Genomic DNA, 55,885 nt, shown 5'->3' with positions numbered 1-55,885 from the left:
AGGAAGGCCTGACGCTCAATCGGCGCCAGCGCCTGAAGGCGCGTCTCTGGCGTCATTGTGCCGCCGGGGCGCTCAAGGCGTGCGCCAGTGGAGCCCCAGATGACATGAAAGAAACGATAAAGCGCCTGGCGCGCTGGCAGTTCATCGCTGACCTGACTTGGGTCTTCTGCCAGTGCCGTCAAAGAAGCGCGGATATAGGAATCGCCGCTTTCCTGACTGCCAGTAAGTGCCCGCGCATAGCGGCGCAGGAATGGCAGGTGTGGACCAAATTGCTCAACAAGACTCATGCTAACCCTCGCACATTACGTTCGGACTATAACTTGTGCTGGACGGGAAAGTTGCAACCCGACTGAAAAAAAGTTTGTAGGGCGTGGAACTTTGCGTTCAGGCAGGCTTTACACGTGTTCAGATAAGCACCGGGGACTTATGAGCGAAAAAGCGAGTCATACACCGATGGAACACCAACCTGGAGGGAGCGGCGACGACGATCGCGCCCGTAAACTGCGTCAAAAGCGGATCGGCGATCAGTTGCGCCGCCTCTATGACGAGGTCACTGAAGAGGCTGTTCCACAGGAATTCTTGAGCCTGCTTGAGCAGGCCGACAACTCCAAGAACAAGAAATAGAGACTGTTTTGACAAAACCGACACTCGATGACGGGGCGTTCAAAGCAGAGCTCGCCAGTCTGATCCCTCACTTGCGCGCATTTGCGCGGAGTCTTTGTGGTAACGCCACCGCAGCAGATGACCTCGCCCAGGAGGCCATGCTGAAGGCCTGGAAAGCGCGAGAGAGCTACCAGCAGGGCACCAACCTGAAGGCGTGGACCTTCACGATCCTGCGCAATCTCTTCTACTCCGAAAAGCGCAGAAGCTGGCGCCGTCAGCAGCTTGACCCGGAGGTCGCAGAGGCGACGCTGATCGCAAATGACGATCCGTCATCTGCCCTGGATCTTTTGGCGTTGCGTGCGGGTCTGACCGTCCTTCCTGAAGACCAGCGCGAGGCGCTGATCCTGGTAGGCGCAGGCGGGCTGTCCTATGAAGAGACCGCAGAAATTTGTGGATGCGCTGTCGGAACCATCAAGAGCCGGGTAAGCCGTGCGCGTAAGGCGCTTGCCGAGATCATCGAAAAATCCAATGGCGGATTTGCAGGAGACGGCAAGCTTCGGGCATCGGAAGCCTTTGACGACATCATGAAACAGGCAGACGAGCTCTCTAGTGGATCATCCGCCGACGTCTAAGAAGAATACACCCTCCCGACGAGGGTCATTGAGGCTGCGATTGTTGATAACGATCGCGGCCGCTTTGACTCCGATCCTCATTTTCGCGAGCTTTCGCACCTATCTGAACGCGCAGGATGCGCGCGCCGACCGGCGCTCCAACCTGGTCGAGATCTCCGACCGCGCGATTGATGAAGTCGAGCAGGTATTGTCGACGGTCGACACGCTTCAGCAAATCTATGAAGCCGACATTGTGAATGGAGATTGCCGCGGCGTCTTCGCGACCTTGTCGCCGCGCGTGCCGCAGCTGTCCAATATCGCCTATTTCGGTGTCGACGGTATTTCGCAGTGTTCGGCGCTGCAGGAAGCTGGCACGCCGATCGCTCAGCCTGAAGCATTCGAACTTCTTCGTCAGGGCGAAATGAAAGTCCGTACGGATGCTTTCTTCGGTCCGCAAAGCCAGGCGTGGCTCTTCTCGGTTCTGCGGCGGGTAGAGGGGCCCGACGGTGAGTTTCGCGGCGCAATCGCGTTTCCGCTGCGGACGGACGAACTTATCCGCACAATCCGTCTGACCAATCTGCCTGATGATATCGAAATGGCGCTATCGGATAGCGGCGGTCAGGTTTTTGGCAGCGCGCGGATTGCGAATGTCGATCCATCCTGGATCAGAAGCGCGACCGGCGATGATGATGGCGAACTCTTTGTCTACCGCCAGGGCGACGAGGGAGCGATCGATGTCGTGGTTCGCGCCATCGTGGACAACCGGATCTATGCAATCATCTCCAGCCCATCGCCGGGCCTGTTCAGCGAGTTTACGCTGCAGCCGCTGGAGTCGATCGGTATCCCGCTCCTCTCCTTCACGCTCGCGCTGATTGCGGCGTGGCTGGCGGTTGACGCGCTGGTCCTGAAATGGCTCGCGAGGCTGCGCAGGCTGGCGCTGATATATGGCGAGGGCCATTATAATTTTCGGATCGGCAATGAGTTCGACAATGCGCCGGATGAGATACAGTCCTTCGCGCGCACTTTTGACCGGATGGCGAACAGGATTGCAGAACGCGACAGCTCATTGCGCTCTGCGATCGCGACGCGCGATTCCGCGGTGAAGGAGATTCACCACCGCGTGAAGAATAATCTCCAGATCGTGGCGAGTTTCCTGAACCTGCAGCGGCGTCAGGTGTCTGACCCGTCGGCGCGCAGTGTCATCTCAGCGGCGCGCCACAGGATCGATGCGCTCTCCATTGTTCACCAGACGCTGTACCAGCATGAGCGGCTGGAAACGGTACACATGCAGCCCTTCCTGGACGCGCTGCTGTCCCATCTGGCGGGTGCGCTCGGCATGGATGAGATCCATGTGACGATCAAACAGGATATCGCGGACATCGACCGGCCGGCAGATGACGCCATTCCGATCGCGCTATTCCTTCTCGAAGCCGTGACGAACGCAATGAAATACGCGTTCGACGACAAGGGCGGGATCATCCTGGTGAAGCTTCAGGAAGATGGCGAGGACATTGTCCTGTCAGTCATCGATGACGGCAAGGGTGCTGTCGAACAGGAGGACGCGCCAAAGTCCACGGGTCTTGGCTCAAGGCTGATGACGGCGTTCGCCAAGCAGCTGCGCGCCGAAATGACCTCTCATTCAGAGCCCGGAAAAGGCTATACGGTTGAGCTGAGGATGCCTGCGACAGAACGGGTGATGAAAACCACCGAGTTCTAATCCGCGTTCAGGTGGGTTTCCTTGAGTTCAAAATCCGGTGTCAGGATATGCGGCTTCAGCGGGACGAACCGGTCACCGTGAAGATTGAAGATCGTTACTGCGCAATCTTCGCCCGAAATGTCGATCAGGTTGAAGCTCGCCGGGTTTGCCCGCAGGCGCGTTGAAAGCGTGCCTGCTGAGACAGCTATGTACGCATCGTCTTCATGATCCACCACCGTCACGGATGGCACGTGGACGTGGCCTGTCAGCAGGTAGCGGAAGCCGCTTTTTGCAAGGCGCCTGCTTGCACGCCTGCCGCGCCGGGTAGAGGTGCGCATCGGAGCATCAGGCGGCGACAGGAAAGGGTGGTGGCAGATCAGGAACGCTGTCTTTCCGGCCTTTTCCTCGCCTGCTGAGATAGCGCCATCAAGGTCGTCGAGATTGACCGACCCTTCCGCCCAGTTCTTGCGGGTCTGCCAGCCGCGTGCCGTGTTGATGCCTGTCAGCACAGCATTGTCTAGGTGCACTGGCTCACTGAATTCGTCGAAGAAGCGGTCATGTCTCTCGAAAGGAGAGACGACGCGCTCATAGATGTTGAGCAGGGGCGTGTCGTGATTGCCCGCGACAACCAGCTTCGGAATGGAGAACGTGTCGAGCCAGTCGCGCGCGGCTTCAAACTCTTCGCGTTTGCCGCGCTGGGTCAGATCCCCGCAAACGGCAATTGCGTCGGGTTCGAGTGCGTCGACCGTCGCCTTGAAAGCATCGATGGCGCGCGGGTTCTCTGTCCCGAAATGTATATCTGCGACCTGAATAATCTTTGACATTACAAATTGGCGCTGAGGGCCCGCCCCGCTTTTGCGATCCTTGTAAACCTAGTGCCCGATGTAAGGCGCACAGGCTCCCCATCCAGCGTTACGCGCAGGTCGAGACCGCGCTCATGCTCGAGTTTACCGGAACGAATATGCTCTGACGTCACACCTGTCGCGTTGCGCCAATCGTCGAAAAGGGCACCGAAGCCAGCCGCTGCGAGTTCAAGCGGGTTGTCCGGATCAATGTAGGCGAACTCCAGCATCTCGTCCTGCTGGGTGCCAACGAACACAGACACCGCCGTCGCAAAACCATGCACTGACTTACCGTCTGACTTCTCCACGTCGAACGTCATGTTTGTTCGAAGATCGAGAACGTCGCTGCCGCTCAGCGTTTCAAGCGCTTCGAGCAGATGACCTTTGCGAATGGCCTCGCGTGGGCCCGTCAGATCTGTGAGATTGCCAACCATCGCAGCGACATAAAAGGTTCGCTCGCCCGCCTTGCCGGCAGGGACGTCAATCTCCTTGCCACTGCCGAGCGCGCGCTCAAGGCATTCCTGCCATTCACAGACGCCGCCATGTATCTGCTTGTGGAACAGATTCATCGTGCCGCCCGGCAAGGGCAGGATGAGAGGACCGTCAGGCCCCGCATGTTCGAAAGCGCAGGCAATCGTACCGTCACCGCTCCAGACAATCAGAATGTCCGGCGCGTCGGCGATAGCCTTTTTGATCTGGTCGACGAGCTGATCGATTTCGATCTCGATGATTTCGGCCTCGTGGCCCATCTCTTCGAGCGCATTGCGAAGTTCTGCTGCACCGTCCTCGGGTACGCTCCCGGAGTGCGGATTGACCAGCGCACAAATTTTGCTCATCGGCTCTCCCGAAGGGCTTTGATCAGCTCGTCCTTGTCCATGTCCGATCGACCTTCAATATCGAGTTCCTGCGCGCGATCATAAAGCTCTTCCTTCGTCCAGTCTTCATAGGCTGGCGACTTGCCGCCCTTTTCGGACGGGGCCTGATCAGGGTTGGCTTTAGCATTGGCGATACGTGCTGCAGTCGATTTCGAATAGCCCTCATCTCTGAGCGCTTCGTAAGTCTCATCGTCCTTGACGGTCGGTCCGTGGTTCTTGGCCATGATGCCCTCGAAGTCATTGTTAAGTGCTTGAATTTCGAACGCCAGCTGGAGAAATTCGTTCCAGCGTGGGAACTGCGCCGTGTCAGCAGCGTAAAGTCAGCATGCAAAAGACAATCCTCCAGAATTCAGACCCTGCCGTGCCTTATGATCCGGCGATCGGCCCACTCGGTGATGTCGCATATGTTTTCCGCCGTCTGGGCGGCATATCCAGGCTGGATGTTGTCTGCTCAATGATTGGCGTGGCCTGCGTCGCTTTCTGGTCATGCCTCAGGACCGGCAAGCGGAAAGCAGTGAGAGCCACGATCCGACCGACGGTCTATCTTCTTTCCTACATTCCGGCTGAGACGAAGATCGCAGAAACTGCGTGACCGAAATTCAGCTTTTTAACCGAACCATTGAAAAAGCCCGGCCAACAATTTTGGCCGGGCTTTAAATTTGCTTGATTGTGCGCCGTGCTAGGCGCCAGCGTCGTTGGCTGTATCTTCAATCGCCTCGCCAGTCGCCTCGACGTCTTCGCCAGCGCCTTCGACCGTGTTGCAGCCTGCCGCCAGAAGCGCCATCAGGCTGATTCCTGCGATCATGATTGGGTTCTTTTTCATGACTGTATCCTTTCTAGTCGCGGACAAGCAGAAACGACCTCCTCCTTCACAGAGTTCCAAAATTAATTTCCGGAACCGGTTTGGCCCTATGCCCGTTTTCTCATCAACGGCATCGGGCCGTAACACGTAACTAAGGAGATCAATCATGCTTGGTTGGGCACTTACATTCTTCGTACTGGCTATCATCGCCGCAGTCTTCGGTTTCGGTGGCATCGCCGGTGCTTCGGCAGGTATCGCGCAGATCCTGTTCTTCGTTTTCCTCGCACTGCTGGTGATCAGCTTTATCGCTCGCGCAGTCCGCGGTCGAAGTGTGATGTAGACGGTCAAACAGACCAGAAATTACCGGAAAGCGGTGCCTCAATCGGCGCCGCTTTTCTTTTGCGCGTTACAGAAATCAGGCGAGTGGCTTTTGCATCCGCGCAAACGCAGCTACAGCCGAGGCATGAAGCCAGCTGATCCGCAATGCGTTGCCCCCACAAGTTGTCTGCTCGGTCAGAGCCCGGTCTGGAGCGCCAGTGAAGGCCTCCTTTTTTGGGTCGACCCAAACCGCGCGAAGCTTCACCGTTTCAAGCCGAAAACCGGCAATACGCGGCGCTATGACCTGCCGCTAAAGGCAAGCGCGCTCGCCCTGGCGGGCGGCCAGTTGCTTATGGCTGGCGGGCTGGAAGTCGGCCTCTTCGATATCGAAACCGAAGACTATCGGCAGATTGCGAAGCTCGACGGCGATGTCGCTGACCTTCGCATCAATTGCGGCGGTTGCGGGCCCGATGGCAGCTTCTGGTTTGCCGTCATGGACAGCGCCGAGAAGCAGGCAAGATCTGTCTGGTACAGGCTACGCGGTGACCGGGAACTGGAAAAACTGGATGTGCGCCCCGTGATCATTCCCTCCACGGGGTGTTTTTCGCCGGACGGGCGGGTGTTTTACACGGCGGACACCACCGAGCAGGAGATACTGGCGTTTGACGTCCGCGAAGATGGGGCTCTTGAAGGCCGCCGTGTCTTTGCGACGACCAGTGCGGGGGCAGGGTATCCGGATGGATGCGCCGTCGATGCTGAAGGATTTGTCTGGAACGCGGAGTGGGACGGCGCGCGTATTGTCAGGTACCGGCCAGACGGGGCGGTCGACAGCGTCGTATCCCTCGCTACGGTGCGCCCGACGGGCCTCTGCTTCGGTGATAGCGACCTCAGGACGCTCTACATCACGACAGCGCGTACGGGGCTGACCGGCTTCCAGATGGATACCCAGCCTTTTGCAGGTGGATTGTTCGCAATGCGGACAGATTGTGCGGGCCTGAGCGTGAGCAACTGGCAGGGGAAATAGCGCCTCAGCAGGCGCTACGACCTTGCCTGCAGAACTTCCTGCACCCACATGCCTTCACAATCAGCGCAAGGAAGAGTATGGCGGTGCATCGATACGGTCGAGACCGTAACAATTCCCCGGACTTTCAGGACGTATTTGATGGCCGATAAGGACAAGAAAAAAAGCGTGGACCCTGTGACCTTCGCTCGCCAGGTCGAGGCGGAAGGCCGCAAGGTGACATGGACTTCGCCGCAGGAAACGGTGCAGGCGACCATCATGGTCGTGATCATGTCGATCCTCGTGGCACTTTTCCTGTTCAGCGCCGATTTCGTAATCGGTATCGTGATCCGTCTGATCACCGGTCTTGGCGCCTAACAAATTTCAAGGAGTGCCCCGCCCATGGCCGAGGCCAAATGGTATATCGTTCACGCTTACTCGAACTTTGAGAAGAAGGTCGCCCAGACCATTCGCGATCAGGCGAACCTCAAGAACCTGTCCGAGCTGATCGAAGAGATTGAAGTTCCGACTGAAGAAGTCGTTGAAGTCGTTCGCGGCAAGAAGAAGACTGTCGAGAAGCGTTACTTCCCGGGCTACGTCCTGCTGAAGGCAAACCTGACCGACGACGTCTATCACCTTGTTCGTGACACGCCGAAAGTTTCAGGCTTCCTCGGTGCTGAAGGCGGCAAACGCCCGCTGCCAGTGCCGCAGCGCGAAGTTGACCGTATCCTTGGCACGGCAGACGAGCCAGCAGCTGAACGTCCACGTCCGCAAATCTCGTTCGAGATTGGCGAGCAGGTCCGCGTCAACGAAGGCGCGTTCCAGGGCTTCGAAGGCGGCGTGGAAGAAGTCGACGAAGCAGCTGGCCGCCTGAAAGTGTCGGTCTCGATCTTTGGGCGCGCAACGCCTGTCGATCTCGAATACTCGCAGGTCGACAAGATCAGCTAACGGATTTTTCCGTACAACCAGAACTTAGGAACGGATCGCGGCGATCAGCTTTGCGGTGATGGCGTCGCTTGCCTGGCGCTCACCGCGCAAGGCAGGCTTCAGCCGTCCGGCCATGGTCTTGCCGCGCTCTACGCCCCATTGGTCAAAGCTGTTGAGGCCCCAGAGCTTGCCCGCAAGATAGGTGCGGTGCTCGAACAGAGCGATCAGACTGCCGAGGCGGTACGGGGTGAGACGCGGCGCATGCAGGATCGTGGATGGACGCCCGCCTGCGTGAACTTTCTGTGCAGCGATTTCCAGTGGCAGGTCTGGCTCATCTGCCTGCACATCCGCAAGTGACCGCCCATTCGCCAGAACCTCTGCCTGCGCGAGCGCATGGGCCGTGAGGCCCGTAACACCATCCGAATCGGACGTCTCGCCAGGGGCGAGGATGAACTCTGCGGGGACCATGGATGGGCTCTGATGCAGCCACTGATGGTAGGAGTGCTGGCCGATCGTGCCTTCGCCGCCCCAGAGGAGGGGCGCCGTCGGGCCTGAGACGGGTCGCCCGTCGGGGCGCACCGACTTGCCGTTCGATTCCATTTCAAGCTGCTGAAGGTAGGCCGGCAGAAGCCTCAGGCGGCGCGAATAGGCGAGCAGCGCGCGTGCGCCAAAGCCGAGTATTGTCGCGTTCCAATAGTCGAGCAGGGCGAGACGGATCGCGAGATTGTCTGCGATATCAGCGGTGGCAACATGCTGGTCCATGGCTTCGGCGCCAGCGCGGAAGTCTTCCATGACATCTGACTGCAGCGCGATGGAGCAGGCCAGCGACCCTGCCGACCAGATGGAGAAGCGCCCGCCGATCGTTTCGGGCAGGTTGAGGATGAGGCCGTCTGCGCCATCCAGCCATTCGACGGCGCGGCCGCGATTCGCTGTGATGAGCGCGAAGTGTTTGCTCCAACCCTTTGGAATTGAAGCCTTTACCCAGTCGCGGGCGCGGCTGAGATTATACAGTGTTTCTTCCGTGCCGAAGGATTTGGAAACGCCCACGATCAGCGTCTGCGCCGGGTCGAGACCCTTCAAGGCGAGGTCGAGGTCCAGCGGGTCGAGATTGGCGCAATAGCGCAGCTCGATGTCCTCGCGGCGGCGGTCCTCGAAAGCATCTGCGATGAGGCGCGGGCCAAAGTCAGAACCGCCAATGCCGATATGCACGACGGCCTTGAAGCGCTCGCCGGTCGCGCCCTTGCGGCTGGACCAGGCAATTTCCTGCGCGAGTGTTTCTGCATCGACGACGCTCTGGCGAACGTCGCGGACCGTTTCGTTTTCCGGCTCCTTCGCCCGCAGTGCCCAGTGAAGCGCGGCGCGCCCTTCGGATGGATTGACCATTTCGCCATCGAACAGCTGATCGATAGCGGTCTTCAGCTTCATGTCCTCTGCAAAGGCGAACAGCGCCGCGTTTGCGTCTGTGTCGAGATAGTGACGCGACAGGTCGACGTTCCAGCCAGCCGCCGAGAGGGGTTTGGTGGCAGCCCGGACGCTCAGTATGGTGCGGAAGGGCAGGGCACGCAGCCGATCGGCATGGTCATGCAGTGTCATTGGTTAGCCTTGGGTCAGGAGCAGGAAAAAATAGTCAGCGCGTCGCCTGCGGCTTTGCGCATCTGTGTGACGGGGTGGGCGCTGTTGCGGCGCTCGAACACGGTGCGTTTCTTGTCGCCGCTCATCAGGAGCAGGATGTAGCGCGCGCGGGCGACAACCGGCAGGGTCAGCGTCATGCGCAGCGTGTGGTCGCCGGTGGTCTTCGACTTCTCGGCTTCGATGGCGGCCACGTTCCGGGTGGTATCCGGCGACATGGCTTCGTCGAGGCCTTTGGCGTCTGCAAACCAGGAGAGCGTGTGGCCGTCGGCGCCCATGCCCAGCACCATCACATCGACGGGCGAGGTGATCGGGCGATAGAGCGCGTCCACCTCCTCGACAGCGTCGAAGGGTGAGGCGGCAGCGGTCTTCATTGGTATGAACGCTGCTTCGGCCGCCTTGTTCTGGACCAGTGTCTCGCGGACCAGTCTCTCGTTCGAGGCTTCATCGGACGCATCGACCCAGCGCTCATCAGCGAGGCCGACGCTAACTTTCGACCAGTCGAGGTCAATCTGCGACAGCTCTCGGTAGACCGGCCCCGGCGTGGAGCCGCCCGAACAGATGAGGCTGGCCTTGCCGCGGCGGGCAAGTGCGTCGGCGAGGCGGGTCTCGATCCAGTGCGCTGCGTCCACGTGGAGCGTCTCTGGCGTGCCGAATGTGTGGAAAGCTGTTGTCTGGCTCATATGGGGGAAGGGAGACTGCCTGAGCCGCTGGCTGTCAAGACCAAAGCCCGGCTCCTGCGCTTGAATTGTCATGGGTGCTTGAAAGCGCGCGCGCGCATGTGTATGTCGCCCGCTTCAACGGGAATCAAAGGCCCGCTGGCAAAAGGAAGCATCACCCCCCGTCCGGCGGGCCGGACAGTAGCTAGAGGAGGCCGTGTTATGGCCAAAGAGAAGTTTGCGCGGAACAAGCCGCACGTAAACATCGGCACGATCGGCCATGTTGACCATGGCAAGACGACGCTGACGGCAGCGATCACGATGACGCTTGCAGAAGTTTATGGCGGCGCAGCGAAGTCCTATGCGGACATCGACAACGCCCCGGAAGAAAAAGCACGCGGCATCACCATCAACACCGCGCACGTCGAGTATGAGACGGACGAGCGTCACTATGCTCACGTCGACTGCCCGGGCCACGCTGACTATGTGAAGAACATGATCACCGGTGCGGCTCAGATGGACGGCGCGATCCTGGTTGTGAACGCAGCTGACGGCCCGATGCCGCAGACCCGCGAGCACATCCTGCTTGCACGTCAGGTCGGCGTTCCTGCGCTGGTCGTGTTCCTCAACAAGGTTGACCAGGTCGACGACGAAGAGCTCCTCGAGCTCGTCGAGATGGAAGTCCGTGAACTTCTGTCGTCCTACGACTTCCCGGGCGACGACATTCCGATCGTTTCCGGTTCTGCACTCGCAGCTGTCGAAGGCCGCGACGAGAACATCGGCAAGGAGAAGATCCTCGAGCTGATGAAGGCTGTCGACGAGTACATCCCGACCCCGGACCGTCCGCTGGACAAGCCGTTCCTGATGCCGGTCGAGGACGTTTTCTCGATCTCTGGCCGTGGTACGGTTGTGACCGGCCGCGTCGAGACGGGCATCATCAAGGTTGGTGAAGAAGTCGAGATCGTCGGTATCCGCGATACGCAGAAGACGACCGTTACGGGCGTTGAGATGTTCCGCAAGCTGCTCGACCAGGGCCAGGCTGGCGACAATATCGGCGCACTGATCCGCGGTATCGACCGTGAGGGCGTTGAGCGTGGCCAGGTTCTCTGTAAGCCAGGTTCGATCACCCCGCACACGACGTTCGAGGCAGAAGCCTACATCCTGACCAAGGAAGAGGGTGGCCGTCACACGCCATTCTTCACCAACTACCGTCCACAGTTCTACTTCCGTACCACGGACGTGACGGGTGTTGTGAAGCTTCCAGCGGACAAGGAAATGGTCCTGCCGGGCGACAACGTCAAAATGGAAGTCGAGCTCATCGCGCCGATCGCCATGGACCAGGGTCTTCGCTTCGCAATCCGCGAAGGCGGCCGCACCGTCGGTGCTGGCGTCGTCTCCAGCGTAAGCAAGTAAGACCGTTCAGCCTCTCAACAGGCTGAAAAGCAGACAAGAGGGCCGTCTCGTAAGAGGCGGCCCTTTTTTTCGTTGCTGATCACGGCAGCTTTTGCCAACACGGGAGCATGCCAAAGCGTATCGATTTCATGATTGCCGGCGTTCAGAAGGGCGGCACCACGTCGCTTGATGCCTATCTGCGCCAGCACCCGGGTATCGCCATGGCGAAGAAGAAGGAGGTTCACTTCTTCGACAAGCGCCCGCCGACGCACATTCCTTTCATCGACTACGCCATCTATCACCGTCAGTTTGAATGGCAGCGTCAGGCAGAAGGCGCAAGGCTCGGCGAGGCGACGCCGATCCTCACATGGTGGACCGGCTCACTGGAGCGGCTCTGGCGCTACAATCCCGAGATCAAGGTAATCACCCTCCTGCGCGACCCGGTTGAGCGCGCCTGGTCGCACTTTCGCATGGACAAACGTCTGCAGCGTGAAGGCGCGAGCTTCTCTGACGCCATCCGCACTGAGCGGGAGCGTGCGCGCCGGAGCCTGCCAAAACAGGACCGCGAGCGCAGTCAGCTCGCACGCGGCTATTACGCCCATCAGGTCCGCAACCTTCAGCGCCTCTTCCGCGATGACCAGCTTCTTTTTCTGCGCAGCGAATACCTCTCCAAATCCCCTCAGGAGACGCTCGACAAGGTGACGGACTTCCTTGGCGTTGATCGCTTTGCCTTCGAGCCGGAGCCGCGCCACAATAGCGCCAGCGACGATGAAAGCCTTTCGCCCGCCGACAGAGCCTTTCTCGAGGATGCCTATAAATTCGATGCGCAGGAGACTCGCAGGCTGCTCGGTTGGGACAAGTGGCCCTGGAGCGTCTGAGGCCTTTTGCAGGACAGCCCATCTGGGCTGTTGCAACTCATCGCCTGATCAGGCATTACACCGCTTCGCCTGAGCGGGTATAGCTCAGCTGGTAGAGCGGCGGTCTCCAAAACCGCAGGTCCTGGGTTCAAGTCCTAGTGCCCGTGCCAGGCGGATTTCCAGCATGCTTCAGTGGCCCCCTGATGGATTGCCACGTTGCTTCTGGACCAAACTCCCTTATTTTTAGTCTCAATGGTTACGTCGCTTCGTCTCCTCGGCCTCAGCGTGCTCGCGCTCTTCGTGAGTGCAGGTCTGATCGGCTGCGCAGTCTTCTCGGCTGGTGCATCGACGCCTGCTGAGCCCGCGCCCGCCATGCCGACCATGGAGCATCACCAGCATGACCATGCCCATCATATGGCGTCCGAGCAACCGGCCCCGGCGCATGATCATGGCAGCGAGGATTGTGAGGGTTGTGCCCGCTCGCTGCTGAACCGCATCTCGATCGCACCCGACCTGACACCGGTATTCGAAAAGCTTCCGGCGCCTGTCTTCGTCATTCCCGCGGCCTTGCAGTTCGATGCGGAGAAAGACGTCCCCGAACGGGCTGTGTGGCCGCCCGGTGACGAGCCCCCTATCCGCCCAGATACGCTCACGCACCAGAAAATCAGCCTTCTCATCTGATCCTTGCACGGCAGATGCGGCACCCCTCGCGTGCCGCCCGTTTCCCGTTCAAGAACAAGATGAAAGACCGATTTTACAATGTTCAACAGACGATCATTTCTAGGCGCCGCGCTCGGCTCCAGCGCTGCGATTGGCAGTGCCAGCCTGCTGCCGGCATGGGCCCGCAGCGCCGTGCACGGCAATACAGGCATCACCACGCTCACGGGCAATAATTTCGATCTCGATGTCGGCGAGTTCGCCGTCAATATCGGCGGCAAGATGGGTCACGCGGTTGGCGTCAATGGAACGCTGCCTGCGCCGCTGATCCGGTTCCGCGAAGGCGAAGAGGTGACACTCAACGTCACCAACCGCCTGAAAGCTGATACGAGCATCCACTGGCATGGGCTTCTTGTGCCGTTTTACATGGACGGCGTGCCGGGCGTTTCCTTCCCGGGCATCAAGCCCGGCGAGACCTTCCAGTACAAATTCGCCGTGCCGCAGTCAGGCACCTATTGGTATCACTCGCATTCCGGGCTCCAGGAACAGCAGGGCCATTATGGCCCGCTGATCATCGACCCGGCTGGCGCTGACCCTGTCACCTATGACCGCGAATACGTCATGGTCCTGTCGGACTGGAGCTTTGAGCATCCGCACCGGATATTCGAGAAGCTGAAAGCCTCGGCGGAGACCTATAATTTCAACCAGCGCACGCTTGGCGACTTTGCTGAGGACGCCGGTGACGAGGGCTTTGGCGACGCGCTGGCAGACCGCGCCATGTGGGGCAGCATGCGGATGAGCCCGCGCGACATTGCGGACGTCACTGGGGCGACCTATACCTATCTCATCAACGGGCACTCGACCTTCGACAACTGGAATGGCGTCTTCGAGCCCGGCGAGCGGGTGCGTCTTCGCATCATCAATGCGTCGGCCATGTCGATCTTCAATGTCCGTCTACCGGGCCTGCCGATGACGGTCGTTGCTGCTGACGGACTCAATGTGCGGCCTGTCGAGACAGACGAGTTCCAGATTGGCGTCGCTGAAACCTATGACGTCATAGTAGAGCCGCAGGATGCCAAGGCCTACGCCTTCGTTGCTGAATCGATCGACCGCTCAGGTCAGGCGGTCGCGACACTCGGGCCGCGTGCCGGCATGCGGGCAGAGGCGCCAGCGCTGCGCCCTGTGCCGACGCTCACCATGAAAGACATGGCGATGGACCATGGCAGCCATGGGGGGCACGACATGTCCGGCATGAAAGCCGGACAGGGTGAGGCAGCGGCCATGTCCCATGAGGGGCATGATATGGGCGGCATGAACCATGAAGGACACGACATGTCCAAGATGGATCATTCGACCCATGGCGATATGTCGGGCATGGACCACTCTGGTCATGACATGTCTGGGATGGATCACTCAGGCCACGATATGTCGTCCATGGAGGGGGGGATGCAGGCTCACAATCACGCCGATGGGCCGGGCGTCGCCGGTCTGGCGATGATGCCGGTCAGCCGCCTCGATGAGCCGGGCATTGGCCTTGAGGACGTCCCTCACCGCGTGCTGACATATGCGGACCTGCGCTCGCTGGAGCCTAACTATGACACGCGTCCGCCAGAGCGTGAGCTTGAAATCCACCTGACCTCGAACATGCACCGCTACATGTGGTCGTTCGATGGTGTGAAGTTCTCCGAAGTCACCGAATCTATCCGCCTGAATGAAGGGGAGCGGGTCCGGTTCATGCTGGTGAACGACACGATGATGCCCCATCCGATTCATCTGCACGGCATGTTCTTCGAACTGGAGAATGGCGGCGGCAATCATCGTCCGCGCAAGCACACCGTCATCGTGAAGCCCGGTGACAAGGTCGCTTTTGATGTCTCGTCAGAACATGTCGGCGACTGGGCATTCCACTGCCACCTCCTGTTCCACATGCATGCCGGCATGATGAATGTCGTTTCGGTCATCCCTGCGGCGGATGATGCGGCCGCCGCGCCTGCCGACAGCCATCAGGGACATGCCGAGCATGAAGGCATGGACCATAGCCAGCACGGCGAGATGGATCATGGCAGCATGAACCATGAGGGGATGGACCACGGGAACATGGGCCACAGCAAAATGGATCACGGGGCCATGAACCATGATGGCCATTCAGGCATGCAGCATGAGGGCCATGATATGAGCCAGCACAAGGATCACGGAGGTCACCAATGAGACAGTCGATGATCAGGAGTGCAGCGCTCGCAGGAATGGCGGCGCTATTTGTGGCGCCCGTGGCTCTGTCACAGGAAACGCAGAAGCCCTGGGGGCAGGCGGATGAGATCTGGGGCGAGGCGGAAATGGCCGAGGCCCGCGATCAGGTGCTGTCCAGTCATGGCGACCTTCGCACAAGCTATCTGCAGGCAGAGCGCTTCGAGCTTCAGTCCTTTGATGATGAAGATGTCCTGCTGCTCGACGGGAATGCCTGGATTGGCGGGGATATCAACAAGCTCTGGTTCAAGACCGAGCTTGAATATCTGCCAGACGAAGGGGAGCTCGAAGAGGCTGAGGTTCAGGCGCTCTGGTCGCGTGCGATCTCTTCTTACTTCGATCTCCAGCTCGGCGTCAGGCAGGACTTTGAACCTCTCGGCCGCACCCATGCTGTCGCGGGCGTTCAGGGCCTCGCGCCTTACCTGTTCGAGGTTGATGCAGCCGCCTTCCTGTCCGCCGATGGGGATCTCACCTCGCGCATTGAAACTGAGTATGAACTTTTGCTGACCCAGCGGCTCATCCTGCAACCGCGCGCCGAGATGGAGTTTTCCGCGCAGGACATTCCTGAACTTGAAACCGGTGCTGGCCTTGTCTCGCTGAGCGCGGGGCTTCGTCTTCGCTATGAGATCAAGCGGGAGTTCGCGCCCTATATCGGTGTTGAGTACCAGCGCAGCTTTGGCGACACGGCGGACTACATCGAAGCCGCTGGCGGGGAGGCGGACGCCACCGCATTCCTCATCGGCATTCGCGCCTGGTACTAGCGCCTCATCGCGCTCTCATAATTGCCGGCCTGCCTATTCTTGCTGCGAGGTGTTTTGCAGGTGAGACAGGCAGGCCGGTGATTGACGATGGGGACGGGGTTCACATTGCAGCCCTGAGCGCTCATGTTTACCCGGTCAGATAAGGGCGCGCATCGCGCAGCGCCCATCAGTAACAGAACCAAGGGAGCCAGCGCCGCCAATGAGCCAAGACGTGTCCAACCATCCCGTTCCAGAGGCCTTTGCCAAACAGGCTAATCTCACGCCTGAGAAATATGCCGAGATGTACAAGGCGTCCGTCGAGGACCCGGAGAGTTTCTGGGCTGAACACGGTAAGCGTATCGAGTGGATGGAGCCGTTCACGCAGGTAAAGGACGTCTCCTGGGACAAGAAGGACCTTCATGTTCGCTGGTTTGCCGACGGCACGCTAAACGTCACTGAAAGCTGCCTCGACCGGCAGCTGGAGACGCGCGGCGACAAGCCCGCAATCATCTGGGAAGGCGATGAGCCGGATGACAGCCACACGCTGACCTATCGCCAGCTCTACCACGCGGTCTGCCGCTTCTCGAACGTCCTCAAGGAAATGGGCGTCAAGAAGGGTGACCGGGTTACGCTCTACATGCCGATGATCCCCGAGGCGGCAATGGCGATGCTAGCTTGCGCACGGATTGGGGCGATCCATTCGGTGGTCTTTGGCGGCTTCTCGCCGGAGGCACTGGCGGGCCGGATCATGGACTGCGAATCGAAATTCATCGTGACCGCCGACGAAGGCGTGCGCGGTGGCCGCAAGGTGCCGCTCAAGGCGAACACGGACCGGGCCTGCGAGCTTGCCAAGGGCATGGTCGAGAAGGTTCTCGTCATTGAGCGCACAGGCGGTGATGTGGAGATGACCGACGGCCGCGATGTCTGGCTGCATGAGATTGGCGCTGACGTCGCCGATACCTGTCCGCCAGAGCCGATGAATGCGGAAGACCCGCTCTTCATCCTTTACACGTCAGGCTCCACCGGCAAGCCAAAGGGCGTCCTGCACACCTGCGGCGGCTATCTCGTCTGGGCGTCGATGACGCATGAATATGTCTTCGACCTGAAAGAAGACGACGTCTTCTGGTGTTCGGCTGACGTCGGCTGGGTCACGGGCCACACCTATATTGTATATGGCCCGCTCGCCAACGGCGCGACGTCCGTCATGTTCGAAGGCGTGCCGACCTATCCGTCGCCGGCACGCTTCTGGGAAGTCTGCGACAAGCATGGCGTGACGATCTTCTACACTGCGCCAACCGCGATCCGCGCCCTGATGCGCGAGGGCGATGGGCCGGTGAAATCGACCGACCGGTCATCGCTGCGCCTGCTCGGCACGGTCGGTGAGCCGATCAACCCGGAAGCCTGGGAATGGTATTTCAAGTCGGTGGGCGACAGCCGCTGTCCGATCGTCGACACCTGGTGGCAGACGGAAACAGGCGGCACCATGATCGTGCCACTGCCGGGCACCACGGTGATGAAGCCGGGTGCAGGCTCCCATCCATTCTTTGGCGTCGTGCCGAAGCTTGTCGATGCTGAAGGCGAAGTGCTGGAAGGCGAGACGCAAGGCAATCTCATCATCACCGGCAGCTGGCCGGGACAGATGCGCACCGTCTATGGCGACCATGAGCGCTTCGTGGACACGTATTTCTCAGCCTATCCGGGCAACTATTTCACAGGCGACGGCTGCCGGCGCGATGCGGATGGCTTCTACTGGATTACTGGCCGCGTTGATGACGTGATCAACGTGTCGGGCCACCGGATGGGCACGGCTGAGGTCGAGAGCGCGCTTGTTGCTCATGACGCTGTGGCCGAGGCCGCTGTGGTCGGCTATCCGCACGATATCAAGGGACAGGGCATCTATGCTTATGTCACCACGGTTCAGGGCGTCGAAGGCAATGAGGCGCTCAAGAAAGAGCTGATCAAACATGTCCGCTCAGAAATCGGGCCGATTGCCAGCCCGGATCTCATCCAGTTTGCACCAGGGCTTCCAAAGACCCGCTCCGGCAAGATCATGCGCCGGATCCTGCGCAAGATCGCAGAAGACGATTTCGGTAATCTTGGCGACACCTCGACCCTGGCAGAGCCTGAAGTCGTCGATCAGCTGATCGATGGGCGCCAGAACAAGGGCTAGCCGAGGCCCCGAGAGAGCGCGAATCAGAAAAGGCGCGGGACGAAAGTCTCGCGCCTTGTTTCGTTTGGAAACGAGGTGTGCTTGAGCGGGCCCGAAAGGCCCTTTCGGCTAGCGGAAGACCGCCAGCGAAGCCATCTGCGGCTGTGTTGGTTCCTGCTGGACCTGCTTGTCTGCAGGCTCTGCTGCAAGGCCAAGCCAGCTGATCAGGATAGCGACGAAAAAGTCGCGGAGCGTCACAAGAAGCGCGATCATGGAATTTCCCTACCACCTAGAGACTAAAGAATAGCCGTTCCTGTCATCATTTGCAATCGCAACTGTCGGCGGAAGGGGAGGTCGCGTTTAACCGCCGGATAAGGGATGTCATGCCACTTTGCTGGTCAAGCACCGCATCAGGACTGGAAGACCAGACATGGCCGACACGCCGATCAACATAGAGCACCTTCTGTCCATGACTGGAGGCGATGCTGATCTTGCCGATGAAGTCATTGGTATCTTCCAGCAGCAGGCTCAGATCTGGTCCCGCATGCTGGACCCGCGCGCTGATGCGAGCCAATGGGCAGACGCGGCCCATACACTGAAAGGCGCAGCCCTCAGTATTGGCGCGGAGGATCTGGCCGCTGCCTGTCAGGCCGCCGAGCAGGCAGGCAGGAACAATCCGCCAAGCCCGGCAGGCGCGGCGCTTCTATTGAATGATGTGAAGGATCAGCTCGCCCGCACGCTGGAAGCGTGCAGCCGCGTGTCTCACGCCTTGTCGAGACCCGGTTTGAGAGCGTCAAAAGCCTCAAACTCATAGGCAATGCAACGGTCGATCAGTGTACGCCAGACTGGCTCTGCGATCGCGGGCGAGAGGCCTTGGCGCTTTGATTCGGCCAGAACCTTTGCCACAACGTCTTCAATACGGGCGCGGTCATGCACGATGGATCGTGAGCCCTTGATTCGGGCGGCTGCGTCCATGAAGGACTGGCGTTCCTGCAGAAGGCCAACGAGGATCCGGTCCAGCCGGTCAATTTCATAGCGTACATCCGCCATGGTTTCGGCGGTTTCTGCCGTGTGCCGACGCTCATTGCTGGTGGAACTATCGCTCATCTGTCCATCAATCCCGTTTGACTATGACGGGGGTTAGACGGCCCCCTCCCAACGATCAAGCGGGCGGGCGCAGGCCCACCCGCTTGTCGTGTTGAGCAGGAAATGCCTGCCTAGCGTTCGATCATCATGGGCCCGCGGGCCTGGACCGGCGCATCCTGCATCATGCTGCCCTGTTCGATCAGCATCTGCACGCGCTCGTCCTCCAGGACAGCGCTGAGGCGGGCGAGGGTCTGCAGATCACTTGCTGACGCTTCACTCATCGGGCCGAGGCCGGGGATGCCACCCTGCGGCACAGGATAGAACTTCACGCGGGTCTCGGTGTCTTCCTCGACGCCTGCAAGCTCACGTGCCTTTGCGATGGCGTCCATCAGGCCGCCAATCTCATCGACAAGGCCGATCTCGAGTGCGTCAGCGCCAGACCAGACGCGGCCACGGGCAATGTCGTCGACTTGCTCAACGCTCATGTCACGGCCTTCTGCGACAAGGCCGATGAAGCGGTCATAGCCGCGTCCAAGCCAGGCCGTCAGCATGCCGCGTTGCTCGTCGGTGAAACCCTCAAGCGTGGAGAGGGCGCCTGCGAACGGGCCGCCAACAGAGACGGTCTCTGCATTGACGCCGATCTGGCGAAGGCCCTCGGCCAGGGCGAGCTTGCCGCCGAAGATACCGATAGAACCGGTGATGGTCGAACGGCTCGCCATGATCCAGTCAGCGCCAGTGGAGACATAATAGCCACCCGACGCGGCAACTGAGCCCATGGAGACGATGACCGGCTTTTCGGTTTCGCGCTGGATGGTCTCGATCGCATTCCAGATCTGGTCGGAGGCGGTCGGTGAGCCACCCGGGCTGTCGACGCGGAAGACGATGGCGGACACATCGTCATCGCGGCCAGCCTCGAGAATCGCGCTGGCAATCATGTCGGACGCGAAAGCAGAGCCCGCATTGATAAGGTCGCCTGACGCGCCGCCCGTAACGATTGGGCCTTCACCGCCAACAACCGCGATCATCTTGGAGCCGAGCGGTGCAGATTTCGGCGTATACTCGAGGATGTCGAGCATCTTGGCATCTTCGCCTGCGCGCGTCTTGGCCGCTTCCATTGCGTCTTCAGGCCAGCCAAGCTGGTCTGCGATGCCTGCGTCGATCATGGCCTGTGGGCTCAGCGGGCCAGAGGTCAGTGCATCGCTGAGCGCGGTCATGCTGATGCCGCGATCCTCGGCGATGTCTTGCAGCGAAACGCTCCAGAGCGACTCGGCAAGAGCGGTCATCGCTTCGCGGTGCGGTTCTGTATAGCCGGTCTGCTTGTAGACGTTCGGCGCATTCTTGTACTCGTAGAACTGTTCGATCTCGGCCGTCACGTTCAGGCGGTCGAGCAGGTCCTTGAAGAACAGGGTTTCGAAGACGATGCCGCCCGGCAGATAGTCGCCGCCCGGCTGCACCCAGATCTCGTCAGCCGCAGCAACTGCGCGCAGCGCGGACGGGCCACCGGCATAAGTGCCTTGGGAGGAGACAATGACAAACTTGCCTGCGTCGCGGAGGCGATGGATCGCGTCGCGCAGCTCCTCGGCGCGGGACGAACCGACCGAGTATTCGCTCGCACGGATAAAGACGCCTTTGACGTTTTCATCGGTGCGCGCAGCATCAAGCCGGGTGAGAACGTTGACGAAGCCCTTCTGGCCGAAAATTGCGCCAAGCCCCTGAGTCGCGGGCTGATCAGCGATCTCATCGCGCAGGTCCAGTGTCAGGACCGTGTTTCCGGATGCGCTTCCATCGCTCTGGAAAGAGGACAGCTGAGAATTGACAAAGCCGCCAATCATGGCGGCCGCGATGAAGGCCAGCAGCACCGCACCAAGAATAGTGCCGACGATGGCGCCGCCGAAGGCTGTGAAAAACGTCTTCAAGATGAATAAACTCCAAACCCAGTATTATCGGTTAACGATATGACCCTTATCGAATAAAAGTAAAGAGCAGATGTGAGAGGCTTATTTTATTGGCTCGATCACGGCGCGAGAGCCAGAATGGTCGGAACAGGAGGATTCGAACCTCCGACCCCCGCCTCCCGAAGACGGTGCTCTACCAGGCTGAGCTATGTTCCGATCTGGAGCGCGCCGCTATATAATAGAGGCCAAATACTGACAAGACGGGGCGCTTTAACCTGCTGCAATCGCTTTGACTGTCATTGTCTGAAGAGGGGTGTTGCAACCGTCATACAGTTTGAGTATGACCCGGCCTTCCTGAGATGTTGGGGTATCGCCAAGTGGTAAGGCATCGGTTTTTGGTATCGACATTCCCAGGTTCGAATCCTGGTACCCCAGCCACTCTCTCTTGATTGACCGATAAGGTCCCGCGTTTGCCCAATCAGCAGGCGCCTATGCGCCTCTCAGGCGAGAAATTCTCCTCAAATTACCCGCGACAAGCGCAAATGGGCCCGTGTACCTACTGCGATACGGGATTGTGCTTGCGATTTGATCCGCTTAGCGTTTTAACGGCAAGCAAGACCCATTGATCCACGTCGGACGTGTTGCTACCGTCATGACGAATGGCGCTTGAATACCGACGGTATTGCCGGATCAAGTCTGTAAAAGAAGAGCGCGAAAGAGCGCTCCGAGAAAATGGGGAGGTGCCGGGTGTCCTCGAGATGTCCGCCTCCGAACTGCCGGAATGTGTGTGTTTCCGGGTTGAGCATAGAGTAGCGGCCCACCGTTCAGGGGGTGCAGGCCGTTTCGGAATTTCACCGTGCAGCATTGGACTGCATGACCATTCGGAGAGTGAGAGGCAAACCTCATGAAAGAAGTACTGACACCGGCGCGGGGTGTTATCGCGGCGGCTCTTATCGCCGGGCTGGCAATGCCAGCAGTGGCGCAAAGCCAGTTGCGCCAGGCGCTTGACACCGGCGAACAGGCAACCCGCAGAGCCGAGCAGGTGCAGGAGCAGATCAACCAGCTCGACGATCAACGGTCCGACCTGGTGAGCGAATTCCGCACCCTTCTCCAGCGCACGCAGGCAGCGCAGCTTTATGCGCGCCAGCAGGAGAAAGTCGTAGAAAGCCAGCGCCGCGAGCTTGAATCGCTTACCGAGCAGCTTGGCCGCGTTGACGAGATCACCGCACAGACGACGCCAATGCTTCTGGACATGATCGCAGACCTCGAGGCCTTCGTTCAGGCGGACCTTCCATTCCGCACCGAAGAGCGCATGGAGCGCATCGCTACCCTTCGTGCAGCGATGGAAAACGCACAGGTCCCGATCGTCGAACAATACCGCCTGATCATCGAGGCTTATAAGTCCGAGATGGAATATGGCCGTACGATCGACACCTGGCCGCAGGAACTCGACATCAACGGCAATACCGTGATGGTCGACATGTTCCTCTATGGCCGCGTCGCACTCGTCTACATGTCGCCTGACCGCCGCTATGCAGCCCGCTGGGACCGCAATGAGCAGCAGTGGGTGCCGGTCGAGAACCGCTTCAAGGAAGACATCGCCACCGCGATCAAGGTCGCAAAAGGCACCACGACGCCGAGCGTTCTTTACGCACCGGCTTCCAAGCTTGATGTCGAAGTCTAAGCGCCACCGATCCAGAGGAATTTGAGATGAAAAACTTCAAGAAGTCTCTGCAGACCCTTGGCGCGGCAGCGCTTGTTGCAGGTTCTGCATTTACGATTACCGCCCCTGCCGTCGCGCAGAACAGCAATGTGTCGCTCAGCGACATTCTGCGCCGCGTCCAGCAGGACTCCCAGCAGATGTCGGCTGAAGACCAGCGCCGTCTGCAGGAATTCCGTCAGGAAACGGCTGAGCAGCAGTCCCGTATGTCCGAAGCTCGTTCGCAGCTTCAGGCAGCCGAGGCTCGCGGCCGCGCCCTTTCGGCAGAATTCGACGAAAACGAGCGTCAGCTTTCCGAACTGTCCGCCGAGCTTGAAACCCAGGCTGGTGACTTCGGCGAACTGCTTGGTCAGTTCCGTACCGCCGCTGGTGAGACGATGCCGATCATTCGTGAATCGCTCTCCAACTACGAGTATGGTGGCCGTGCCGAGAAACTCGCTGAAGTTTCCGAAGCCCGTTCGCTTCCGACCCGCGAAGACCTGGACGCCCTTCCTAAAGCCATGCTGCAGGAAATGATCGCCCAGTCTGAGGTCAAGACCTTCACGACGTCCGTTGCTGGCGCTGGCCCAGAAGGCGAAATTGCAGACGTCGAGCTGATGCGTGTCGGTATCTTCACCGCTGCAACGACCGACGATGTCCGCTTCGTCGAGGTCATCACGGAAGACACCGATGAGCCTTACCTGCGCGTGCTCAAGGCACAGCCAGGCGGTAACTTCGCATCCGCAATGCGCAGCCTGATCAACTCTGAGCCAGGCGAAACCGTGATCACCCCGGTTGACCCATCCAAGGGTGACCTGTTCGCAGTTGCCGGCGAAATGCCGACCTTCGAACAGCGCATCCAGCAAGGTGGTACGGTTGGTTACGTGATCCTGACCCTTCTGGCGATCGGCGCTGTGTTCGCGATCTTCAAGATCGTCACGCTCTTCCTCATGGGTTCCGCGATGCGCCGCACCGCCAAGACCCGCAAGGCAGGTACCGGCAACCCGCTGGCCCGCGTCTTCGAGGCTTACGAGCAGAACAAGCATCAGGATCTTGAGTCCCTCGAGCTGAAGCTTGACGAGCAGATCCTCCGCGAATCGCCGAAAATCGAGCGCTTCAACGACGTCGTTAAGGTTCTTGCCGCTGTTGCACCGCTTCTCGGCCTTCTCGGTACGGTTATCGGTATGATCATCACCTTTACCGCCATCACCAACTTCGGTGCCGGCGATCCGAAGCTGATGGCAGGCGGTATCTCGGTTGCTCTCATGACGACGGTTCTTGGTCTCGTCGCAGCTATCCCGCTGCTTCTGCTCCACGCCATCGCGTCCTCCATGGCACGTGGCAACCAGCAGATCCTCGATGAGCAAGCCGCAGGCCCCGTTGCTGAGCGTGCAGAGTCCAACACGGTGACGGCTTAACAGCCGTCACCTCCTTCGGGAGGTACCCCTATGGGACTAGGACTTAACCAGCTTGAAGAATTTCTGGCGCGTGGCGGGCCCGTCCTGCTTGTCATCATGGTGGCGACGTTCATCATGTGGGCGCTTATTCTGGAACGGCTGTTCTACTTCCGCCTGGCCCACAAATCGGTCGCTCGTGAAGCGATCGAAGAGTGGAACGCCCGGTCGGACCGCAAGTCAGTGCTGGCACACTGGGTTCGCGACAAGCTGATCTCGGAAGTCCGGATGAAAGCTGAAGCGAACGTCCAGATGACCAAGGCAATGGTGGCTCTCGCTCCACTGCTCGGTCTTCTGGGTACAGTGACCGGCATGGTCGCGGTGTTCGATGTGATGGCAATCACCGACGGTGCTGATGCCAAATCCATGTCTGGCGGTGTGTCGCAAGCGACGATTCCGACCATGGCAGGGATGGTCGCATCCATCTCCGGTATCCTGTTCACCTCCGGCATGGACCGTAAGGTCAATCGCCTGGTGCAGGGCGTAGAAGACGAAATGGAGATTGCATAATGCGAGGCAGACAATCGAAACAGGCCGATGAGGCAAGCGTCGATCTTACGCCGATGCTGGATGTGGTCTTCATCCTTCTCATCTTCTTCATTGTGACATCGACCTTCATCCAGGAGGAGGCGCTTGGCCTTGAGCCACCGCCGCCGCCGTCACAAGCCGAAAGCAACCCGGACCAGTCCGCAATTCTCATTTACGTCGGTGAGGACAACCTCATCACCGTGAATGGCCGTCTGACGGATATCGGTGGTGTTCGGGCGAACATGGAGCGTCTGCGGGCAGAAAACCCTGAGAGCGCGCTCATCATCCAGGCCCATCCTCAGGCTCGCACCGGCACGATCGTGAAGATCCGTGACGAGGCGTACAATGCCCAGATGACCCGGGTGAACATCGTTCAGAGTGAAAGTTAGGAGACCAGAATATGGCACGTAGAAAACGTATTTTGGCGTCCGATTCGTCTGCTGAAGATGATGTAAACCTCACGCCCATGCTTGACGTGGTGTTCATCCTCCTCATCTTCTTCATTGTGACCGCACAGTTCATCAAGGAGCCTGGTGTCGAAATCAGCAGGACCGAAGTGGACAATACCGAGCGGCAAAACCCTCTCGGTATCCTGATCGCGATCGATGAAGAGAGCGATATCTACATCGACAAGGAAGTCGTGACGCTTCAGGAAGTCGGTTTCCGTATTCGCGAACTTCGCGAAGACAATCCGAAAGGGCGCCTCGTCGTCCAGGCGGACCAGGATTCTGACGCGGGTGTTCTGATCTCGTTGCTGGAGATCATCAACAACGAAGATGGTTTGACCGCAGTGCCGGTTTCCGTCGAGCGAGAATAGGAGAAACGCATGTTTTCTAATCCAATTATCCGACTGATTATTGGTATTCCGCTCGCGGCGATCGTGGTGTTCGCGCTCTTCACGTTCATGTACAAGATGATCAACCAGGACTATGAGCAGCCGGAAAATGCCGAGCAGCGCGTCCTTGAGCGTATCACGCCTGCAGACGACAGCCAGGAGGTGCGGACACGCGCCCGGAACAAGCCGCAGCGGCTCGATTCCGCGGACAAGCCGCCGCCACCACCGAAAATGTCGGCTTCGCGTTCTGACATCGATCTTCCGACGCCTAGCATCCAGGGTGCTGCGCCAACGGAGCTCAATGTCGACCGTCTCGACTCGCTTGCGATCGACCCGGTTGCCATCTCGGACCGTGACGCCCAGCCGATCCGTCCGCCGGTGCCAACCTATCCTCAGCGCGCAGCTGAGCGGGGCATCGAAGGTACCTGCGACGTCCGTTTCGATGTGGACACACGTGGCCGTCCTTACAACGTGCAGGCCAACTGCAGCGATAGCGTCTTCAAGCGTGAAGCAGAGCGTGCGGTTCAGCGCGTCGAATTCGCGCCGAAGATCGTTCGCGGTCAGCCTGCAGAGCGTCGCAATGTGGTCTATCCGCTCCAGTTCCAACTGGACGGCTAAGCCCGAGCGAAAGTACAAATCACAAAAGCCCGGCCGCAATGGCCGGGCTTTTTTGCGTTTGGGGCAGGGGAAATCACGGCGCTCGTCTGGCGAGGGGCATGGAGCCTGTCAGCAGCCCTTCCATCAAAGCTGTGAAGCGCGTCAATTCCCGCAAACACTCACTCGCTCAGGCAGTGCGAACGGGTAAGCTCGTGCTGAGGCGGGCAAGTGACGGCGAGCCTGCCCTTCACCCAAGCACAACGAAATTACTTAACGACGCGCCGGTGCCTCGCCGCAACAGGGCTTCCATCAATCTAGCGCCGCCTGACGTTGACAGGATTGCTTAAAAGGAATAGTATAACATTACACATATAAGGGAGAATGCCATGTTTCAGAATTCCCTCTTGCGGCCGATCGTTGGTCTGCCAATTGCTGCAGCCATCGTCATCGGTCTGTTTTCATTCATGAAATCAATGATCAGTAGCGAATTTATCCCGCCAGAGCCCGAAGCCGCGCGCGAGATCGTCGTCCTCACAATGCCCGACGACCCACCGAGCAAGCCGCAGGTTACCCCACGGCCAGAACAACTCGACCTTGCCACGCCGCCGCCGCCAGTGCCGCCTTTCAAGGCGTCCGCCGGTGACGTCTCATTGACCCCGGTGGCGTTCACGCCGGTCGACACGCGTCTCGATACTGGAAGCCTGTTGGATCGGCTGGTCATCTCGCCAGTGGCAATCAATGAGCGTGACATACGGCCAATTCAGCCGCCGAGTGTCGTCTATCCGGCCCCGATGGAGGCACGCGGCATCGAAGGTAGCTGCGAGGTACACTTGAGCGTCGATCCACAGGGGCGGCCATTCAACGTGGACGCTATCTGCAGTCATGACGGCTTTCGCCGCGAGGCTGAGCGTGCCGTGAAACAGGTCAGATTCGTGCCAAAAATCGTAAAAGGTACGCCTGTGACGCGAACTGGCGTTGTCTATCCGCTCGAATTTGGCATTGAAGACTGAACGAGTGCGCTGGCGCGCCGCTGAAGCGTTGACGTGGCGGGCCTGAGCAAGCATATCTTAAAACAAAGCGAAGTGACGCTAACTGCCGATAAAACAGATATATCGCCGGCGGATCAAATTCAGGCAGATGCACGTTCAAGCCTGTAGGCGAAGTGCATGAGAGAGTTTCCGCCGCTATCGGCGAAAAGGAGTGAGACACCATGGGATTCAAGACCGTACTGAAAAGCGCAGTCATTGTTGGCGCGATGTCTGTCATGGGCGCCGGCGCCGCAATGGCCCAGGGCGCTAATTGCGAAGCCACCGAATTCAGCTCGACGACTGGCGAGCTTTACCTGAAAGCCGAAACCGAGCTTTTGCAGAATGATAATCCGCAGGCCGCTCTCAGTGCGTTGAACCAGCTGCGTAATCAGGAGCTGAACTGCTATGAGCAGGGCGCGATTCTGAAGCTGGGTGCCGCGATCAAGATCGAAGCAGGCGACTATGCAGGCGCCGTTCGCGATCTCGAACAGGCTATCAACCAGGGCTACATTCCCGCCAGCGAGCGCAAGAACACCTATTACAACATCTTCCAGATCTATCTGAGCCAGAACAATCTGGAAAAGGCGCTGGAATACTCTCAGAAGTGGACCCAGGCTGGCGGTACGCCAGACCGCGACGGCAAGTGGCAGCTTGCTGTGGTCAACCAGAAGCTCGGCCGCAATCAGGAAGCGCTTCGTTGGGCCGAAGAAGTCTTCCGCACTGATGGTCCGAACGCAGAGCGTCAGGTCTATGACTTCCTGATCTTCCTCTATGACGAGACCGGCCAGCGCGCGAAGAAGGCGGAGCTTCTTGAGACGCTTCTCGCCCGTAACCCGAATGAGCGTCGTCTGTGGGACGCGATCGCTGGCGACTATTTCGCTGGTGAGCAGGAGCGCAAGGCGTTCGAAGTCCAGAAAGCCATGTATCTCGGCGGTATCCTCACCAAAGAGGACGAGATCATGCGCATCGTGAACTTCTACAACCGGTTCAACGCGCCTTATCAGGCCGCTCAGGTCCTCGAGAAGGAAATGAATGCCGGCCGCGTTTCCAAGACGTATGAGCGGATGGAACTTCTCGCCAACCTCTATCAGGTGGCACGTGAGTTCGACCGCGCCATTCCGGTGATTGAGGAAGCAGCCCGCATGAACAATAGCGGCGCGATGTATGAGCGCCTCGGCCGCTCCTATGCTGAGCTTCAGGAATGGGCAGAAGCCGAAGAAGCACTGACCCGCGCGCTGAATACCGGCGGCGTTCAGGATCGCGGTCTTGCCTGGGTCCTGATCGGTCAATCACGTTATGAGCGCGGCGACCGTGCTGGCGCTCGTGAAGCCTTCTCCAACGCCAACAATCGTGGTGGCCGCGGTTGGCTCGATTTCATGCGCTCTGAAGAGCAGACCGAAGCTGCGCTTGTCCGCTTCGAAGCCCAGAGCCTCGTGCAGGACACCGAGAACGAAAAGCGTCGCTGTGAGCAGCTCGCCGTTCTGGGTGAAGGCAATGCGCCTGAAGCCTGTTCAACGGTCGATGAGCGCCTCGCTGAGGCCCGCGCCGAATTCCAGCGGATCAGCGGCAGCTAGGCGCCAGCCAAATCCAGAAGACATCGACCCCGGCGCTTGCAAAGGCGCCGGGGTTTTTCATTTCGGCTCACAGGGGAATGCTTGAACCCGGCCGCTAAATGGTTTCAGTTGCAACCAATCAATTCAAAGGACACCTCTGATGAGCAAGCCAGACAAACATTATCGCAAGCGCAAGATTGGTGAGCACAAGCTGAAACCGGAATCCCTCGTCATGGGCTACGGCTTTGATCCGGCCATGTCGGAGAACTCGATCAAGCCGCCAATCTTCATGACGTCGACCTTCGCCTTCAAATCGGCCCGCGATGGCGAAGCGCTGTTCCGCCAGCTGGCTGGCAAGCGCCTCGCAGATGACCCGGAAGAAGCCGACCTCATCTATACGCGCTTCAACAATCCGAACATGGAAGTGCTCGAAGACCGTCTCACGCTTTATGATGCCGGTGAGATGGCACTGGTCTTCTCATCAGGCATGGGCGCGATCACGACGGCGCTGCTCGCCTGCGCCGGGGCAGGGACCACCATCCTTCACTCCAGCCCACTCTATGGCGGTACCGAGGTCTTCATGCGCAGCTTCATGCCGGACTTTGGCGTGACGCCGTTCGAGATGGATGCCTGGGCCAGTGAGGAAAAGATCCTTGAGCGGGCGCGCGAGGCAGCCAAGACCGGCCCGCTGAGCGTCATCTTCACCGAATCGCCGGCCAACCCGACCAATGCGCTGGTTGATATCGCGGCCTGCAAGCGCGTCGCTGACACGATCGAGAAGGAAACTGGGCATCGCCCGATCATCATGTGTGACAACACGATGATGGGCCCGATTGGCCACCTGCCGATCAAGCATGGCGCTGATATCGCGCTCTACTCGCTCACCAAATATATCGGCGGTCACTCCGATCTGGTCGGCGGCGCAGCGATCGGCAGCGAAGCCGTGATCGCCAAGATCCGCCGCGTCCGTAACTATCTCGGCACGACGCTGGATGCCCACACTTGCTGGCTGCTGACCCGCTCGCTGGAGACGGTGCGCATGCGTATGGAAAAGGCGTTCGACAATGCCCGCATCTGCGCCGAATTCCTTCGCGACCATCCGAAGATCGGGAAGGTGATGTACCCAGCCTTCCTCGAAGAAGGTGACCCGCAGCGCAAGGTGTTCGACGAACAGTGCGAGGCGGCCGGTTCAACCTTCTCGTTCGATGTAAAAGGCGGCAAGGAAGCGGCTTTCCGGCTCCTCGACAACCTGCAGCTCGTGAAGCTGGCAGTTAGCCTTGGCGGTACGGAAAGCCTGATGTGCCACCCGGGGTCGACGACGCATTCAGGCGTCGATGAAGAGATCCGCAAGCGGATCGGTTTCACCGACGGCCTGATCCGCTTCTCGGTGGGCGTCGAGGCACCAGAAGATCTTCTGGTCGACCTCGAACAGGCCCTGGAGAAAGTCTAGGCGGCCCTATCCGCCGAACGCATAAACCAGCGATGCGCGCGTGACCGTATCCGTCGCCTCAAATCCAGGCGGCGGATTCGTGTCATGGCGCACATCGAATGAAAAGCGCGCCGAGAAGGCATCTGTCAGTGCGGCGGTCAGCGCGGTGACGTTCACGAATTGCGTCGACTCGCTCGCATAGATCACGTCGGAATTGTTCGAGAAGCTCACCGCCTCATTGAATTTGTGCGAGAATTCAGAGCGCCCGACGACGGACAGCGACTGCTCAGTCGAGGCTGGAACGATGACCGGCACGCCATTGCGAACAGTCGTGGTGGCCTGAACTTCGTCAATCTTGATACCGGGACCACCCTGAACCGACCAGTTCGTCGCCTCGTTCTCGATGACCTGGTAGCCGAGGCCGCCGCCTACAAACACGCGCGAATCGAAACCGGAGAATTCGTCCTTCTCATAGGAGGTGCGGGCAAAAGCGAAGAGCTTGTCGCCGAGCTGGCGGTCCACTTCGCCGGCAAGGAAGATACGGTTGCGGGTTTCGACAGAGTCGGTTTCGCCATATTCGACCGAGGCTTCGCCGCTATAGGTCCAGAAGCCGAGTTCCCGGTTCAGCTTTACGCCGAGCCCAAGATCAGCCGTCTCGGTATTACCGGTCGTGTACCCGGCCGAGAAAGAGCCTTCACCTGTCCAGCCGTCATCTGCTGCAGCGGCGGGGGCGAGGGAAAGGCCGGCAAGGGCGGCGAACCCAAAAAGTCGTCTCACAGTCTTGTCTCCTGAGCATTGCAAGCGCTTCTCCTAGACGCTGCTGTCTCGATTGTTAACCGTGAGGGCCACCTCGCGCGCAAACGCCGCAAAAGCTGCCAGCGACGGGCTTGCAGTTCTTCACGTCCCATGAAACCAAGAAGCATGACTGATCTAGGCAAGAAAAATTCTGAAGACGAAGCCGTCTGCGAACGAATTGCGGCGGCCGAAAACGAGATGGCGTCCCGCATGCTCGACTGGGCGGCGATCAACACCGGAAGCTGGAATGCAGGCGGGTTGAAGACGCTGGCGCCGAAGCTGGCTGATGCCTTTTCCGCGCTCGATGCAGAGGTGAAGCTGGAAAAATCCCAGCCTTTTGAAAAGGTGGATGAGAGGGGCGAAGCTGTCGACTTCGAGACAGGTCCGATTCTCCGCGTGACCTCGCGGCCAAAGGCCCCTGTGCAGGTCGTGATGAGCGGGCACTACGACACGGTTTTCCCGCCGGGCACGTTCACCGAGATCAAGGACCTTGGTGAGGGCCGCAAGAATGGCCCCGGCCTCGCCGATATGAAGGGCGGATTGTCCGTCATGCTTGGCGCACTGCAGGCGTTTGAGGCGGGTCCGCTAAAGGACAAGCTCGGCTACCAGATCGTGATTTCGCCAGACGAAGAGATTGGTAATTTCGCAAGCGCTGGCGCCCTGAAAGAGGCGGCGTCGTCCGGCGCTCTGGTCGGCATGACATATGAGCCGTGCATGGAAACGGGGGCCATGTCGGGTGGGCGCAAGGGGTCTGCCGTTTTCGACATCGTCCTGCACGGGCGCTCTGCCCATGCTGGCCGCTCCAAGGAAGACGGCCGCAGCGCACTTGAAGCGGCAGCGCACGCCGTTGTCGATCTTGAAGCCCTCAACGGGCGGCGCGAAGGCGTTTCTTTCAATGTCGGCGCAATCGATGGCGGCGGCGCGGTCAATATCGTGCCGGACCTTGCTATTGTGCGCTTCGGCGCGCGGGCACCGGACGCTGATGCAGCGCAGTGGGCAACCTGGGAGGTCGAGCGGATCTTCCGGGAAGCGACAGCTCGCGACGGCATTACAGGCCATCTGCATGGTGGTTTCTACCGTCCTCCAAAGCCGCGTAATGATGCGCAGCAGGCTCTCTTTGATGCGGTCGCGCAAACCGGGTCGGCGCTTGGACTGGAGCTGACCTTTGAGGACACGGGCGGCGTCTGCGAAGGCAATAATATCTTCGCGGCAGGCGTCCCGAACGTCGATACGCTTGGCGTCATGGGCGGGCGCATCCATTCCAGCGAGGAATATGTCGTCATGTCCAGCCTGGTGGAGCGGGCTCAGCTTTCGGCGCTGCTCCTCAACAGGTTTGCTGATGGCCGCATCGATGCGGCGAAGATAAAGGCGCTGATGGAATGACAGCCCCATACGTCATGCGGCCAGCGCGGCGGGACGATTTCGACGCGCTGATGACGCTGGCTGAAGAATCGGGACCGGGCTTTACCAGCCTGCCTGTGCATGAAGGCATTATCCGCGAACGGCTGGAGAAATCCGAGAAGTCCTTCGCGGGCGAAATCGATCAGCCGCAATACGGCAAGTATCTCATGATGATGGTCAATCATGAGACCGGCGAAATTGGTGGGTGCAGCGCTGTGAAGGCAGGGACGGGTATCGACCAGCCCTTTTTCAACTATCGCGTGATCACGCTCGCGCAGGCAAGCCAGGCCGCTGACCGGCGTCACAATATGGACGCGCTGATTCTGACCAATGAGTTTGTCGGCTTCACCGAGGTCGGCACGCTGTTTCTGCGGTCTGCCCATCGCGGCGGCGGGGCAGGGCGGCTGGCAGCCCAGTCGCGCTATCTCCTCATGGCCTCCTATCCTGAACGCTTCGGCGACATGGTGCTGGCAGAACTGCGCGGTGTGGTCGACGCCAAGGGCGAGACCCCATTCTGGGATGCGATCGGCCAGCACTTCTTCCGCATGAGCTTCAGTGAGGCCGACATTCTGTCTGCCGTCTCGGACAATCAGTTCATCCTCGACCTGATGCCGAAATATCCGATCTATGTGGACCTTCTGCCGCCAGAGGCACGTGAAGTTATTGGCCGCTGTCACTCCGACGGTGTCGGCGCGCTCAAGCTGCTCGAATGGGAAGGTTTCCGGTTTGAGCGGACGGTGGATATCTTCGATGGTGGCCCACTGGTCGCCGCGCCACGTAAACTCATCCGCACCATCCGCGAGAGCCGCATCGTGACCCTCATCGAAGGTGAGGCGAGCGGTGAGAGCGGTATTGTATCGAATGACCACTTCAACGATATCCGGGTCAGCCTCATCGAAGGGGAAAGTCGCGGCGAGAATGAGTTCGTGACATCGAAGGCGGTTCTGGACCGCCTGAAGCTGCAATCAGGCAGCACAGCAAGACTTTGGCTAAGGAGCTAGGCAAGCGCTATGGCGAAAGGCACGTACATTAACGGCAAGTGGCACACTGGCGACGGAGACTGGTTCGAGAAGACCTCTCCGGCGACAGGGGAGACAAGCTGGGAAGGCCAGGCGGCAAGCACGGCGCAGGTCAATGACGCGGTAGAGGCCGCGCAGTACGCGGGGCGCGCGTGGCGCCATGTCCCGCAGGACACCCGCACCCGCATCCTCGAAGCCTATGCGGCAGAGGTCGAAAAGCGCACCGACGACATCTCAAAAGCCATCAGCGAAGACATGGGCAAGGCCCGCTGGGAATCGGTAGCCGAAGCCGGCGCGATGAAGGGCAAGATCGCTGTTTCCATTCAGGCGCAGGTGGAACGCGCCGGTGGCCGCAGCCAGGACACTGCCTTCGGCGGCGCGCACCTGACCCATCGCCCGCATGGCGTCATGGCCGTATTCGGGCCGTTCAATTTCCCCGGCCACCTGCCGAACGGCCATATCGTTCCGGCGCTGCTCGCAGGCAACACCTGCGTCTTCAAGCCATCAGAACTCGCGCCTTCCGTCGCGAAGATCATAGTCGACTGCTTCGAGGCGGCGGGCCTTCCTGAAGGCGTTCTCAACGTCGTGAATGGCGGACGCGATACGGGCGCGGCGCTGCTCGATGCAGACGTGAACGGCGTGCTGTTTACAGGGTCCGCCAAGACTGGCACCGCCTTCCACCGCCACTTCGCGGGCCGTCCAGACATCATCCTCGCGCTCGAAATGGGCGGCAATAATCCGCTCATCGTGTGGGATCCGGCAGACGCCGAAGCGGCTGGCGACATCGCCGCCCAGTCGGCGTTCCTGACGACCGGCCAGCGCTGCACCTGCGCCCGCCGCGTCTATGTGCCTGACAACGCCTTCGGCAAGTCGGTGATCGACGCCATCGTGGAGCGCGCGCGCGGCCTCAAGATCGGCGCATGGGACGAAGATGACATCTTCATGGGGCCGCTCGTGTCCGAAGACGCTGCGCAGGCCGCCGTCGACTTTCAGACCATGCTGTCCAAGGCGGGCGGTAAATCGCTACGCCGTCTGAAGCGCATGGACCGCGGCGGCGGGTTCGTCTCGGCTGGCGTCATCGACGTCACCGATGCGAGCAACGTGCCGGATGAAGAGCTATTCGGCCCGCTCATCCAGATCCACCGCGTGAAGGATTTCGACGCCGCCATTGCACACGCGAACGACACCCGCTTCGGCCTGTCCGGCGGGCTTGTCAGCGACGATGATGCGCTCTGGCTGCGTGCTCACAATGAGATGCGCGCCGGTATCCTGAATCGGAACCGGCCGACCGCGGGCGCCTCTGGCAACATGCCCTTTGGCGGCCCCGGCCTGTCAGGCAATTTCCGCCCCGGCGCCTATTACGCGGCTGACTATTGCGCCTGGCCACAGGCAAGCCAGACCGCCGATCAGGCCACACGCCTGAAGGCACAAGGGTTTCCGGGCTAATTCTTAGAACGGATTAAGCGAATAGCCGTCCTGCGCGAGCTGCGCATGTGCGGTCATAGCCGACAGCGAGAGCTCGACACCGGGAAGGAGGTCATCCCTGGTGAGCCCCCGTGCGGCCGCCGTCTGTCCGCAGAGAAAGATCGGCACGCCCGCGTCTAGCAAGGCGATGACGAGACGGGTCGTGTCGGTGGCATCTTCGGTCGGGCTGGGCTGGACGAGGTATTGAGCCGCGCCCCCATGAACCACGATGGCGGGTTTGATCGCATTCCGGTCTACACCAGCCCGCGCATGCATATTGAGAAAGCGAGCAACCGTCTCGAACTGACGGTTCACCGCACCGCGCTCTTCGGTATCGGCAATGTCGAAAGCGACTTTCAGTTCGACGTCTTTGGCGAGGGGCAGGGCATCTTCGACCGTCGCAGACGGCCCAAACTCCTCGATCACGGGACCGGGCGTGAAAGCATCAGGCAACGTCTGTGCCTGGGCGGTCATGCCAGGGACAAAAAAGACGGCGGCAGCGAGCGTTGGGGTCAGCTTCATGGTGGCGTTTCCTCGTGAGGGATAGATGTCAGCGATAATGCGCGCGGCAAGGACGCTGTGTCCATGAGCGGCTTCCATCATGCGGCAGGGCAGTGTATCCGGCCCTTATGAGCACAGCACACGAAGTCAATTTCGACGGCCTGATCGGGCCGAGCCACAATTATGGCGGCATGTCGGAGGGCAACCTCGCCAGCGCCCGCAATGAAGGCGACGTCTCCAATCCACGCGAAGCCGCCATTCAGGGCCTTGAGAAGATGCGCCTTCTGGTTCGCGCTGGTCTGAAACAGGGCATCCTGCCGCCGCTGCCGCGCCCGAACTTCGACCTGCTCGTTTCCGCCGGCTTCACCGGTAGCGACGCTGACATCATCGAGGCGGCGGCCCGCACCCATCCAAAGATCCTCAAGGCCGCCTATAGCGCGTCGTCCATGTGGGCGGCCAATGCAGCGACCGTGTCGCCGTCAGCTGATGCCAGCGACGGACGCCTGCACCTCACCAGCGCCAACCTGTCGACCATGTTGCACCGCTCCATCGAGCATCCGGACACCACCGCGACGCTGATCTCCATCTTCGGCGACACGGACCGGTTCGGCATCCATGCCGCGCTGCCCGCCCATGCCGACTTTGCCGATGAGGGCGCTGCCAATCATATCCGCCTTTGCGCCGATCATGGCGCGCCCGGCGTTGAAGTGTTCGTCTATGGCCGCGAGGCTGGCGAGAGCACGGTTGGCTTCCCGGCCCGTCAGACAAGGCTCGCCACCGAAAGCATAGCCCGCGCGCATACACTGGCACCAGAGCGCAGCATCTTTGCCCGTCAGGCCCGCGCCGCCATCGATGCAGGCGCCTTCCACAATGATGTGGTCTGCGTCGGCTCACTCGATACGCTCTTCTATCATGAGCTCGCTTTTGAGGAGACAGATGCTGTCCTCAGCGCTATCCGCAAGGCGGGTGAGGGCCTGTTCGAGCTGAAGACTGTCATGGTGCCTGAGGCCGAGGTGCCGATCGGCGACGCGATCACATCCTACCTGTTCAACTCGCAGCTTCTGAAATGGCCGGGCGAGGACCGTCTCGTCCTCCTGGCGCCGCTTGAGACGCAGGAAACCGAATCGACGCGCGCCTTCTGCGAGAAGATGGTTGAAGGCAATGGCCCGATCGGCCGGGTCCAGTATGTCGATGTGCGCCAGTCCATGCGCAATGGCGGCGGGCCTGCCTGCCTGCGCCTGCGCGTCGTGATGACCGATGAAGAGCTTGCCGCCTGCAATCAGGGCGTCCTGCTGGACGAAGACAAGATCGACCAGCTGCAGGACATCGTCGCCAGGACCTACCGCGATAAACTGGTCGCCGCAGACCTTGCTGACACTGCTTTCGCTATTGAGTGCCAGACGGCCCGAGAAGCGCTGCTTGACTGTCTCGGCCTGTCAGAACTCGCTTAAGAGACACCCGGAAACGAGGTCACCATTTCAATCTCGATGTCGGGAAAGCTCTCGACATACTGGATGGTGAAGTCGGGAAAACTGTCGACCATCTGCCACTCGCCGCAATCATCGGGAAAGCTCTCAACCAGCTTCACCTTCAGGTCAGGGAAGCTGTTTACCACCTTCACCTTGATGTCCGGAAAGCTGGTGACGACCTGAACCTTGCCATGCAGCGGCGTGCCTTCGAACTGGCAGTCCGTTCCAACGACGTCATCTGCGGCAGCGGCCAAGGCGCCAGAGGCCGCAAGGGCCAATAGCGCCAGCGCGCGTCTCACTTGCCGCCATCCACTGGGGCGAGCCGCCCGCCCGCCTTCGCATAAGCCTGGCTGCCTCGCGTGATCACATCGTCATCTGCGACGACATCTTCAGGCTTCAGTGCGAACTTCCCCTGCATCCGGTCATAGATGGGCGCAAAATCTGTCTTCACCGTGGCATCGAAAAGCTGCTCATAGCTGTCGATGACGAAATAGGTCTGCTGGAAATCATCGATCCGGTAGTCAGTCTTCATCAGGCGTTCGAGGTCAAACCCGATCCGGTTGGGAGAGGGGTCTTCCAGCGCGAAGATGCTCTCGGTTTTCGATGACACAATCCCCGCGCCATAGATGCGAAGGCCTTCATCGGTCTGGATCAGCCCGAACTCCACGGTGTACCAGTAGAGCGCTGCGAGGTTCTTGAGGGCCGCAAAGTCGAGGCTGCGCAGACCGCCCTTGCCATAGGCTTCCATATAGTCGGCGAAGACCGGATTGGTCAGCATCGGCACATGGCCAAAGACATCGTGAAAGACGTCCGGCTCCTGCAGGTAATCGAGTTCATTGCGTTTGCGGATGAACTGGCCTGCCGGAAAGCGGCGATTGGCGAGATGGTCGAAGAATACCTCGTCCGGCACGAGGCCGGGGACAGCCACCACGCGCCAGCCAGTCAGGGCTTCAAGCTCGTCCGACATGGCTTCAAATTCGGGAATGCCGCCCTTGCCGAGGTCCAGCGCCTTCAGGCCTTCGAGGAATTCAGGCGCCGCACGGCCCGGCAGCACGTCCATCTGCCGCTTGTACAAGAGGTCCCAGACAGCATGCTCATCGGCCGTATAATCCGACCAGCCCTGATCAATGGTCCAGTCGTCTCTTGCGTTGGCGGGTTTTTCGGAATGGTTGCTCATGCAACTATTATAGCGCACTAAACGCTGAAAGAAATGGAAAGCTGGTCTTCGCACTGGCACAACGACCGCAGAGGAAAGGAACGCCGCATATGAAACTCGCCAGCCTCAAACAGGGACGCGACGGCCAGCTGGTCGTCGTCTCGAAAGATCTCACCCGCTATGCCGAAGCGACGCATATCGCGCCGACGCTGCAAGCCGCGCTCGATGATTGGGACCTTGTGGCGCCGAAACTGGCCGCCCTCGCCAATGACGTCGAAGTCGGCTCCGTCCCGACCAAGCGCTTTCATGAGCATGACTGCGAATCGCCGCTGCCACGCGCCTATCAGTGGGCCGACGGCTCTGCCTACATCAACCATGTGGAGCTAGTCAGAAAAGCGCGCGGCGCAGAAGTGCCGGAAAGCTTCTACTCAGACCCGCTCATGTATCAGGGTGGCTCTGACAGCTTCCTTGGTCCGCGCGACAACATCCCGCTTGGCGACAAGGCCTGGGGCCTCGACTTTGAGGCAGAGGTCTGCGTCGTGACCGGCGACGTTCCGATGGGCATCGACGCCAAAGCGGCGCTCGATCAGGTGAAGCTCATCATGATCTGTAATGATGTCAGCCTGCGCGGCCTCATCCCGAATGAGCTTGCCAAGGGCTTCGGCTTCTTCCAGTCCAAACCGTCCAGCGCTTTTTCGCCGGTTGCCGTGACGCCTGATGAGCTGGGCGACGCCTGGAAGGATGGCAAGCTGCACCTGCCCATGCTTTCGACCTATAATGGCAAGCCGTTCGGCAAGCCTGAATGCGATGTCGACATGACTTTCGACTTCGGCACGCTGGTCGCCCACGCAGCAAAGACCCGCCCGCTCTGTGCTGGCACGATCATCGGCTCCGGCACAATCTCTAACCGTGATTCCGATGGCGGCGCTGGCAAGCCCGTCGCCGATGGCGGCCTTGGCTATTCCTGCATCGCCGAGATCCGCATGATCGAGACGATCCGTGACGGCAAGCCCGCGACCAGCTTCATGGATGTTGGCGACAACATCCGCATCGAAGTGAAGGACAAGGCCGGGCACACCGTCTTCGGCGCCATTGAGCAGGATGTGGTGAAGGCATGAGTGAGCTGAAACTCTATGACTACTGGCGCTCATCCGCAGCTTACAGGCTGCGGATCGCGCTGAACCTGAAAGGCCTCGACTATACCTCCCAGTCGGTGAACATCGCCCCGGGCGCGGATGAGCAGTTTCAGGATGGCTACCGCGCGCTCAACCCGCAGATGCGCGTGCCGACGCTGGAGGTCGATGGCCGCCGCTCGGGCCAGTCCATGGCGATACTTGAGTGGCTGGATGAAACCTATCCTGAGCCATCATTCTTCCCGGCTGACAGCTGGGCCCGCCTTCAGGTGCGCGCCTTCGCCGACATCATCGCCTGCGACATCCACCCCATCAACAATTTGTCAGTGCTGATCAAGCTTCGCAAAGAGCTGGGGCAGGACGATGCGGGCGTCGGTGAGTGGTACCGCGACTGGATTATCCGGGGTTTCACGGCGCTGGAAGAAATGGCTGAGCCTCACAAGGCCAATGCCTTCCTGTTCAGCGATAAGCCAACGCTGGCTGATATCTGCCTCGTGCCGCAAATGGCGAATGCGCGCCGCTACGATACTGACCTCAGCCAGTTTCCGCGACTGGTCGAAGTGGATGCGGCCTGCCAAGAGGTTGAGGCTTTCGCGAAAGCCGCTCCTGAAATGGTGAAGCCGGACTAAGCGAGCAGACGCTCTAGTTTGCCTGCTCGCGCTTCAGGGCATAACCGTCAGCCGTTCGGTCCAGGACGAATGGAATGTCCGGATGGCTGACGGGCGTGTCGCTGTCATCGATGAGAAGATTGCCCTCTGAGACATAGGCCACGTAGTGCGTCTTATCGTTCTCTGCGAAGAGGTGATAATAGGGTTGGTCCTTTGACGGGCGCAGATGCTCAGGGATGGCTTCGTACCATTCATCAGAATTTGCGAAGACCGGATCGACGTCGAAGATCACACCGCGGAATCCGAACATGCGGTGTTTTACAACCTCACCGATCTGGAATTTCGCCTGTCTGCGGTCGATGGCGAAAGGCTGATGGCCATCCTCGCCATAGGTTTCGTCTGTCTGTGATGCTTCGGTCATGGGATCCACATGTGCGACCTGAGCTTCGTATTCCGGCTCAACTGGCTTACGGGCGCTGAACAAAGCGGCAAGTCGCGAGAATATGTTGGGTCGTTGGCTCATTGCACTTCAATGTGATATTGCGGCTCTTAACCGACAAGATTTGGGCCTCACATGGCTGAAAAAAAATCGCGCGGTGGGCAGAGGCGTAACCGCCGGCCCGCGCGCAATGACCGGCGGCCACCGCTTTATGCGGCGGTGGACCTCGGCACTAACAATTGCAGGCTGCTGGTCGCTGCGCCGACGCGCAAGGGCTTCAACGTGGTCGATTCCCACTCGCAGATCGCCCGTCTGGGCGAGGGGCTCGAGCAATCGGGCCGTCTATCTGACGTTGCGATGGACCGGGCCTTCGATGCGCTTGGTGCCATCTCGAAAAAGCTGAAGGCAAAGCGCGTCGGGCATGTACGCTGCATCGCAACCGAAGCCTGCCGCAAGGCCGAGAATGGCGCGGATTTCATCAAGGAAATCCGCGAGCGCACGGGCCTCACCTTCAAGATCATTGGCCCACAGGAAGAAGCGCGCCTCGCCCTGATCGGCTGTCACAACCTCATCGATGAGGACGCAAAATCGGTCCTCGTTCTCGATATTGGCGGCGGGTCGACAGAGCTTTCGCTGGTCGACGCTGCCGTGGCGCGCGATAGCGGTCTGTACGGCATGCTGAAAAAGCCGCCCATCAAGGCGTGGACCAGCGTGCCGCTCGGCGTGGTCACTCTGACAGAGGCGTTTGCTCATCTCGAAACAGAAGAGGAGGCCTATCCAGCTATGCTGGAGCGGGCAAAGTCCTATGTCGAGAAATGGGCCGAGAAACACGATATTCGCAAAATGCTCGCGGACGAGACGTCCCACATCATCGGCACATCGGGCACGGTCACTTGCGTCGCCGGGGTCCACTTCGGGCTGGAGAAATACCGCCGCGACCTCGTGGACGGGCAGTGGATGGACCATGATGGCTGCTATTCCACCATGGATGCACTCATCACAGCCGGTCCCGAAGGCCGGGCGAAGTTCCCGACCATCGGCCATGACCGGGCAGGGCTCATGCTGGCAGGCTGCGCTTTGATGGATGCGGTCTGGTCGCTCGCGCCACATGCGCGTATGCGGGTGGCAGACAGAGGGCTTCGCGAAGGCCTCCTCCTGTCGATGATGAAGGGTCCCAAACGCAAGCGCTCGCGCGGCGGACGCAAACGCAAGGCACAACAGAATAGCGGCAACAAGGCTGCAGCGGAGGCAAAGTCATGAGCGATGACGAAAAGCGGCGCTGGAAAGGGCCGCCCAAGGAAAAGCAACAGACATCCGGTCGCCGTATGGCTGAGCGCAAGATCATCGCGCACAATGCCAAGGACGAAAGCTCCAAGCGCTGGATCGAACGCCAGCTATCGGACCCATATGTCCAGCGTGCGAAGAAGGACAATTACCGCGCGCGCGCAGCCTACAAGCTGCTCGAAATCGATGAGAAGACGAACATTCTGCGAGGCGCAAAGCGCGTTGTTGACCTCGGCTGCGCGCCGGGGGGCTGGATCCAGGTCTGCCTGCGCAGCAGCGTGAAGGAAATCGTCGGCATCGACCTTCTGGCCGTCGACCCCATTCCGGGCGCCCACATCATCCAGGGCGATATCAATGAGGGCGAGGATGTCGAGAAGATGATGGAAGGGCTATCCGGCCCGCCAGACCTCGTCCTCTCTGACATGGCAGCGAACACGACCGGCCACAAGCAGACAGACAGCCTGCGCACCGCGGCGCTTGCTGAAATGGCGCTCTGGTTTGCCAGTGAGCATCTGACCCCGGGCGGCAATTTCTGCAGTAAGGTTTTCCAGGGCGGGGCGACGCCTGACATGATGAATGACCTCAAGCGCATGTTTAAAAGCGTCAAACACATCAAGCCGCCCGCCAGCCGGGCCGGCTCGCCAGAACTGTTCGTCGTTGCGCTCGGATATCGCGGCCGCTCATGAGCCAGCCGCCGCGGATCCTCGTGCATCGCACGCCGGGAGAGGTCCGCGCCGCGGCGTTCGATAGCTCAGGCAAGCCGTTCCGTCTCTTTGTTGAGCGCTGGGGCGGCGGGGCAGGCGGCCTGCGGCTTGGCGACGTGGTCGATGCCCGCCTCCGCCGCCGCGCGCCAGAGCAGGGCGGGGCATTCTTCGAAGCTTTCTCTGGCGAAGAAATCTTCGTGCGCACGAACGATACCGGCAAGCTGACCGAAGGCGCGAGCGCGCCGGTCGAGATCGTCATGGAAGCACGCCGGGACAAGCTCGCTCGTGGCAAACTCAGAAAGTCCGTGCCCACCGACACCATCCCCGCAATCGATCGCTGGCGCACCTCCATCTCTGAGGCCGCAACCGTCGAGACCGCAGTAACCACATCTGACTATGACGAGATCGACAGCGCCTTCGATGAAGCGCTCGCCAGCTGGTGCCCCTTGCCCGGCGGCGGCAATCTCGGGATAGAGCGCACACGCGCCCTCACCGCCATCGATATCGACACCGCAGGGCGCATCTCGAAGGGCAGCGCCGGCGCCCGCGCCTTCAGCGTCAACCGCGAGGCCATGCAGGAAGCCGCGCGCCAGCTCTCCCTGCGCAACCTTGGCGGGCTTGTCGTGCTTGACTGCGTCGGCCCCATAACGGCATCGACAGCCGACAAGCTGCGCGCAGGCCTGCAGGAGAGCTTCGCCGCCTGCTCCGCCCGCCAGATCGACGTGCTGAAACCATCGCCCTTCGGCCTCTTACAGGCGAAGCTCGCCTGGACACATGCGCCGCTGGAGGACCGGCTTCTCGATGCGCAGGGACAGCCGACACCGGAGACCGAACTCCTCGCCCTCTTCAGGGCCGCTGCCCGCGAAACGGCTGCCAATCGCACCGGCTTCTACAGGCTCACCCTGTCGGCCCGCGCGCTGCAGGCCTATATTGCGCGTCGAAAGCAATGCGACGACCTGCTGCGTGAGGCCTTTTCAGGCCGGGTGAAGATCGCCAGCGGCAAGGGCGAGAAATCCGTGGTGAGAAAAGAATGAGCAAATCGACCTGCCCGATCTGTGAAAGCCGGTCAGCCGATCCGAAATTCCGGCCCTTCTGTTCCAAACGATGCGCCGATGTGGACCTGTCGCGCTGGCTGAAAGGCGGCTATGCCATCCCCGGACGGCCTGCTGATCAGGCCGAGGAAACGCCGAGCTACAAGGAAGAGCGCGACGAGTAGCGGCCACGCCGTTTTGGTGGCAGGGTGAGCCTTGCCTCAAACCGAAAGCCCTCGCCATGCGCCCGTATCTTCTCTCCGCCAGCCTTCTCCTTCTTGCTGCCTGCGCTGTGCCCGGCGAGACCGCTCCAGACGACGCCAATCCGGGCGTACCCTATGAGCGCATCACGTTCGAAGGCGAAGTCGCTACCCCTGCAGAGCGCGCGCGCTGCGAAGCGGCAGGCGGCACGGTCCAGCGGGCCGGCATGCTCGGCTGGGAGAATTGCATCCAGACCTTCGCGGATGGCGGAGCGCTCTGTTCTGACAGCGCCGACTGTATGGGTGAGTGCCGCAACACCAGCGAGTTTGCTGAAGCCGGTACGGCCGCCACAGGCCAGTGCACCATGAATGACAGCATCTTTGGCTGCTATCAGACGATCGAGAATGGGACGGCTGGCGCCGCGCTCTGCGTCGACTGACGGAAGATCAGGTCGGCCGGGTCCGCATCGCGCCCGGCATTTCATCATGGGTGAGCTCGTCGGCGTGGGTCCAGGTCTCAATCAGGATGTCGGCCGTGTGCGGCTGCTTGGCCATATAGGCAAGCTTGTCGGCCGCCCCCATCAGCGTTGAAAAGCTTACCTCGTCCGGTATCGGCCCCATGATCGCGCCGATATTCGCCGCGACCTGACAGCTGGTGCCTGCATAACTGACCGGCTGGCTGACCAGGTCGCTGACCTTGGTGAGCAGGTTTTCGACCTCGGCCCGCCTGAAGCCACCGCGCATCAGGATGATGAACTCATCCCCGCCAATCCTGAAGAAATCAGCCTGTTTGGGCAGGACCGCCAAAATCCTGCGGCTGATCTCGGTCAGGAGATGGTCGCCGGCCGCATGTCCATATGTGTCGTTCACAGACTTGAACTTTCGAAGGTCCATGAGGGCAAGCGCGCTCAGCTCGAGATTGCCGCTGTCGAAACGTCTCGCACATTCTGTCATCGCACGACGATTTGGCAGGCCTGTCAGCATATCCGTGCGCGCCGCGCGCGCCTCTCCGCGATACTTGAAGGCAAGAACAGCGTTGAATCTTAGCGCCGTCAGGAAAAGTCCAAGCCCGACGAGATGGTGGTTGATTGGCAGATACGGCGTGATGTCGATCAGGCGACCATAGATCCAGACCGTAGCGAGGATTGTCGGACACCAGCCAATGAGCAGCCCAGCGGCCCGTCCCTGGCGCTGATAGGTGAGCGCGCCGAGCAAGCCGAGAATGATGAGCGGCGCGGCGATGAACGCAAAAAGGAATGCCAGCGACGCGACACCATCGCCAAGGAATGGTGCAAGCAGTGTCGGCAATGCCGCAAACTGCAGGACACGAAAAATGCCGTCGATAAGCGGCGTGGCAATCGGTCTGATATTCGCGCGAAGAAAGACGACCGCGGTCCAGAGCAGAACGGCTTGCGACGTCAGTAGCAGATGCCGCGTATCGAGCATCAAATCGCGGAAAAGGCTGCCCATCAAGCCGCTTGAAATGAACACGTAGAAGGCTGAACTGACAGAAAAGCCGATAAAGGCTGCTGTGTCCGACCGGTCGAGCACGCGGCCGAGCGCCAGAGTCTGGAATGCGAGCGCCAGGAAAAGCACGATTAGCGCGACGCTGATGACGCCGAAAACAGCCACTTCGCCAATGATGCGTGCGGGGCTGGCGATCTCGAACGGCAGGATCAGGAAGTCCGGATAAGCAATGCGCACATAGTAGTCGGTGCTGGCGACATCTTCTGGCACCGGCAATGCCCACACTGGATACTGCAAGGGGAGGGGCGCGATTTCGGTCATCGCTTCGCGGCCATCGGGATAGGCTGACGCGGCGTGCAGTGTCACATCTTTCAGATAGGGGTATTTGAGCTGCAGCCATTGCGGCGTATCGCAAGTGCCTTGCGCCTCATGCGCAAACTTGAGCCAGAGGACGCCCGTTGAACTGCGGCCTTCGAAAAGCCCGCCATTTCTGGCTTCTACCGGGACAAAGTCGCTTGAGCGTGTGGCTATATCGCCAACACTGACGGCAGGATCAGCATTCTCGTATACGCTTGCCTGGAAGTCACAGCTTTGCGCATTGGCCGCGGCAAAGCTCGCGGACAGGATCAATGTGACAATGAAAACCACTGCGCGCATCAAGTCATCCTTCAGCCGCCACCATATCAATTCTACGTTGCGCCTGCGTTAAAGGATGGAGCGAATTGAGCAGAATATTCCGCGCCAGAATAAAGAAGAACGCGCTGAACTTTACCTGCGGACAGTCCTTGAGATGCGAATGAATTGCATTTACATGCCCCGATATTGAGATTTTTGAGGGGTCCCGGCAGATGCCAAAGAGACATAGAACATTGCTCGTTGCAGGTGCGTCCATCCTGGCCTTGGTGCCAGCGGCAATGGCGCAGGATGAGGTTGGAGACGAAGCGCGTCTCGACACGGTGATTGTCACCGGTGAAGCTTCGCAGGTTGAGCTGCTTGAGGCGTTTGAGGGTGGGCAGGTCGCACGCGGTGGCCGCGCCGGTCTTCTCGGCAATCTCGACTTCCTCGACGCGCCTTTTGCAGGCACCGCTTACACCTCGGATCTGGTGACGGCGCAGCAGGCAGACAGTGTCGGCGACGTGCTGCAGAACGACCCGGTCGTGCGCATCGCAAAGGGCTTCGGCAACTTCCAGGAAGTCTACGTCATCCGCGGCTTCCCGGTCTATTCAGACGACGTCACCCTGAACGGTGTCTACGGCATCCTGCCGCGCCAGTTCGTGGCCGCAGAGCTGCTTGAGCGCGTTGAAGTGTTCCGGGGGGCAAACGCCTTCATCAATGGCGCGGCCCCGGGTGGCAGCGGTGTTGGCGGCACCATCAACCTCGTACCAAAGCGAGCGCCAGACGAAGGCATCCGCCGTGTGACGGTCGGCTATGAGAATAATGGTCAGGCCTATGGCGCCGTTGATCTCGGCACGCGCTTTGGCCCTATGGGTGAGTGGGGCGTGCGTGTGAACGGCGTGCTGCGTGACGGCGAAACCTCCATCGATGGTCAGGACCGTTCGCTCGGCGTTGCCTCCATCGGCACGGACTATGATGGCGAGCGCTTCCGCTTCTCGGCAGACTTTGGCTATCAGGACAACCGCATTGACGCGCCGCGCCCGCAGGTGACCCCGCTTGGCGCTATCCCGGAAGAGCCTGACGCAGACAGCAATTTCGCCCAGCCCTGGACGTATACGGACGAAGAACAGCTCTTCGGCGTTGCTCGCGGCGAATACGACCTCACCGACAATGTTACGCTCTGGCTCGGCGGCGGCGCACGGAATGGCGAAGAAGCCAACGTGCTCGCCAATCCGAGCGCAGCTGCAGACGGCTCCCTGTCGGCCTATCGCTTCGACAATACGCGCGAGGATGATGTCGTCTCGTTCGATGGCGGTCTTCGCGCTGAGTTCGAGACGGGCCCAATCGGCCATCGACTGGTCGTCTCGGCGTCGACCATCTCCTCGGAATCGAAGAACGCCTACGCTTTCTCGAACTTTGCGGGCTTCGCCACCGACCTCTACAATCCTGTCGATGTCGTGCCGCCGGCACCGAATTTCTTCATTGGCGGCGACCTCGACGACCCGCTCGTGACCGAAGAAGTCGACAACCAGTCCTTCGCGATCGCCGACACGCTGTCGCTCTTTGATGATCGCTTGCTCGCAACGATCGGCCTGCGCCAGCAAAAGATCGAGACAGCGACGTTCGACTACAACACCGGTGCACGCCTCTCCGGCTATGAGGATGAGAAAGTAACGCCTGCGCTTGGTCTTGTCTGGAAGGCTAGCCCGAACCTTTCCTTCTATGGCAACTATGCCGAGAGCCTTCAGCCCGGCCAGATCGCGCCAGCCACAAGTGGCGGGACGCCAATCTTGAATGCGGGTGAGGTGCTTGAGCCGTTCACGGGCGAACAGGTCGAGTTCGGCGCCAAATATGATGCGGGCAATTACGGGGCGACCGTGTCGCTCTTCCAGCTCAGCCGTCCGAACGCGATCGTCGCCAATCAGCGCTTCACTGCATCGGGTGAGCAGGAGAATTCCGGCGTTGAGTTCAGCGTCTTTGGCGAACCTGTCGAAGGCCTGCGTGTGATCGGTGGGGCGACTTTCATCGACGCAGAACTCTCTCGCACTCAAGGCGGTGTAGACGAAGGCAACACGCCGATCGGTGTTCCAGAAATCCAGGCCAACCTGAACGCTGAATGGGACGTCGCCGCGCTCCCGGGCCTCACGCTTGATGGCCGGGTCGTCCATACGGGCGATCAGTATGTGAACACCGCAAATTCGGTGGAGCTCGAAGGGTGGACGCGTCTCGATATCGGTGCGCGCTATACGATGGACTTTGCAGCCCGGCCAGTGACGCTCCGTGCACGGATCGAGAATGTGACCGATGAGGCCTATTGGGCATCTGCAGGCGGCTTCCCGGGGGCCAATTACCTTATCCTCGGTAATCCCCGCACGCTTATGCTGTCGGCGTCGGTGGACTTCTAGGCACCAGAGGGCAGGGCATGGGAAAGCAGACGATCAAGGCATGGAGCTGGGTCCACAAGTGGACAAGCCTTCTGTGTACCCTGTTCCTGCTCATGCTCTGCCTCACGGGCCTGCCGCTCATCTTCCATGATGAGATTGACGGCGCGCTAAACCCGGACAGCTGGACGCCGGCGGACCCTACAGCTGAACACCTGACGCTCGACGAAATCCTCGATACGGCGCTGGAGAACCGGCCGGGCGAAGTTCCGATCTTCATGAGCTTCGACATCGACCGGCCGGTCGTGAATGTCACAAGCGGGCCAAGTGCGGACGCATCCGGTAGCGCCATGCACTTTGCTTCCTTTGATCTCACCAGCGGCAATCTCGTCCCGCCCGCCGACAATGGTGAAAGCGTGATGGAGTTTATTCTCCAGCTTCACACGGACATGTTTCTCGGTCTGCCGGGCATGCTCCTCCTCGGGTTTATGGGGATACTCTTTGCACTTTCCGTCGTATCCGGCGTGGTGCTGTACGCCCCCTTCATGCGCAAGCTGGAATTCGGGACCGTCCGGCGCCAGCAGTCGAAACGGCTCAAATGGCTCGATTATCATAACCTCCTTGGCATCGTCGCAGTGGCCTGGTTGCTCGTCGTCGGTCTGACCGGCGTCATTAACACGCTGGAAGAGCCGATCATCGAGACGTGGAAATCGCAGGAGCTGGCGGACCTCGTCGCGTCGAATGAAGGTGTAACCGCCTCGGCCTCGAGGGCCTCGCTAGATGCGGCCGTCAGCGCCGCCATCGAAGAAGCGCCGGACATGGAGCTCCAGTTCGTCGCCTTCCCGGGAAGCGGCTTTTCGACGAAGGCCCATTACGCCGTCTTCCTGCACGGCAGGACCCCAGTCAGCGAACATGTCATCGCGCCCGTCCTCATCCATGCTGGGACGGGGGAGGTCGCCGGACTTCGTGAGATGCCCTGGTATGCAAAGGCGCTGTCGCTTTCACGGCCCCTGCATTTTGGCGACTATGGCGGTCTCCTGCTGAAGCTGGTCTGGGCGGTGCTCGACCTGCTCACCATCTTCCTGCTCGTAACTGGCGTCTATCTCTGGCTCGCCCGCGGCAATCGCCGGATGCGGGTTGAGCGGCAGTTAGATAATGACGGGGCCCTGGAAGCATGAGCGCCAGCAAGCCCCGCGTGAAACTGTCCGCAAAACGTCTCGGCGCGATCTTCGCTCTGCCAGCGATTATCTTCGCCGTCAGTCTGGCTGGACTCGTCGCCGCACTTCTCTTCGAGGGTAGCGCCGACCTTATCTTCGCTATCGCATCAGGGTTTGGTCTGATCGTCGCGGCGGCAGTGATTGTCCGGAAATAGGAAAGAACGCGAAAGTCCGGACTTTACGAGGCCAGTTTCACATCATCCGGCCGCGGAGCGACGAGCTGGGGCCTGCCGATCCAGTATCCCTGGATCTGGTCGGCCCCGAAAATCTTCATCTGGAGCGCGATCTCTTCGGAGCTCACGCCCTCAACGCAGGAGACAAGTCCGAGCTCACGCGAGAGCCGGAGGGCGCCGCGCAGGATCGCTGTTTCGGTAGAGTCGCCATTGCGGCTCGCGGCATGAACGAGGCTCTGGTCGATCTTGATCATGTCGAGCGGCAGTCGGCTCAATAGGGAGAGGGAGGAATAGCCCGTCCCGAAATCATCGAGCGCGATTTTCATACCGGCCCGTCTTGCTTCCTGGAGCGCCTCAGCATTGGCGGCAAGATTACGAAGCGCGACACTTTCGGTGATCTCCAGGGTCACGTCGCTGGTGAGGAAATTGTGGCTGTCGATAACGCGGCAGAGCTTTGAGACAAAATCATTTGTCTGCAGCTGGCCAGGCGAAATATTGATCGAGACAGCGCGGCTTTCAGACGGCCAATGCTGCATGGCAAAGTCCAGCGTCGTCCAGAGAAGCTCATTCATCAGGCCGAGCTTTTCAGCCACTGGAATGAACTCGTTCGGCGTCGGTTGGCGCGAGCCAGTTGAGGAGGTCCAGCGGGCGAGGAGTTCGTGGCAGACAATTTCCTTCGATCGCGCATCGGCAACGGGCTGAAGGGCCGGGCGGATATGACCCGCGGCGAGGGCTGGAGGAAATGAGATGGCGAGCCGCGAGGCAGAGATCGCTTCAGCGTCGATTGCCGGCGTGAACCGGCCAAAGCCGCCGCCAGCAGCCTTAACCCGCCTCATTGCCGTATCGGCGCGGCTGAGGCAGGCCTGAAGGTCGCCGTCCTTGCCGCTCGTCGTGGCGTAGCCGAGGGAAACGCCGACATGGATGAGGCGGTCCTGCCAGCTCACATCGAGGGTGAGGGAGGCGTAGATATCGGCGATTGCCTTGTCGGTTTCAGCCGCCGAAAGGCTCGGATCGATAATGGCGGCGAATTCATCCCCGCCGGGCCGGGCAGCGGAAATGACCGCTTCGCTCTGCTGGAGCCGGGCGGCAATCGCCTTCAGAACCGCGTCGCCAGCGGCGTGGCCGAACTGGTCGTTGAGCGGTTTGAAGCTGTTGAGATCGATAAAGGCGAGGGTCAGGGCCGGATACTGGCTGACAGACCTTTCCAGCGCTTCGAGAAAGGCGCGGCGGTTGAGGAGGCCGGTCAGCGGATCAGTGGTCGCGAGCCGATTTTTCTCAATGATTACAGAGACAAGTCGCTCATCCGTCTTCTGCCGGGAGATCTGGACCAGGGCCAGAAGCACAATGAGCAGCCCACAAAAACAGGCCATGAGGGCCGTCAGCACCTGCTGCTGGGCCAGTGTTTCCGCGCCGAAGGGGACGACTTCGATATAGAGCGGCGTCACCAGCCACATCATGACGCCGTGCACCGGAGCGAGGGCAAACTGGAGGCGGTAGTCGAGGCCGATGGCGATGAAAACCGGAATGAAGATCGGATACAAAAGCGTATCGACCGAAATATCGCCCAGCCGGAATTCGGTATAGGTAAAGGCCCAATAGGCGAGGAAGAGAACCGTCAGCCCGCCATGCAGGAAGAGGCGGACCTTGAAATCGCGGTGCGCAGAGAGCGCAATCGCCGAGAGGATGACGGTATAAATCCCGGCTTCGAGGTAGGATTCTGCGTTCACGCCGCCGGTAATCACGGAGACGAAAAACGCCGCCCCGACGAGAAGCAGGCCAACCAGACCAACGCGCAGCGCAATCCGGCGGAACCGCTCATGCAGTTCCGACAGGCCTGGCGCTAGATCGGTTCGGTCCCTCTCCATCCGCCAGTCATGACATGAAGCGGTAAATTAGAGGTAAGCAGATACAAAATTCTGGGGGGAGGCAGCTGGCGGCGACCGCCCAACGTCCAAAAGCCCCCGCGCGCCTAGCCCGTATCATACCAGCCGACAAGCGCCCGCGCGACGCGTTCGGGCAGGGTGGCGGCGATGAGAGAGATCTCTTCACTGGCGCGCTTCAGATTGAGCGGAGCGAGGCAGAGCGGGCGCGGGGCACCGGCGGTGCGAAGGCGCGCGAGCGTAAAGGCCATGCGCCGGGCGGCGCGTTCGGGGCGGCGGAGTACACCCATGATGGTGCAGTAGCGGTGCACCAGCGGTGTTTTTGAGCGGAAGGCAGGACGTGGCCCCGAATGCTCGGCCGAGAGGAGGGCAAAAAGGTCAGACCCTGGTGGGGTGCACTCTCTCAAACGGGGGAGGTAGGGGAAGCCTCGCCTGCGGGGGTGTTTGGGGTGTGAGGGTGTGGGTGTCGGCTGAGTGGGCGCGGTATTGCTGCACGAGGTCCCGGATAGCGGCTGCGCCGCTTCCGGCCCTTCGACAGGCTCAGGATGCGGGACGGCCATCTTGATCGAAACCTCAATGGACGCCGCCATCAGGACAAGGAGGCGGCGCAGCAATGTCTCGATTAGGATGAGGCGGGCGCGCAGCTGCGCATAGAGCCGCCGGCCCAGCCCGCCCTCACCAGATGAGAGGCCCGCCATGAAGTCGAGGTCGGCCATCTCTTCGCGCAAAGCCCGAAGACCCGCCGCCACAAAGCTGGATGTATCCTGCATGGCGGGAAGAATAGGGCGCGGCGCTATACGGTGGGAAAGTGTAGAGCGTACAATATTTATGTACAATCGATGCCAACAACATCGATCGAAATCGTACTTGCATGTCCGCTCTGCACCGTTTTAGCGTACTCTTTTAGCTCACAGATAAGGTCGCTAAAATTCATTCGTCGACCGTCGCAGGGGTGTCGCCAAAATTTCTTCTTGTGCCTAGAAACGACCAGCAGACCCGATCTCCGATTTTCAGGCAGCAGATAACGTCCGACTAACTGCTGATCGATTGCTTTGCATAAGTCGTTGTAGGTCCAACCCTTGTCAGAGTGCTTCAATTCAATAGCGACTTGGCTATCCATAGTCGTTGCGCTAACCACCACGTCTGGACGCTTAACATTGTGAACTTGAGCCTCCCGAAAGCAAGTATAACGTCCGTTCGCTTGCAAATTTAGTCGTTCCATAAGCCAATCGCGAACTTCGTCCTCCTTTGCTGCTCGCAAAAGGACTTTTTTGGACGTTGCGTCTTCGCTTTCAAACGCAGATACAACGGATAGAACCGCCGCTCGAATACGCTGGAAAAATTGGCTTGGGGTTTTTGCGGGTAAGTCCGCGCCATCGGCGAATTCTCTTACTTCTTCTTCTGACCAAGCGACAAGGGACGCCACACCTTCAAGCATTCGCTTCGACAGCATCTTGAACCAATGCTCATCTCTGGCGACTAATTTCTCTGCCGCGAAACGCCGAATAGCTTCGTATGCTGCTTGTGATCCATTATCATACAATGCGTCGAAAAGTGTTCCCCGCGCTGCCTCCGCGAAATCACGGCCGCTTACTGAGCCAGATCTTTCAATCGGTAAATCGTCTTCCAATCGCACATATTTGAAGGCCATTCTCACCAGCTTCTCGAGACTTGTGGCGTGCGCTGCAGCTAGTGTGTCGGTTGCAAGGCTGCGGCTATGCCTTCCATCGAATAGCAGACCTAAAACTGTCTGCGCCTCTATAGGGGTGCCTACGGCAAGCGTAGTTTCAATTGCACCAACGCATGCGTCGATATTTTGATGGCAAAGAATAGCTAGGTGTCGCGCACGCTCTTCTGGAGATGCGCTTCGGTCGTTCGCTCGAGCTGCTGCAATTTTCTCAAATCGACGCCACTGGTTCGGGGTTAGAGAAATACGCTGCAGTATTCTGAGCCCATAGCTCCACCGGTCCGACCTACCTGGCGCATTATTGACAAGCACTGAGATAGCGAGATCAGCTAATTCCTGAGGGAGCGAACCTTTCCCATTAGCGAAGTAGTTCAACCAAGAATGCGGCCACTCGGCATGAGAACACCATTCCCGCTTCAATTCGCTTCGAAGTTGGGGAAGAAGCGTTTGCGGATGAGCTGAGAGAAGCGCAGGCATCCAATCAGGAGCGCCATCATCAGCGCGCGTAAGGTGCAGCGCAGCTTGCTTCGCTTCTTCGACAGTGAGACCGGCAGCCCAATTAGGATTGCAATCTGCCTCCATCCCAATCCCAGCGAATGCATAAGCGGGCACCGTATAAGTGGTACAAGTATTGTTATGCCATGTCGGTCGCTTGGGAGGAATTGCGCGCCACAAAGCCTTGAAGTGATTGAAATATAAGTTGGCCAGCCGTTCTCCGAATACAGGCTCTAGCGCTCGCCATGTACGAGGAGCTTTTGTCTTGGGGTAGTTGCTTTTCAACGCCAACCAAGCCGATAAGTGATCTAAGAAATACCACGATTCATTGTTCACTCCTTCAGAGTAGTTGGCTATCGGAGCACGAGCTTCGAGTTCTTTCTTTCGCGCACGCCACCACGCTATGGACTCACCTAGCCGCTTTTTCTCTTTCCGTTCGAAGGCGGCGCGACGTCTTTCGTCCTCTTTCTCCCATTCGGGTTGCTTTTTTGGCGCTAGTGCTTGCCTCAGCCACTCAGTTCTCAAAGAATTGCCTTGGGCTGCGACCTTGAGTTCATCTTTCCGGGCTTCCAATAAATTGCCTGCTCTGAGCACGTGAAGCCAAAAATGAAATGCAGTATCGCGGACGTAAGCAGAGTGCGCCGGATCGGTTGTCGTGGCTCGCAACCAATCTTCATCGGTTAGGTCCAAACTCCAGTACCGTCTGCCGACAAGCATAGGTACGCGGATATGGGGATGTTCGTTTAAGTCCTGCTCGCTCCTCCGCTTGCGGGTTTCCTCAACATCCGCCCATACAAGTGCCTTCTTAATCTCTGGTAACTTATTAATTCTTTGTGGAAGAGACTCTGGAAACAATTTCAGAGAAGAGCGGTCGGAACTTCTCTCACTCGCCAACAAAAGGTTTATCAGTCCGCTAGATGGTTTGGGGTCGTCCAGTCGATCCAAGGCCAGCTGGCCAATTTCTACAAAGTGATCAGCCAGATAACCATATTGCTTTGAAATGCGCTCGTAGCCCTCGTTGAAAGGTCGCATCAACGCTAGTGAGCTTAGGCCCTCCAAAAAGACATCAATATCTGGGTCAGGACAAAGTCGGAAGAGCTCGACAATACGCCAACTATATCCCCTGGTGGTAAACTTCTTAGGCGTTTGCGCCCGCTTGATTAGAGTGACAATATCTGAAGTGGACAAGAATTTTGGATAGAGAAGCAGGCAAAGGCTGGCAGCTGTGTCGTCATCGTCTGTCAATTCTCCGCAAATCAAATCAGACGCTACCTTTTGGAGACGGGACGTTTCTTTCAGCGCTAACAGAGCATGCACACCTCCAAAAATAAGCGCTCTGCCATCCGCCTTAAGCTCAACAGCTTCGCTCGCAATATCTGCAAGTTTAGCAATTTTTGCCTGCGTGATCATATCGAGCAGCAAGGTTCTGAAAGCCCAATGCCGGTTGGCTTTCCATGCTTGTCGAATGGCATCGGCTAACTCTGTTGCCGAAAATGCCCATACTGCTCGATCATCAACATTTGTACTGCTTACATCGCCGATAGCGTGTTTTTTTGACAGAGTAGTGAGCAGCTTCTTGCGCGATTCAAGCGGCAACGATTTAGGGTCTCCAAAGCGTACGAGCTCAATGGGCTCAACTTCGATAATCTTTTCTCTGATTTTCTCATCCCAATGCGCAAGCCAGGCAGCAATAGGTCGAAGTTCTGGTGTGATTGTTGTGACGCCGAAAACGGTAGGAAACAACAATCGCTCTATTTTATCGCGGGTTCGTTCATCTCGTAACATGTCACGGAGTGACCATGCGGCGAGAAATTCGAAGGTCGATCGGTGTTGAAAGCGCACGCGGCCAAACGATGCGGGAGCAAATAATCCACGCCGCAACAGAGTTTCCCTTTGCGCCGGCGCCCAGTCAGTCAACACCAAGGCAGGGTCAGCTACGTCCTTATCTAATGAGGCTCCGTCATGATTAGGAGCAACAAGCGTAAAGCGCTTCGTTAGCACCATTGCCAATGCAAGAAGCTTGCTACCGTTCAACGCATCTTCATCGGAAAGCGCGGCACCATCTAACCGGTGTGATCGTTCTTTCAGAAGTTCGCGAATATTGTGCTCGGTCATCTCGCGAAGTGAGCCAAACTTGCCGAATTTCTGCCAGAAGCGGCATAGTTCCAAGAGGTCGCCGGGACGTTTTGCGAAGGCGTCCAACCCCTGAAGCTGAAGCGCAGACAGGAATTGCGCCGGGTCACCATCGAGCACAGCTCTTGCTAAGATTTCTTGTTGCGTTTGGTTGAGAGGATTAAGCGCGACAACCAGCGTACCCTGATGATCGCTCTCTTTTGTCTTCTCTGATTTGTTATCCTTTATGATTTGGTCGCCCATGCCATTGTAGTCTTCGGTCTTGAGCAAAGGCTCAATGAGTAATCGGTCCCGGTCATCATCGGTTAGATGAGCTGGCTGCTGTTCTGGCATAGGTTCGCAAGCAGTCTCAAACAGCTCCGAAACTGCTCGTAAATCCGTATGATTGTTCCAATCTGAAGGACGGCACGAGACATAGACATGTGCTCGCTCTGCGTGGTCGCCGAGAGCCCTGACGAGTTTTCGCAGCGCACGAACAAAGCTATTGGGGTTCTTGAGTTTCGCCTCATCAACCGAGTCGAGAAAAAA

General features: G+C 59.5%; 57 protein-coding genes and 3 tRNA genes (2 of these 60 cut by a window edge). 40 read left to right on the top strand and 20 right to left on the bottom strand.

The genetic code is table 11. The features are described from left to right. A protein-coding gene (locus tag KUV46_15515) for a response regulator (GenBank protein ID QYJ00719.1) crosses the window boundary here: on the bottom strand, positions 1-287 show its 5' portion. 502 nt of this gene lie to the left of the window's left edge; 287 of the gene's 789 nt are visible here — the first part of the coding sequence; it begins with the start codon at positions 285-287; the stop codon falls past the left edge of the window. Positions 288-426: 139 nt separating this feature from the next. Here KUV46_15515 and KUV46_15510 point away from each other — a divergent pair, with 139 nt between their 5' ends. Genes KUV46_15510 through KUV46_15500 form a run of 3 tightly spaced genes read left to right on the top strand, consistent with a single transcriptional unit; the run spans position 427 to position 2,931 of the window. After that, positions 427-624 (top strand): hypothetical protein, encoded by a 198-nt coding sequence (locus KUV46_15510; GenBank protein ID QYJ00718.1) that lies wholly within the window; start codon positions 427-429, stop codon positions 622-624. Between the two features lie 8 nt (positions 625-632). Beyond that, positions 633-1,235 carry a sigma-70 family RNA polymerase sigma factor gene (locus KUV46_15505; protein ID QYJ00717.1) on the top strand — a complete coding sequence of 201 codons (603 nt, stop codon included), beginning with the start codon at positions 633-635 and terminating at the stop codon, positions 1,233-1,235. A gap of 43 nt (positions 1,236-1,278) precedes the next feature. Continuing rightward, positions 1,279-2,931: a sensor histidine kinase gene (locus KUV46_15500; GenBank protein QYJ00716.1), complete on the top strand. Its 1,653-nt coding sequence runs from the start codon at positions 1,279-1,281 to the stop codon at positions 2,929-2,931. Here KUV46_15500 and KUV46_15495 read toward each other — a convergent pair. From KUV46_15495 to KUV46_15485, 3 genes are read right to left on the bottom strand one after another with little or no spacing between them, the layout of a single operon-like run. Next, entirely contained in the window at positions 2,928-3,734 is an 807-nt protein-coding gene (locus tag KUV46_15495; GenBank protein QYJ00715.1) for a metallophosphoesterase, read from the bottom strand. The genes KUV46_15500 and KUV46_15495 overlap by 4 nt on opposite strands. Then, on the bottom strand, positions 3,734-4,588 hold the full coding sequence (locus tag KUV46_15490; protein ID QYJ00714.1) for a hypothetical protein: 855 nt from the start codon (positions 4,586-4,588) through the stop codon (positions 3,734-3,736). The genes KUV46_15495 and KUV46_15490 overlap by 1 nt, the downstream gene beginning before the upstream one ends. Then, positions 4,585-4,851, bottom strand: coding sequence for a Rho termination factor N-terminal domain-containing protein (locus tag KUV46_15485; protein ID QYJ00713.1), 267 nt, complete (start codon positions 4,849-4,851; stop codon positions 4,585-4,587). Before KUV46_15485 ends, KUV46_15490 begins: the two co-directional genes overlap by 4 nt. A 101-nt stretch (positions 4,852-4,952) precedes the next feature. On the opposite strand from KUV46_15485, the gene KUV46_15480 reads away from it, so the two are divergent. After that, positions 4,953-5,219, top strand: coding sequence for a hypothetical protein (locus KUV46_15480; GenBank protein ID QYJ00712.1), 267 nt, complete (start codon positions 4,953-4,955; stop codon positions 5,217-5,219). Between the two features lie 87 nt (positions 5,220-5,306). Here the strand turns inward: KUV46_15480 and KUV46_15475 are convergent, their stop codons facing one another. Further along, complete coding sequence (locus KUV46_15475; protein QYJ00711.1) at positions 5,307-5,450, bottom strand: entericidin A/B family lipoprotein; 144 nt, start codon at positions 5,448-5,450, stop codon at positions 5,307-5,309. 145 nt (positions 5,451-5,595) lie between these two features. Between KUV46_15475 and KUV46_15470 the strand changes: the two genes are divergently transcribed. The 4 genes from KUV46_15470 (at position 5,596) to nusG (ending at position 7,695) form a co-directional block, all read left to right on the top strand. Further along, positions 5,596-5,769 carry a DUF1328 domain-containing protein gene (locus KUV46_15470; GenBank protein ID QYJ00710.1) on the top strand — a complete coding sequence of 58 codons (174 nt, stop codon included), beginning with the start codon at positions 5,596-5,598 and terminating at the stop codon, positions 5,767-5,769. Positions 5,770-5,892: 123 nt separating this feature from the next. Beyond that, a complete protein-coding gene (locus KUV46_15465) occupies positions 5,893-6,771 on the top strand; it encodes an SMP-30/gluconolactonase/LRE family protein (GenBank protein QYJ00709.1) in 879 nt (292 codons plus the stop codon). A 138-nt stretch (positions 6,772-6,909) separates the two neighbouring features. Then, positions 6,910-7,125, top strand: coding sequence for a preprotein translocase subunit SecE (gene secE / locus KUV46_15460; GenBank protein ID QYJ00708.1), 216 nt, complete (start codon positions 6,910-6,912; stop codon positions 7,123-7,125). 24 nt (positions 7,126-7,149) lie between these two features. Further along, entirely contained in the window at positions 7,150-7,695 is a 546-nt protein-coding gene (nusG, locus tag KUV46_15455; GenBank protein ID QYJ00707.1) for a transcription termination/antitermination protein NusG, read from the top strand. A gap of 24 nt (positions 7,696-7,719) precedes the next feature. Here nusG and pgi read toward each other — a convergent pair whose 3' ends face one another. Together pgi and pgl are read right to left on the bottom strand one after the other, a co-directional pair. Further along, a complete protein-coding gene (gene pgi / locus KUV46_15450) occupies positions 7,720-9,267 on the bottom strand; it encodes a glucose-6-phosphate isomerase (GenBank protein ID QYJ00706.1) in 1,548 nt (515 codons plus the stop codon). Positions 9,268-9,281: 14 nt separating this feature from the next. Further along, the gene (gene pgl, locus KUV46_15445) at positions 9,282-9,986 is read right to left on the bottom strand and encodes a 6-phosphogluconolactonase (protein QYJ00705.1); all 705 of its coding nucleotides are present in this window, start codon (positions 9,984-9,986) and stop codon (positions 9,282-9,284) included. Positions 9,987-10,184: 198 nt separating this feature from the next. On the opposite strand from pgl, the gene tuf reads away from it, so the two are divergent. The 7 genes from tuf to acs all read left to right on the top strand — a co-directional run bounded on the left by tuf (position 10,185) and on the right by acs (position 18,022). Continuing rightward, positions 10,185-11,375, top strand: coding sequence for an elongation factor Tu (gene tuf, locus KUV46_15440; GenBank protein ID QYJ00704.1), 1,191 nt, complete (start codon positions 10,185-10,187; stop codon positions 11,373-11,375). A gap of 107 nt (positions 11,376-11,482) precedes the next feature. Then, the gene (locus KUV46_15435; protein ID QYJ00703.1) at positions 11,483-12,232 is read left to right on the top strand and encodes a sulfotransferase domain-containing protein; all 750 of its coding nucleotides are present in this window, start codon (positions 11,483-11,485) and stop codon (positions 12,230-12,232) included. 73 nt (positions 12,233-12,305) lie between these two features. After that, positions 12,306-12,381: transfer RNA gene (locus tag KUV46_15430), tRNA-Trp, on the top strand. Between the two features lie 82 nt (positions 12,382-12,463). Continuing rightward, positions 12,464-12,892 (top strand): hypothetical protein, encoded by a 429-nt coding sequence (locus KUV46_15425; GenBank protein QYJ00702.1) that lies wholly within the window; start codon positions 12,464-12,466, stop codon positions 12,890-12,892. 78 nt (positions 12,893-12,970) lie between these two features. After that, positions 12,971-15,076 (top strand): copper resistance system multicopper oxidase, encoded by a 2,106-nt coding sequence (locus tag KUV46_15420; GenBank protein QYJ00701.1) that lies wholly within the window; start codon positions 12,971-12,973, stop codon positions 15,074-15,076. Then, positions 15,073-15,873: a copper resistance protein B gene (locus KUV46_15415; protein QYJ00700.1), complete on the top strand. Its 801-nt coding sequence runs from the start codon at positions 15,073-15,075 to the stop codon at positions 15,871-15,873. The genes KUV46_15420 and KUV46_15415 overlap by 4 nt, the downstream gene beginning before the upstream one ends. 199 nt (positions 15,874-16,072) lie before the next feature. Then, on the top strand, positions 16,073-18,022 hold the full coding sequence (acs, locus tag KUV46_15410; protein ID QYJ00699.1) for an acetate--CoA ligase: 1,950 nt from the start codon (positions 16,073-16,075) through the stop codon (positions 18,020-18,022). Positions 18,023-18,130: 108 nt separating this feature from the next. Here the strand turns inward: acs and KUV46_15405 are convergent, their stop codons facing one another. Then, positions 18,131-18,274, bottom strand: a complete 144-nt coding sequence (locus KUV46_15405; protein QYJ00698.1) for a hypothetical protein — start codon at positions 18,272-18,274, stop codon at positions 18,131-18,133. Positions 18,275-18,431: 157 nt separating this feature from the next. Here KUV46_15405 and KUV46_15400 point away from each other — a divergent pair, with 157 nt between their 5' ends. Next, positions 18,432-18,815, top strand: coding sequence for an Hpt domain-containing protein (locus tag KUV46_15400; GenBank protein QYJ00697.1), 384 nt, complete (start codon positions 18,432-18,434; stop codon positions 18,813-18,815). Here the strand turns inward: KUV46_15400 and KUV46_15395 are convergent. The 3 genes from KUV46_15395 to KUV46_15385 all read right to left on the bottom strand — a co-directional run bounded on the left by KUV46_15395 (position 18,764) and on the right by KUV46_15385 (position 21,198). Next, a complete protein-coding gene (locus KUV46_15395) occupies positions 18,764-19,108 on the bottom strand; it encodes a chorismate mutase (protein QYJ00696.1) in 345 nt (114 codons plus the stop codon). The two genes, KUV46_15400 and KUV46_15395, sit on opposite strands and share 52 nt — an antisense overlap. A gap of 110 nt (positions 19,109-19,218) precedes the next feature. Continuing rightward, positions 19,219-21,003: a signal peptide peptidase SppA gene (sppA, locus tag KUV46_15390; protein QYJ00695.1), complete on the bottom strand. Its 1,785-nt coding sequence runs from the start codon at positions 21,001-21,003 to the stop codon at positions 19,219-19,221. Between the two features lie 118 nt (positions 21,004-21,121). Beyond that, positions 21,122-21,198: transfer RNA gene (locus tag KUV46_15385), tRNA-Pro, on the bottom strand. A gap of 147 nt (positions 21,199-21,345) precedes the next feature. Between KUV46_15385 and KUV46_15380 the strand changes: the two genes are divergently transcribed. The 10 genes from KUV46_15380 to KUV46_15335 all read left to right on the top strand — a co-directional run bounded on the left by KUV46_15380 (position 21,346) and on the right by KUV46_15335 (position 30,126). Then, positions 21,346-21,420 (top strand) — tRNA-Gln (locus KUV46_15380). Between the two features lie 466 nt (positions 21,421-21,886). Then, positions 21,887-22,666 carry a DUF3450 domain-containing protein gene (locus KUV46_15375; GenBank protein QYJ00694.1) on the top strand — a complete coding sequence of 260 codons (780 nt, stop codon included), beginning with the start codon at positions 21,887-21,889 and terminating at the stop codon, positions 22,664-22,666. Between the two features lie 26 nt (positions 22,667-22,692). Then, positions 22,693-24,099, top strand: a complete 1,407-nt coding sequence (locus KUV46_15370) for a MotA/TolQ/ExbB proton channel family protein (GenBank protein ID QYJ00693.1) — start codon at positions 22,693-22,695, stop codon at positions 24,097-24,099. A gap of 30 nt (positions 24,100-24,129) precedes the next feature. Continuing rightward, positions 24,130-24,645: a MotA/TolQ/ExbB proton channel family protein gene (locus KUV46_15365; GenBank protein ID QYJ00692.1), complete on the top strand. Its 516-nt coding sequence runs from the start codon at positions 24,130-24,132 to the stop codon at positions 24,643-24,645. After that, a complete protein-coding gene (locus KUV46_15360; protein QYJ00691.1) occupies positions 24,645-25,052 on the top strand; it encodes a biopolymer transporter ExbD in 408 nt (135 codons plus the stop codon). The genes KUV46_15365 and KUV46_15360 overlap by 1 nt, the downstream gene beginning before the upstream one ends. A gap of 11 nt (positions 25,053-25,063) precedes the next feature. Next, positions 25,064-25,480, top strand: coding sequence for a biopolymer transporter ExbD (locus tag KUV46_15355; protein QYJ00690.1), 417 nt, complete (start codon positions 25,064-25,066; stop codon positions 25,478-25,480). Between the two features lie 9 nt (positions 25,481-25,489). Further along, positions 25,490-26,116, top strand: coding sequence for a TonB family protein (locus KUV46_15350; GenBank protein ID QYJ00689.1), 627 nt, complete (start codon positions 25,490-25,492; stop codon positions 26,114-26,116). Positions 26,117-26,481: 365 nt separating this feature from the next. Further along, positions 26,482-27,105, top strand: a complete 624-nt coding sequence (locus KUV46_15345) for a TonB family protein (GenBank protein QYJ00688.1) — start codon at positions 26,482-26,484, stop codon at positions 27,103-27,105. Positions 27,106-27,305: 200 nt separating this feature from the next. Further along, the gene (locus KUV46_15340; GenBank protein QYJ00687.1) at positions 27,306-28,697 is read left to right on the top strand and encodes a tetratricopeptide repeat protein; all 1,392 of its coding nucleotides are present in this window, start codon (positions 27,306-27,308) and stop codon (positions 28,695-28,697) included. Positions 28,698-28,836: 139 nt separating this feature from the next. Continuing rightward, positions 28,837-30,126, top strand: coding sequence for a cystathionine gamma-synthase family protein (locus KUV46_15335; GenBank protein QYJ00686.1), 1,290 nt, complete (start codon positions 28,837-28,839; stop codon positions 30,124-30,126). A 6-nt stretch (positions 30,127-30,132) separates the two neighbouring features. On the opposite strand, the gene KUV46_15330 is transcribed toward KUV46_15335, so the two are convergent. Next, the gene (locus KUV46_15330; GenBank protein QYJ00685.1) at positions 30,133-30,882 is read right to left on the bottom strand and encodes a DUF481 domain-containing protein; all 750 of its coding nucleotides are present in this window, start codon (positions 30,880-30,882) and stop codon (positions 30,133-30,135) included. Between the two features lie 144 nt (positions 30,883-31,026). Between KUV46_15330 and KUV46_15325 the strand changes: the two genes are divergently transcribed. Genes KUV46_15325 through astD form a run of 3 tightly spaced genes read left to right on the top strand, consistent with a single transcriptional unit; the run spans position 31,027 to position 34,766 of the window. Continuing rightward, a complete protein-coding gene (locus KUV46_15325) occupies positions 31,027-32,283 on the top strand; it encodes a hydrolase (protein QYJ00684.1) in 1,257 nt (418 codons plus the stop codon). Beyond that, positions 32,280-33,302, top strand: coding sequence for an arginine N-succinyltransferase (locus tag KUV46_15320; GenBank protein QYJ00683.1), 1,023 nt, complete (start codon positions 32,280-32,282; stop codon positions 33,300-33,302). Before KUV46_15325 ends, KUV46_15320 begins: the two co-directional genes overlap by 4 nt. 9 nt (positions 33,303-33,311) lie before the next feature. Next, complete coding sequence (astD, locus tag KUV46_15315) at positions 33,312-34,766, top strand: succinylglutamate-semialdehyde dehydrogenase (protein ID QYJ00682.1); 1,455 nt, start codon at positions 33,312-33,314, stop codon at positions 34,764-34,766. Between the two features lie 3 nt (positions 34,767-34,769). On the opposite strand, the gene KUV46_15310 is transcribed toward astD, so the two are convergent. Then, entirely contained in the window at positions 34,770-35,306 is a 537-nt protein-coding gene (locus KUV46_15310) for a DsrE family protein (protein ID QYJ00681.1), read from the bottom strand. A 107-nt stretch (positions 35,307-35,413) separates the two neighbouring features. Here KUV46_15310 and KUV46_15305 point away from each other — a divergent pair, with 107 nt between their 5' ends. Further along, positions 35,414-36,736, top strand: coding sequence for an N-succinylarginine dihydrolase (locus KUV46_15305; GenBank protein ID QYJ00680.1), 1,323 nt, complete (start codon positions 35,414-35,416; stop codon positions 36,734-36,736). Here KUV46_15305 and KUV46_15300 read toward each other — a convergent pair. Next, positions 36,733-37,053: a hypothetical protein gene (locus tag KUV46_15300; protein ID QYJ00679.1), complete on the bottom strand. Its 321-nt coding sequence runs from the start codon at positions 37,051-37,053 to the stop codon at positions 36,733-36,735. The two genes, KUV46_15305 and KUV46_15300, sit on opposite strands and share 4 nt — an antisense overlap. Further along, a complete protein-coding gene (phhA, locus tag KUV46_15295; protein QYJ00678.1) occupies positions 37,050-37,931 on the bottom strand; it encodes a phenylalanine 4-monooxygenase in 882 nt (293 codons plus the stop codon). The genes KUV46_15300 and phhA overlap by 4 nt, the downstream gene beginning before the upstream one ends. A gap of 89 nt (positions 37,932-38,020) precedes the next feature. Between phhA and KUV46_15290 the strand changes: the two genes are divergently transcribed. Beyond that, positions 38,021-39,028, top strand: coding sequence for a fumarylacetoacetate hydrolase family protein (locus KUV46_15290; GenBank protein ID QYJ00677.1), 1,008 nt, complete (start codon positions 38,021-38,023; stop codon positions 39,026-39,028). Continuing rightward, a complete protein-coding gene (maiA, locus tag KUV46_15285; GenBank protein QYJ00676.1) occupies positions 39,025-39,672 on the top strand; it encodes a maleylacetoacetate isomerase in 648 nt (215 codons plus the stop codon). Before KUV46_15290 ends, maiA begins: the two co-directional genes overlap by 4 nt. Before the next feature lie 13 nt (positions 39,673-39,685). Here maiA and hspQ read toward each other — a convergent pair whose 3' ends face one another. After that, on the bottom strand, positions 39,686-40,012 hold the full coding sequence (gene hspQ, locus KUV46_15280; protein QYJ02428.1) for a heat shock protein HspQ: 327 nt from the start codon (positions 40,010-40,012) through the stop codon (positions 39,686-39,688). A 213-nt stretch (positions 40,013-40,225) separates the two neighbouring features. On the opposite strand from hspQ, the gene KUV46_15275 reads away from it, so the two are divergent. From KUV46_15275 to KUV46_15255, 5 genes are read left to right on the top strand one after another with little or no spacing between them, the layout of a single operon-like run. Next, a complete protein-coding gene (locus KUV46_15275) occupies positions 40,226-41,350 on the top strand; it encodes a Ppx/GppA family phosphatase (protein QYJ00675.1) in 1,125 nt (374 codons plus the stop codon). Then, on the top strand, positions 41,347-42,060 hold the full coding sequence (locus KUV46_15270) for an RlmE family RNA methyltransferase (protein QYJ00674.1): 714 nt from the start codon (positions 41,347-41,349) through the stop codon (positions 42,058-42,060). The genes KUV46_15275 and KUV46_15270 overlap by 4 nt, the downstream gene beginning before the upstream one ends. After that, on the top strand, positions 42,057-43,112 hold the full coding sequence (locus tag KUV46_15265; protein ID QYJ00673.1) for a ribonuclease E/G: 1,056 nt from the start codon (positions 42,057-42,059) through the stop codon (positions 43,110-43,112). The genes KUV46_15270 and KUV46_15265 overlap by 4 nt, the downstream gene beginning before the upstream one ends. Next, entirely contained in the window at positions 43,109-43,294 is a 186-nt protein-coding gene (gene yacG / locus KUV46_15260; GenBank protein ID QYJ00672.1) for a DNA gyrase inhibitor YacG, read from the top strand. The genes KUV46_15265 and yacG overlap by 4 nt, the downstream gene beginning before the upstream one ends. A 56-nt stretch (positions 43,295-43,350) precedes the next feature. After that, positions 43,351-43,749: a hypothetical protein gene (locus KUV46_15255; protein QYJ00671.1), complete on the top strand. Its 399-nt coding sequence runs from the start codon at positions 43,351-43,353 to the stop codon at positions 43,747-43,749. A gap of 7 nt (positions 43,750-43,756) precedes the next feature. Here the strand turns inward: KUV46_15255 and KUV46_15250 are convergent, their stop codons facing one another. Beyond that, entirely contained in the window at positions 43,757-45,433 is a 1,677-nt protein-coding gene (locus KUV46_15250) for a diguanylate cyclase (protein ID QYJ00670.1), read from the bottom strand. A gap of 191 nt (positions 45,434-45,624) precedes the next feature. Here KUV46_15250 and KUV46_15245 point away from each other — a divergent pair, with 191 nt between their 5' ends. The 3 genes from KUV46_15245 to KUV46_15235 are packed head-to-tail and all read left to right on the top strand — an operon-like array spanning position 45,625 to position 49,144. Further along, positions 45,625-47,796 carry a TonB-dependent receptor gene (locus tag KUV46_15245; GenBank protein ID QYJ00669.1) on the top strand — a complete coding sequence of 724 codons (2,172 nt, stop codon included), beginning with the start codon at positions 45,625-45,627 and terminating at the stop codon, positions 47,794-47,796. Positions 47,797-47,813: 17 nt separating this feature from the next. After that, the gene (locus KUV46_15240; GenBank protein QYJ00668.1) at positions 47,814-48,950 is read left to right on the top strand and encodes a PepSY domain-containing protein; all 1,137 of its coding nucleotides are present in this window, start codon (positions 47,814-47,816) and stop codon (positions 48,948-48,950) included. A gap of 17 nt (positions 48,951-48,967) precedes the next feature. After that, complete coding sequence (locus KUV46_15235; protein ID QYJ00667.1) at positions 48,968-49,144, top strand: hypothetical protein; 177 nt, start codon at positions 48,968-48,970, stop codon at positions 49,142-49,144. A gap of 23 nt (positions 49,145-49,167) precedes the next feature. Here the strand turns inward: KUV46_15235 and KUV46_15230 are convergent, their stop codons facing one another. From KUV46_15230 to KUV46_15220, 3 genes are all read right to left on the bottom strand, one after another. Next, entirely contained in the window at positions 49,168-51,027 is a 1,860-nt protein-coding gene (locus tag KUV46_15230) for an EAL domain-containing protein (GenBank protein ID QYJ00666.1), read from the bottom strand. Between the two features lie 104 nt (positions 51,028-51,131). Further along, positions 51,132-51,812, bottom strand: coding sequence for a hypothetical protein (locus KUV46_15225; GenBank protein QYJ00665.1), 681 nt, complete (start codon positions 51,810-51,812; stop codon positions 51,132-51,134). A gap of 56 nt (positions 51,813-51,868) precedes the next feature. Next, on the bottom strand, positions 51,869-55,885 hold the 3' portion of the coding sequence (locus KUV46_15220; protein ID QYJ00664.1) for a hypothetical protein. Its footprint extends 324 nt past the window's final position; the window shows 4,017 of its 4,341 coding nt (coding positions 325-4,341); its start codon lies off the right edge, out of view — the gene reads right to left on this strand; it ends in the stop codon at positions 51,869-51,871.

The organism is Thalassovita mediterranea (genome assembly GCA_019448215.1).
Lineage (GTDB): Bacteria > Pseudomonadota > Alphaproteobacteria > Caulobacterales > Hyphomonadaceae > Henriciella.
This window is presented reverse-complemented; position numbering and strand designations above follow the sequence as displayed.

What these genes read in the sequence shown, in the direction of transcription:
- KUV46_15510 (QYJ00718.1), top strand. Translation starts at nt 427, where the DNA reads ATGAGCGAAAAAGCGAGTCATACACCGATGGAACACCAACCTGGAGGG.
- KUV46_15495 (QYJ00715.1), bottom strand. Translation starts at nt 3,734, where the DNA reads ATGTCAAAGATTATTCAGGTCGCAGATATACATTTCGGGACAGAGAAC.
- KUV46_15490 (QYJ00714.1), bottom strand. Translation starts at nt 4,588, where the DNA reads ATGAGCAAAATTTGTGCGCTGGTCAATCCGCACTCCGGGAGCGTACCC.
- KUV46_15485 (QYJ00713.1), bottom strand. Translation starts at nt 4,851, where the DNA reads ATGGCCAAGAACCACGGACCGACCGTCAAGGACGATGAGACTTACGAA.
- KUV46_15480 (QYJ00712.1), top strand. Translation starts at nt 4,953, where the DNA reads ATGCAAAAGACAATCCTCCAGAATTCAGACCCTGCCGTGCCTTATGAT.
- KUV46_15475 (QYJ00711.1), bottom strand. Translation starts at nt 5,450, where the DNA reads ATGAAAAAGAACCCAATCATGATCGCAGGAATCAGCCTGATGGCGCTT.
- KUV46_15470 (QYJ00710.1), top strand. Translation starts at nt 5,596, where the DNA reads ATGCTTGGTTGGGCACTTACATTCTTCGTACTGGCTATCATCGCCGCA.
- KUV46_15465 (QYJ00709.1), top strand. Translation starts at nt 5,893, where the DNA reads ATGAAGCCAGCTGATCCGCAATGCGTTGCCCCCACAAGTTGTCTGCTC.
- secE (QYJ00708.1), top strand. Translation starts at nt 6,910, where the DNA reads ATGGCCGATAAGGACAAGAAAAAAAGCGTGGACCCTGTGACCTTCGCT.
- nusG (QYJ00707.1), top strand. Translation starts at nt 7,150, where the DNA reads ATGGCCGAGGCCAAATGGTATATCGTTCACGCTTACTCGAACTTTGAG.
- pgi (QYJ00706.1), bottom strand. Translation starts at nt 9,267, where the DNA reads ATGACACTGCATGACCATGCCGATCGGCTGCGTGCCCTGCCCTTCCGC.
- pgl (QYJ00705.1), bottom strand. Translation starts at nt 9,986, where the DNA reads ATGAGCCAGACAACAGCTTTCCACACATTCGGCACGCCAGAGACGCTC.
- tuf (QYJ00704.1), top strand. Translation starts at nt 10,185, where the DNA reads ATGGCCAAAGAGAAGTTTGCGCGGAACAAGCCGCACGTAAACATCGGC.
- KUV46_15435 (QYJ00703.1), top strand. Translation starts at nt 11,483, where the DNA reads ATGCCAAAGCGTATCGATTTCATGATTGCCGGCGTTCAGAAGGGCGGC.
- KUV46_15425 (QYJ00702.1), top strand. Translation starts at nt 12,464, where the DNA reads ATGGTTACGTCGCTTCGTCTCCTCGGCCTCAGCGTGCTCGCGCTCTTC.
- KUV46_15420 (QYJ00701.1), top strand. Translation starts at nt 12,971, where the DNA reads ATGTTCAACAGACGATCATTTCTAGGCGCCGCGCTCGGCTCCAGCGCT.
- KUV46_15415 (QYJ00700.1), top strand. Translation starts at nt 15,073, where the DNA reads ATGAGACAGTCGATGATCAGGAGTGCAGCGCTCGCAGGAATGGCGGCG.
- acs (QYJ00699.1), top strand. Translation starts at nt 16,073, where the DNA reads ATGAGCCAAGACGTGTCCAACCATCCCGTTCCAGAGGCCTTTGCCAAA.
- KUV46_15405 (QYJ00698.1), bottom strand. Translation starts at nt 18,274, where the DNA reads ATGATCGCGCTTCTTGTGACGCTCCGCGACTTTTTCGTCGCTATCCTG.
- KUV46_15400 (QYJ00697.1), top strand. Translation starts at nt 18,432, where the DNA reads ATGGCCGACACGCCGATCAACATAGAGCACCTTCTGTCCATGACTGGA.
- KUV46_15395 (QYJ00696.1), bottom strand. Translation starts at nt 19,108, where the DNA reads ATGAGCGATAGTTCCACCAGCAATGAGCGTCGGCACACGGCAGAAACC.
- KUV46_15375 (QYJ00694.1), top strand. Translation starts at nt 21,887, where the DNA reads ATGAAAGAAGTACTGACACCGGCGCGGGGTGTTATCGCGGCGGCTCTT.
- KUV46_15370 (QYJ00693.1), top strand. Translation starts at nt 22,693, where the DNA reads ATGAAAAACTTCAAGAAGTCTCTGCAGACCCTTGGCGCGGCAGCGCTT.
- KUV46_15365 (QYJ00692.1), top strand. Translation starts at nt 24,130, where the DNA reads ATGGGACTAGGACTTAACCAGCTTGAAGAATTTCTGGCGCGTGGCGGG.
- KUV46_15360 (QYJ00691.1), top strand. Translation starts at nt 24,645, where the DNA reads ATGCGAGGCAGACAATCGAAACAGGCCGATGAGGCAAGCGTCGATCTT.
- KUV46_15355 (QYJ00690.1), top strand. Translation starts at nt 25,064, where the DNA reads ATGGCACGTAGAAAACGTATTTTGGCGTCCGATTCGTCTGCTGAAGAT.
- KUV46_15350 (QYJ00689.1), top strand. Translation starts at nt 25,490, where the DNA reads ATGTTTTCTAATCCAATTATCCGACTGATTATTGGTATTCCGCTCGCG.
- KUV46_15345 (QYJ00688.1), top strand. Translation starts at nt 26,482, where the DNA reads ATGTTTCAGAATTCCCTCTTGCGGCCGATCGTTGGTCTGCCAATTGCT.
- KUV46_15340 (QYJ00687.1), top strand. Translation starts at nt 27,306, where the DNA reads ATGGGATTCAAGACCGTACTGAAAAGCGCAGTCATTGTTGGCGCGATG.
- KUV46_15335 (QYJ00686.1), top strand. Translation starts at nt 28,837, where the DNA reads ATGAGCAAGCCAGACAAACATTATCGCAAGCGCAAGATTGGTGAGCAC.
- KUV46_15325 (QYJ00684.1), top strand. Translation starts at nt 31,027, where the DNA reads ATGACTGATCTAGGCAAGAAAAATTCTGAAGACGAAGCCGTCTGCGAA.
- KUV46_15320 (QYJ00683.1), top strand. Translation starts at nt 32,280, where the DNA reads ATGACAGCCCCATACGTCATGCGGCCAGCGCGGCGGGACGATTTCGAC.
- astD (QYJ00682.1), top strand. Translation starts at nt 33,312, where the DNA reads ATGGCGAAAGGCACGTACATTAACGGCAAGTGGCACACTGGCGACGGA.
- KUV46_15310 (QYJ00681.1), bottom strand. Translation starts at nt 35,306, where the DNA reads ATGAAGCTGACCCCAACGCTCGCTGCCGCCGTCTTTTTTGTCCCTGGC.
- KUV46_15305 (QYJ00680.1), top strand. Translation starts at nt 35,414, where the DNA reads ATGAGCACAGCACACGAAGTCAATTTCGACGGCCTGATCGGGCCGAGC.
- phhA (QYJ00678.1), bottom strand. Translation starts at nt 37,931, where the DNA reads ATGAGCAACCATTCCGAAAAACCCGCCAACGCAAGAGACGACTGGACC.
- KUV46_15290 (QYJ00677.1), top strand. Translation starts at nt 38,021, where the DNA reads ATGAAACTCGCCAGCCTCAAACAGGGACGCGACGGCCAGCTGGTCGTC.
- maiA (QYJ00676.1), top strand. Translation starts at nt 39,025, where the DNA reads ATGAGTGAGCTGAAACTCTATGACTACTGGCGCTCATCCGCAGCTTAC.
- KUV46_15275 (QYJ00675.1), top strand. Translation starts at nt 40,226, where the DNA reads ATGGCTGAAAAAAAATCGCGCGGTGGGCAGAGGCGTAACCGCCGGCCC.
- KUV46_15270 (QYJ00674.1), top strand. Translation starts at nt 41,347, where the DNA reads ATGAGCGATGACGAAAAGCGGCGCTGGAAAGGGCCGCCCAAGGAAAAG.
- KUV46_15265 (QYJ00673.1), top strand. Translation starts at nt 42,057, where the DNA reads ATGAGCCAGCCGCCGCGGATCCTCGTGCATCGCACGCCGGGAGAGGTC.
- yacG (QYJ00672.1), top strand. Translation starts at nt 43,109, where the DNA reads ATGAGCAAATCGACCTGCCCGATCTGTGAAAGCCGGTCAGCCGATCCG.
- KUV46_15255 (QYJ00671.1), top strand. Translation starts at nt 43,351, where the DNA reads ATGCGCCCGTATCTTCTCTCCGCCAGCCTTCTCCTTCTTGCTGCCTGC.
- KUV46_15250 (QYJ00670.1), bottom strand. Translation starts at nt 45,433, where the DNA reads ATGCGCGCAGTGGTTTTCATTGTCACATTGATCCTGTCCGCGAGCTTT.
- KUV46_15245 (QYJ00669.1), top strand. Translation starts at nt 45,625, where the DNA reads ATGCCAAAGAGACATAGAACATTGCTCGTTGCAGGTGCGTCCATCCTG.
- KUV46_15240 (QYJ00668.1), top strand. Translation starts at nt 47,814, where the DNA reads ATGGGAAAGCAGACGATCAAGGCATGGAGCTGGGTCCACAAGTGGACA.
- KUV46_15230 (QYJ00666.1), bottom strand. Translation starts at nt 51,027, where the DNA reads ATGGAGAGGGACCGAACCGATCTAGCGCCAGGCCTGTCGGAACTGCAT.
- KUV46_15225 (QYJ00665.1), bottom strand. Translation starts at nt 51,812, where the DNA reads ATGCAGGATACATCCAGCTTTGTGGCGGCGGGTCTTCGGGCTTTGCGC.